This window comes from Mesorhizobium sp. M7A.F.Ce.TU.012.03.2.1, assembly GCF_004006095.1.
Lineage (GTDB): Bacteria > Pseudomonadota > Alphaproteobacteria > Rhizobiales > Rhizobiaceae > Mesorhizobium.
Genome location: NZ_CP034779.1, coordinates 5,663,977 through 5,719,608 on the forward strand (window position 1 = coordinate 5,663,977; position 55,632 = coordinate 5,719,608).

Sequence of the window (55,632 nt, forward strand, 5' to 3'; positions counted from 1 at the left end):
CATCGCCTTCCCGATGCCGCACGACAAGGCGCTGGAATGGCTGACCGCCCGCATGCCCAAGAAGGCCAAGCTGACGGTGCTGCAAGGAAGCCTGGCATAGGTTTGCCTTTTTGTTTGCACATGTCGTTATCCCAAAACCGCTGCGCACTTTTGGGCGACATGCACCGGCTCGCCTTGACAAGCCGTTGTGGACATGGCGGCCTTGTCGTGATCGCAACCGGATATCGGGGCTGATGACACCGTTTCGGTTTGTGCTGGCGGCGGTTTTGATTTTTGCGGTTCCCGCCCAAGGGGCCGATCGCATCATATATCTTACCTTCGACGATGGGCCGCTGAACGGCACAAGCAACATCCTCGATGTGCTGGAAGCCGAACAGGTTCCTGCAACCCTATTCATGGTCGGCATGCACGCACAGGCTAGCGCCGCCAACAGAGCGCTCGTCCAGCGCGCCAGGCAGCTTCCTCTGGTGACGCTCGGCAACCACAGCTACAGCCATGCCTACAATCACTACCGGCATTTCTACGGCGACACCGAAGGTGTCGTCGCCGACATGGTAAGGGCAAACGCGGTGCTCGGGTTGAAGCCCGTGGTGCATGCAAGGCTACCGGGGCGCGACGTGTTCAGGCTGCCCTCCATGTCGAAGAACGACACCTCGCTTGGGCTCGCCCAGGAGGGGCGTGAAGAGCCCGACTACGAGTTTGTCGCGGCCTCAGGCTTCTATCTCTACGGCTGGGACCATGAATGGGTGCACAAGGACAACGGCGAGCCGGTGCAGAGCGTCGATCATCTGGTCAGCGAGATCGATCACCTGTTCGGCTATGGCCGCTTCGTCAAGCCCGGCAAGCTGATCCTGCTGATGCATGACGAAATGTTCCAGAACGGTTTCGACGGCAAGACGAAGCTGACCAATTTGATCACCGCGCTGAAGCTGCGCCGTTACAGCTTTGGGGCAATCCAGGGCTATGACGACTGAGCCGGCAAGGACGGCCAGTTCTCAGCGGATTGCGCATCGCGGGATCAGCAAGGTGTCAAAGCACCTCGACTGATTCGCCGCGTAACTTGTGGCGACGCAATTTGATGTATGTGCGTAAATTTGGCGTAATCTGAAAGCCAATCAGCTTCGTCTCCTGGAGGGGAGCAGCCCACGCCATCGTCTCGTAGCGGGCACCGTAACCTTCGATGGTGACGGCAAGATTTTCGCGGCCCAGATACCTCGCCAGAGTGGCACAGGCAGCAACCCTCGATCGTATGGACTGACCGTATTTGGGCGCAAACGCCAATCCTCCGTCCGCCAGGTCATCCACCTCATGGGCAAGCACTAGGAACAAGATGTCCTCGTCGCCGGCCGGCACACCGGCATCCACAAGGCGCTCGGGGTCTCCGGTATCGAATTTCAGTCCGACCAGGCGGGCGACAAGACCTTCAACCCGGGGACCGATTGTTTGCTCCAGCCATCTGCGGTGTGCATCGGTGCGCCTGCTGGACTTTCCGTCCGGATAGTGGCCGCTGTCGTAGGCAGCGTGAAACATCGCGGCCAAGACAAGATCGACGCTTTTATCGAAATGCGCGGCCGATGACGCAGCCCCCACCGCATGGCAGATGAACGGCCGTCCTGTCTTGCGGTAGCGGCCGTTGAACATCGCGCAACACACACGATACGCCTTTTGCACCCGGGCGATATCGGCAACCGAATATCCATTCTCGTATAGCTGCATGTAGAGCGCCGTATTGGTCTGGCGCGGAACGAACGGATCTTTCTTGGTCAACTTGTCCCCCCGGACTTTGTTAGGTTTTCGTCAGCTTTTCTCGGCAGAAGACGCACTGCTTCGCGATTTCCCTGCAGACTTGCAGTAGAATGAAACTGATCCCAAGCGTTTGGATCACCCTAGATCGTTACAAGTACGACAGGGAAAGTCCAGTCTAGGGGCTCTTGCAGGAAGCTTCGGCCGCGCGCCACCGATCCTGGCGATAGCTAATTTCAGATCCGCAAGCCGAACCTGATGCCGTCATAGATGGCGGCGTGGATGTTGCGCGAGGCGACCGCGTCGCCAATGCGGAACAGAACAAAGCCGCCTTCTGGATTGCGCTTGGGAAAGATGTCGCCACCACTCACCAGCCGTTCGTAGTCGACCGCGCCGCCATTCTTCGACAGCGGCTTCAGCGCGAGGTAGAGATCGTCGAGCGGCAGCGTACCGTGCTCGACCACCACCTGGTCGACCCTGCGCTCGCCGCGCCAGCCATCGGCGAAATCCGAAGCCAGCTCTGCGATCAGCTGGTTGCCCTCACGCCGCACCGAACGCAGCCGCGTGTTGATGGTGATGGTGACGCCCTTTTCCTGGAAGGCCCTGATATAGGGCACATGGTTCATGCCGCCCATTTCCGGGGCAAAGAAACGCTCCGGCGATACAAGCTCGAGTTTCGAGCCGGCATTGGCGATCAGTTCGGCGGCGCCCATGCCCTGATGGCCGCCATTGTCGTCATAGAGCAGCACATTTTCGGCCGGCTTGACGCTGCCGGCCATGATGTCCCAACTCGAGGTGACAAGGTTGTCGCCTGATGTCAGCGGCGGGTTCTGCGGCAGGCCGCCGGTAGCGACCACCACCACATCGGGCGACAGCGCCAGGACATCGTCTTTTTCCGCCCAGGTGTCGTAGCGGATCTCGACGCCGAGCCGGTCGAGTTCGGCCAGCCGCCAGTCGATGATGCCGATCAGTTCCTTGCGGCGCGGGTTCTGCGTCGCCAATCGCACCTGGCCGCCGGCCTGGCTCGATGCTTCAAGCACCATCACCTTGTGGCCGCGCTCAGCCGCGACCCGCGCAATCTCCAGTCCGCCGGCGCCGGCTCCGACGACCACGATTTTCTGCTTCGGTCCTTCGGTCTTGACGATGATATGCGGGATTTCGGCCTCGCGGCCGGTCGCGGCATTGTGGACGCAAAGCGCTTCACCGCCCTCATAGATGCGGTCGAGGCAATAGGTGGCGCCCACACAGGGGCGGATCTCATGCTCGCGCCCCTCCATCACCTTTTTGATGATGTGCGGATCGGCGATATGGGCGCGGGTCATGCCGACCATGTCGAGCTTGCCGGTGGCGATGGCGTGGCGTGCAGTGGCCACGTCGGATATGCGCGCCGCGTGGAAGGTCGGGAATTTCGTCGCCGCCCTCACCTCTCCGGCGAAATCGAGATGCGGCGAAGAACGCATGCCGGTTACCGGGATGACCTTGGTCAGCGCCGCATCGCTCTCGATCGAGCCACGGATGATGTTGAGGAAATCGACCTTGCCGGAGCCCGCCAGCCGCCTGGCGATTTCGATCCCCTCCGCCTTCGACAGGCCTTTTTCGAAATCTTCGTCGGCGACCATGCGGATGCCGACGACGAATTTGTCGCCGACAGCTGCCCGCACGGCATCGAGCACCATGTTGGTGAAGCGCAGGCGATTGTCCAGCGAGCCGCCGAATTCGTCGTCGCGATGATTGGTGGCTGGCGACCAGAAGCCGTCCATCAGATGGCCGTAGGATTCGAACTCGATGCCGTCGAGGCCGGCGGCCTCGCAGCGCTGGGCGGCCGAAGCATAGTCGGCCACGATGCGCTCGATGTCCCAGTCCTCGATCGTCTTCGGGAATGCGCGATGCGCCGGCTCACGTACCGGCGAGGCCGAGAGCACCGGCAGCCAGTCGGCCTTGTTCCAGCCGGTACGGCGGCCGAGATGGGTGATCTGGATCATCACCTTGCAGTCGTGCTCGTGGCAGGCGTCAGCGAGCTCGGCGAGCCACGGCACGATCCTGTCGTCATAGACATGCAGATTGCCGAAAGCGGCCGGGCTATCGCGAGAGACGATCGCCGAGCCGGCGGTCATGGTCAGCGCCATGCCGCCCTTGGCCTTCTCGGCATGGTAGAGCCGGTATCGCTGTTTCGGCATGCCGTCCTCGGAATAGGCCGGCTCATGGCTGGTCGACATGACCCGGTTCTTCAGCGTCAGGTGTTTGAGTTGGTAGGGCTGGAGAAGCGGATCGTTGCTGGTCATCGTCTTCCTGCGGTTTCAAATTGTGCTAATGAGCGGCAAAATTCGTTTTCAAGCATGTCGTCCCGCACGCACTCCGGGCGCATGCGACAAGGATTGCGCCCATGATCGACACCAAAACCCTCACCCAACTCGGCGCGCACGTCGAGACGCCACAAAGCCCCGAAGCAGCGGTCCTGGAGACCGTACCGTTTTCGCGCGGTGACGGACCGCCGGCGATCGTGCGCTTCACCTGCCCGGAATTCACCTCGCTGTGCCCAGTCACCGGCCAGCCGGACTTCGCCCATATCGTCATCGACTACGCACCCGATGCGGCTTTGGTGGAATCGAAGTCGCTCAAGCTGTTCATGACCTCGTTCCGCAACCATGGCGCCTTCCATGAAGACTGCACCGTCATGATCGGCCGCCGCATCGTGGCGGCAACCAAGCCGCTGTGGTTGCGCATAGGCGGCTATTGGTATCCACGCGGCGGCATTCCGATCGATGTGTTCTGGCAGACAGGCGCTCCGCCGGAAGGCGCCTGGCTGCCCGACACCGGGGTTGCGCCCTATCGCGGACGAGGTTGAGCGAACGTCAACCATGGATGGCACCCGTCCGGCAGAGCTTTGTTGCAAGAAAGGAAAAGATAGCATCGCTGTAGCGCAGTTGGTCGTAGCGCAGCAGATCGACATGGCCTGCGCCCCCAAACCAGACGAGTTGTGAACCAGCGGCAGCATTCTGCAGCGCCAGCACCTGTCCATGATCGATGAAAGGGTCGGTGCTGCCTGCAAGCAGCATCAGCGGCTTGCCGATAGCAGCAAGATGGTCGACCGGCTTGACATCATCGGCGCTCAACCCGAGACGAAGCGGCATCTGTGCCAAAAGGACATCGGCTTGGAAACCGCGCCAGAAGTGGAAAGGCATTCGCCACGCTGTAGTTTCGCGCAAGGTTGCGTAGAGCTGCTCCAGCACATAAGCATCGGCAGGCGCTTGCGGTGCGGCAAAGACAAGTGCGGCGGCGCCAAGCGACGAGCCGATGGCGCCAAGCTTCTGGCCTGAAAAGCGTTGCCGAGCAAAGGTAATAATACGGGCGGCGTCCGGGCCTTCCGAATACCCGAAGCCCTGAACGGCGCCGCCGCTCTCTCCATGACCGGAGAGGTCGAACAAGACAACGGAATAGCCAGCGTCGAACAAGAGCTTCGCCTTTTGAACCAAGGCCAGCCTGTTGGCGCCGCGCCCATGTAGCAGCACAATCGCACCGCAACTGCCCTTTCGATCGGCTACCCAGCCGACAAGCTCGGGCGCATCGGCCTGGTCGAGTACGACGCGCTCGACGGAGAAGTCCCCAGGCGCTGCCAGAGCTTGCCGCGGCTGGCGAGCGACCAGTATCGTGCCGATGTGCCAGTCGAACACGCCCCCGGCAACGCCGAGTCCGACCAGCACGATGGCTAGCGAAAAGCAAAGCTTCATCGCCGGTTCATTCGCACTGATACTGGCTGAGTGCCCATTCGCCGGTCACCGACAATAGGTCCGATATCTTCCAGTCGCCGTCGACCCTCTTGAATTTCCATTCCAGCCGGTGCGGGTTGCCCGATATGACGAAGGCGACGATGACCTTGGCCTGGTCGCCGTTGATCGCCTCGAGCGTCTTCAGGCTTTTGTCGATCTCGGCCTTGTCGTAATCGGCATTGTCGAGCGCCATGTTGGGGTCGAGGCACTCGCCCTGCCCGGATTTGCGCAACGCGTCGCTCTTGTCGAGCACGGTTTTGGCCGGGTCGATGAAATGGCTTCGCTCGGCCGGATCGATCTCCAGTCCGACCTGATCGTAAAACGGCCGCACCACGGCGGTCGGCGAGCCCGGCTGGATCGGTGCGGCGGGCGCGGCTTCGGCTGGCGACCATCCCACCGGCGGCGTGGCCGGTTCCGCCGCTCCGCCCGGCGCATTTGCGGGCGGTGCCCCGCTGTCGCCCGGCTGGGTGCCGGCCGGGGCGTTTGCCGGCGGCGCACCCAACAAGCCTTGCGCGGCGGCGCCGCTCAGAGCCGCCAGCAGGCACACACCCGACAGCGCCAGGAACCGGCGATGGGCCATCGCTTCACTCCGGCGTCTGGCCGGCCATGCATTCCAGCCCGCTGAGCGTCCAGTCGCTGGTCTTGGAAGCGATGTCCGATATCTTCCACTTGCCGTCGATCTTCTTGAGCGACCAGAGCATTTCACGTTTGGAATCATCGCCCTCGGAGAACAGGCTGAAGGATGCCGTGACCTGTGCGTTATCGCCATCCAGCTTCTCAGACAGTTTCAGCGTTTTCGAGACGGTTTTCTGATCGAAATCCTGGGCGTCGAGACCAGGATCGAAATCGATGCAGGCGACCTGGTCCGGGTTCGTCTTCGTTGCCTGGTCGTTCAGCTCGAACAGTTTCGTCACCGGTTCGGTGAACCGATCCCGATATTGTTCGTCGGCCTCGAACTTGACCGCCGGGACATAGAAGAACTTCACCGCGTCGGACGCCGGTCCGGCGACGGCGGCGCCCGGCAGGGCTATCGAAAGGGCGGCAACGAGCACTGTCAGTCTCATGCAGAATCTCCGGCTTTTGATGGCTTGAGCCTATCAATACCACGCATCCTGCATATCGGCTTTTTTGCGGCTCATGAAGTCCTGCCGCGCCTTGTTTCAGCCGTCCAGCCAGACGTTTTGAAGGTCCATCTCGAATGTCTGGTGGACACCATAGTTCTTCACCTTCTTGTTCTGATGGCTGTAGAGCTTCTGCCAGAACGGCTGAATAATGACGCCCGAATCCTGCAGGATCTGCTCGACATCCTTCATGACCTCGCGTCGTTTCTCCACGTCGATGAGCGATAGCGCCTGCTTGAGCTTGGCGTCGAAATCGGGGTTGGAATATGCCGATTCATTCCAGGCCTCGCCGGTGCGATAGCCGAGCGCCAGCACCTGGACGCCAAGCGGGCGCATGTACCAGATCGTCATCGAATAGGGATATTTCGTCCAGTCGTTCCAGAAGGTCGAACCCGGCAGCACCGTGCGCTTCACCTTGATTCCGGCATCGCGCAGCTGGCCGGCAATGGCGTCGCCGGTATTCTTCTGCCAATCGTCCTCGATGGTGATCAGCTCATGCTCGAAGTCAGCCTGTCCGGCTTCCGCCATCAGCTTCTTGGCGCCGGCGGCGTCGCGTGTCTTCTTGGGCAGCGGATAGTATTCCGGATGGATCGGGGCAACGTGGTGGTTTTCGCCAGGGGTGCCTCGCCCGGCATAACCAAGTTGGAGGACCGCATTGTTGTCGACGGCCATTTGCAAGGCGTTGCGCACCCGCTTGTCGTCATAAGGCTTGTGGGTGATGTTGGTGCGGGCAACCAGCGTCGTCGCCGTCGCCACCTCCGATTTCACCAGGTCCATCTTGTCGAGAATGTCGATGAAGTCGGCGGGCGACTCGAAATTGAGGTCGATCTCACCGGATTCGAACGCGTTCACGGTGGCGTTGAAATCGGTGCCGTAGTCGATGAACTCGACGCTGTCGAGCGGCGCTTCACCACCCCACCATTTGCCATTTTCGCGACGCTTGACGACCGCCTTCTGGCCGACATCGTAGGAAACCAGTTCGAACGGTCCGGTGCCGATCGGCTTCTTGATCGGATCGGCACCGTCGGCATCGAAGCTGCGATGGACGACGAGCGCCGGATAGTCGGTGAAATTCGGGATCAGTGAAATGTCTGGTTCGCTTAGCTTCAGCTTGACCGTGTTGTCGTCGACCTTGGTGATCGCGCCATCCCTGGCCTTGCCGGTCTTTGCGTCGATCAGCGCGCCGACACGGGCGGCCATGGAATTGCCGGCGACATTCTTCTCGCACCAGCGCGTCAGATTGTGAGCGACGTCATCGGCGTTGAAGGCATCGCCGTTGTTCCATGTGATGCCCTTGCGCACATGCAGCACGTATTCGGTGGCGTCGTCATTGATATCCCAGCTTTCGAGCAGAACCGGCTCGAAGGTGAACTGCCTGGTATAGCGGACAAGCGGCTCCAGCCAGCAGCGCGAAATGTTCGCCAGCTCAACCCAGTCGTAGGTGCGCGGATCCTTCTGCCCCTTCACCGACATCGAGACGCGCAGCGTTCCGCCTTTCTTCGGCTCTTCGGCCAAGGCCCGATCCGGCACGGCAAGGCCGATCATGGCGTAGGCAAGCGCCGTCGATGCGCCGAAGGCGCTTGCCAGCGCCAGGAACTCGCGCCGGTCGACACGACCCGCGCGTGCTTCGACCGCCATTGCCTCGATAGCGCTCGGCACGCGATCGCCACTGCTTCTGAAGAATGCCATTTTTTCCTCCCGTCTGGTTCCCTTTGATCTTGGTTCTTCGCGTCAACTGACGCTGTCCGGCAGCCTCTCCTCGCGCCGCGCGATGAAATCCATCAGGCCATCGGCGATGCCTTCGTCGAGCTTCGGCTCCTCGTAATCCGCCAGCATGTTGCGCGCCTTCTCGCGACCGCGCGTGTCGTGGTCCTTCGCCCCTTCTGCCTTCCACTGTTCGTACGAATTGAAGTCCATGATCGAGGGTATGAAGAAGGCCGACTCGAAATGTTCGAGCGTGTGTTTGGTGCCGAGGAAATGGCCCTGCGGCCCGACTTCGCGAACCGCTGCCATCGCTTCCTTGAAATCGTCGAACGGAAGGCCGCCTGCATATTTGTACCAGCCAACCAGCTGTTCGCAGTCCGTAGCGAACTTCGAATAGCCGCAGCTCAGGCCGGCCTCCAGCCACCCGGCGGAGTGCCAGATGTAGTTGGCGCCGGCGAGGATGGCGGCATGCATCAGCATGTTGGCCTCGTAGCCCGCCTGGGCGTCGTTGAGCTTCGATCCGACATGGAAGCCTGAGGTGCGCCACGGCAGTTTGTATTTCCGCGCCAGCGCGCCCATCAGGTACATCATCTGGGCCGCCTCCGGCGTGCCGCCCATCGGAGCGCCGGTCTTCATGTCCACGGTGACCATGAACTGTCCGTAGATCTGTGGCGACCCCGGGCGCAGCAGTTGCGTGAAGGCGACGCCCGCCAGCGCTTCCGCATTGACCTGCGCGACTGCCCCGACGGCCGACGCCGAAGTCGAGGCGCCGCACAGTGCGAAGGGTGCGAGGATCAGCGGCTGGTTGCTTCGGGCATAGACCTTCATCGCGTCCAGCATGGTGGCGTCCCACACCAGCGGCGAATTGCAGTTGGTGATCGACACCAGGACCGGATTGTCGCGGACGTAATCCTCGCCGAACACGATGCCTGCCATCGCCATCGTGTCTTCCGCCCGCTCCTTGGACGTGACGATGCCCATGAACGGCTTGTCGGAATGCTTAAGCGCGGAATGGATGATGTGGAGGTGACGCTTCGGTACCGCGATTTCCATCGGCTCGCAAATGACCGAACTCGATGAATGCAGCGCCGGCGCCATGTAGGCGAGCTTGTGGAAATTGTTGAGGTCCGCGAGCGTGCCGTAGCGCCTGTTGTTGTCGAGGTCACGCACATAGGGCGCGCCATACATCGGCACGAAGATGGTATTGTTGCCGCCCACCCGCACCGTACGCTGCGGATTCCTCGCATTGAGCGTGAACTCCGACGGGACCTTCGAGACCAGTTCCATCAGCAGGGCCCGGTCGATCCGCACACGAGTTTCCGAGACATCCGCGCCCGCCGCCTTCCACAGTGCGATAGCCTCGTCGTCGCGGAATTCGCATCCCACCTCTTCGAGGATCAAGAGCGACTCCTCGTGGATTAGCTCGACCGCCTCATCGGGGACCATCTGGTAGACGGGGATCTGGCGGACCAGGGTCGGAAACGACGTTACCGGAGCTCCGCGCAGGGCCTTGCGTCCCAGGCGGCCGCCACTGCGGCGGTTGGCATGTTCGGTCACTTCAGGGGCCGGTGCGTTCATGGCAACTCCATTCCACTCATGAAGGAGCCTAACGCGACAAAATGGTGATGTGACGCTGGAAAATCCTGATCTCTTGTATAAGCTCAGCTTATGCGAAGCCTGCGCCACCTCCTGCCCTCGGCCGGCAGCCTGATCGTCTTCGAGGCGGCCGGGCGGCTGTCGAGCTTCACCGCCGCCGGGCGCGAGCTCGGCATGACGCAGGCCGCCGTCTCCTATGCCGTGCGCGGGCTGGAAGAACGGCTTGGCGCCAAGCTGTTCCAGCGCCGCCACCGCCAGGTTCTCCTGACCGAGGCCGGCGAGCGCTTCCATGCCGATGTCTCGCTCGGCCTTTCGCATATTCGCAAATCGGCGGAGGATCTGCGCCTGCAGGCAACCGGCGGTCATGTCACGCTGGCTGCCTCGACCGCGTTCGGCTCGTTCTGGATGATGCCTCGCCTGCAGCAGTTCCGCGACGAACTGCCGGGCATCGACCTGCGTATCCAGACCGCCGACCGTGACCTCGACATCATCGCGGAAGGCATTCCGCTCGGCGTGCGCGGCGGCGCGCCGCGGGACTGGCCGGACTATCACTCGTTGCCGCTGGCCGACGAGGAGATATTTCCCGTCGCCGGCACCAGTTATGCGGCAAAGTTCGGCCTGCCCCAATCCGCTGCCGAACTGGCCACGCACCGCCTCATCCATCTGGAGGAGCCGTATCGCGAGGCGGCCAGCTGGGACGAATGGTTCCAGTCGGCGGGCGCCAATCTCAGCGATACCGCGCGCGGCCTGCGCATCAACGACTACGGCCTGGTGATCCAGGGCGTCATGGAAGGCCAGGGCATCGCGCTCGGCTGGCGGCACCTCGCCGAGCGGCTGCTCGCGTCGGGCTTGCTGGTGCCGGTGACGGATCATGTGCTGAAGACCGGCAAGGCGTTCTATGTCGTCTGGCCGAAGAACCGGGAACTCAGCGACAACGCCCGCAAGGTGCGAGACTGGCTGGCGGAGCAAGCGTGAGGGGCAGCGCCTCCCAGTCCCTTGGAAGTCGGCGGGACAGCACCTCCCTGCGGCCTGCCAGAGGGAGGCTGCTGTCCCGCCAGCCTATCCACTGTTCCGCAACACCGAATCCTTCCGCATCCGTCTCGAATCCGCCTATAGTGCTGCCATGCCCATCCGCCAGCTTTCCGAAACGATGATCAACCAGATCGCCGCCGGCGAAGTCATCGAGCGTCCGGCGAGCGTCGTCAAGGAACTGGTCGAGAATGCGCTCGATGCCGGCGCTTCGCGCGTCGAGATCGTCACAGCCGGCGGCGGGCTGAACCTGATCCGCGTCACCGACGACGGCTCTGGCATTCCCGAACGGGAGCTGGCGCTGGCGATCGCACGTCATTGCACCTCCAAGCTCACCGAGGATATCAACGACATCCGCTCGCTGGGCTTCCGCGGCGAAGCGCTGCCGTCGATCGGCTCGGTGTCGCGACTGTCGATCCGCTCGCGCACGGCAGCAAGTGACAGCGCCGCCGAGATCGGCATCGAGGGTGGCCGCGTCCTGCCTGTCAGGCCGGCGGCGGCCAATCGCGGCACCACGGTCGAGGTGCGCGACCTGTTCTTCGCAACGCCGGCCCGATTGAAGTTCATGAAGGGCGAGCGCGCCGAAAGCTCGGCCACCAGCGATGTGGTCAAGCGCATCGCCATCGCCTTCCCCGCCGTGCGCTTCACGCTGGCCGGCTCGGACCGCTCTACGCTGGAATTGCCGGCGACGGATGACAGTGCGGAAGGCAGCCTGCGCCGTGTCGCCCAGGTGATGGGCGCCGACTTTCCCGACAATTCGATTGCCATCGATGCGATGCGCGAAGGCGTGCATCTGACCGGCCACGTGTCGATCCCCTCCTTCACCCGCGCCAACGCGCTGCAGCAATATGCGTATGTGAACGGCCGCCCGGTGCGCGACAAGCTGATCGCCGGCGCCATACGCGGTGCCTATGCCGACGTCCTGCCGCGTGACCGCCATGCGGTGACGGTGCTGTTCCTGACGCTCGACCCGGCCATCGTCGACGTCAATGTCCATCCAGCCAAGGCCGATGTGCGCTTCCGCGATCCCGGCCTTGTGCGCGGATTGATCGTCGGTGCAATTCGACAGGCACTGGCCGATGCCGGCGTCCGCGCCGCCACCACGGGTGCCGCCGGCATGATGGCCGCGTTCCGGCCAGGGGCCGCATCCTACGGCCACGGCGGACCGGCAAACGGCCACCGCAGCTACGACGCGGCCTACCGCGCGTCGGGCCCGTCCGGCTTCGACGCCGCCCGGTCGCCGCAGCGGCCACTCGACATGGGTTTCCAAGGCGCGGGATTCGATCAGCGCGGTTTGCGTGATAACGAGCAGGCGGCGTTCGATGCCGGCGCCAGTGCCGATGCGCGCGCAGGGCAGGATGAAGCGGCCGAGACCCTGCTCGGCGCGGTGCTGGGCGCGGCGCGCGCCCAGGTGCATGAGAACTACATCGTCGCCCAGACCAGGGATTCGCTCATCATCGTCGACCAGCATGCGGCGCATGAACGGCTGGTCTACGAGGCGCTGAAGAATGCGCTGCACTCACGCCCGGTGCCCTCGCAGATGCTGCTTTTGCCCGAGATCATCGACCTGCCGGAAGAGGACGCCGAGCGGCTTGCGCTGCATTCGGAAACGCTTGCCCGCTTCGGTCTCGGCATCGAGCGCTTCGGCCCCGGCGCCGTCGCGGTGCGCGAGACGCCGTCGATGCTGGGCGAGACCAATGTCGGGCAATTGGTGCGCGACCTCGCCGACGAGATCGCCGACAACGACACGGTCGACACGCTGAAGGAGCGGCTGGACAAAATAGCCGCGACCATGGCGTGCCACGGCTCGGTGCGCTCCGGCCGCCTGCTCAAGGCCGAGGAGATGAATGCCCTGCTGCGGCAGATGGAGGCGACGCCTGGCTCGGGCACCTGCAACCACGGCCGGCCAACCTATATCGAACTCAAGCTGGCGGACATCGAACGGCTTTTCGGGCGGCGATAGCTGCGGACGGATTGCGGGCCATCGCTTCACCGCTCGTAGGTGCTGGTGTTGACCAGCAATGCCGAGATTATCGTCCGCCCCGTTCGCCCGTGGGCGAACGCCGCGCCGGCTCCACGCACCGCTGTTGCCAGAAGCGCGGCGGTCAGCAAATAGCGTGCCGCCGCCAGCAGGAGCGGAGGCACGTCATCGAGACCGAGCTTGATCGCCGCCCAGGTCAGACCCCAGATCAGCGACATCACCGCGAAGAAGGCGAGATTGCGAACCACCAGATTCGCCGTTCAGCGCAGTCCCTGGCGATCGACGAGTATCCGGTGGATGTCGATCCGCTCCGGCAGCTCGATCAGGAACTCGGCATCGCGGTCCAGATGATGGACTTTGGTCGGTTCGCCTTTGGTAAAGGCGGTCATCGCTTGCATGTCGGCCCAATACGAGATGGTTGTGAACCACGTCTCCTCACCTCGGTCTTCGCGCAGCAATTGGACACCAAGCGCCGTCTTCTCGAGGGGCGGAATACCCTCGGCACGGAGGTATGGCTCATAGGCGTCGGCGATGTCGCGGCGGGTGCGACCGCGCCAGATGCGCGCGATGGTCGGTTTGGTCGGCATGAGGTTCTCCTTCAGTCAGGCGGACGCAAACTGAGCAGGGCAGACGCCGGCTGTGATCAGCCGTGAACACGAGCCAGGAAATCGCGGACCAGCGGCAGCGCGTCGTCGAAATGTGTCTCCAGCAGCCAGTGACCCGCCCCCTCGATCAGATGCAGTTCCGCATCGGGCAGATCGCGATGATAGGCCTGCGCCGACGCCGCGGGCATATAGCCGTCCTCTGGCCCCCAAACGATCAGCGTCGGCGGATGGTGTTCACGCAAATAAGCCTGGTAGCGCGGAAACCAGGTGAGATTGGCTTCCAGCTTCTCCATCAGACCGACGGCGATCTGCCGACGAACCGGCGTGTTCATCAATGGCCAGTGAAGGCTCCAGAGATCGGGCGGCACGCGCGTGGCGACGTCGTCAGACACTTCCCCGATGAACTCGGCCCGGAACCCGTCCTCACTTATCGCGGCCTCGAGCGGACGGTGCTTGTCGGGCGTCTTGTCGGTCCACCAAGCCTTGATCGTGGCGTATTTCGGACCAAGCACGTCCTCGTAGATGTCGCCGTTCTGGATGATCAGGGCACTGATCCGCTCGGGGTGCGAGATCGAATGCCGGAGTCCTATCTGCGAGCCGTAATCATGCAGCCACAAGGCGTAGCGTTCGAGACCGAATTCATCGGCAAGTTTGGAAAGCACGTCGCAATAGGCGTCGAAATCATAGCCAAAGGCGGCCGGATCGGGCGTGCCACTGTATCCGAAGCCCGGCCAGTCGAATGCAATCGTTCGCCAGCGGTCGGCGAGCGCCGGCATCAGTCGGCGGAATTGGAACGAAGAGCAGGGATAGCCGTGCGGCAACAGCAAGACAGGTGCTTCTGGCGGCCCTGCCTCGCGATAGAAAATGGATAGATCACCCAGTTGCATGCGTCGGTGCGTCGTTGCACCCGGCATTCGGACCTCCGTCGAATAAACACCGGCTAAACGCGTTTGACCGAGGCATCGTTCCCGAATGAGGGAAGCGGACGGCCGGCAATATTCATCTCTTCAAATTCACCACGATGACACCGCCCAGCGCCAGCGCGCCGCCGATTATGCCGAGCAGCGTCGGGACTTCGCCCAGCCAGAAGAAGCCGATCAGCGCGGACATCGGCGAGACCAGATAGAGGAAGTTGGAGGCACGTGCGGCGGGCAGACGCGACAGTGCGGTCGCCCAGGCGGCATAGGCGATCAGGCTGGGCACGATGCCAAGAAAGATGACGGCGCCGAGGCCTGCTGCGTCGGCAACCGCCGCCTGCGAAAAGGCCGACGGCAGGAAGGGTGCCAGGCATAGTGCGCCGAGCACCATGTTCGAAGCGGAGATGGTCAACGGATGATGGCGGGCAAACAGCGGCTTCTGGACGATGGTGTTGACGGCCGAGCACAAGGCCGAACCAAGCACCAGAAAAGCACCGGTGTTAAAAGACAGTCCATTCCCGTCGGCCATGGCGATGACGCCAATGCCGGCGAAGGAAATCACCGTACCGGCCCAGGCCATGCCCGAAAAGCGCTCGCCCAGCAGGACCATCGCCATGATGGCGGTGAAGATCGGGCTGACATTGATGATGAAGCCGGCGGCACCGGCAGAGACGGTCAGTTCGCCGAAATTGAGCATGACGGTGTAGAGCGCGACGAAGATGGCGCCGCCAAAGACCAGGCGCCACACTTCGTCGAGCCTTGGCAGCGCCGGGCGCTTGATGGCCAGGAAGATCGCCGCCGGCACCGCGGCGATGGCAAAGCGCAACGCGCCGAGTTCCAGCGGTCCGAAGGCGGCGAGACCGGCGCGGATCGCCGGAAAGGCGGAGGCCCAACCAACCACCGTCAGTGCGACAGCAATGGCTGCCGTGGTGTCCATCCGCTGTGTCGAATTCAACGTGCCCGTCATTGCGTTCATCTCACTGCCCTCGCATTCTTCGGTCCTGAAAGGCAGAAAACGCCATTTCAGGCCAGTTGACAAACGACCAAATCGAGGATCACCTGTGACTATGGATCACAGCTCGGACACAATGGTACCGCTCGAAACACTGCGCGCCTTCGATGCGGCGGCGCGAACAGGCAGCTTTTCGGCGGCCGCCGAAAAGCTCAACATCACCCATGGCGCCGTCAGCCGGCAGATCGCCAAGCTCGAGGACTGGCTGGGATTGAAAGTCTTCGACCGTGGGGCGCGCGGTGTCTCGCTGACGATCGAGGGCAACCGGCTGCATCTGCGCACGGCGGAAGCCTTTGCGCTGATATCGACCCATTCCGACCGCTGGGTCGAGCCGCGTGGCACGGCGGTGGTGCGGCTGACCTCGATCCCCTCGGTCAGCGGGCTGTGGCTGATGCCGCGCATGGCGGCTCTGGAGAACAATCCCTCGAAGCTGCGCATCGTGCTCGATGTCGACATCCGCCAGGCCGACCTTGCCGATGAGGGCATCGATCTCTCCATCCGCTGTGGACGCGGCGGCATTCCGGGCCGCGTCTCGGTGCAGCTTTTCGAGGAACATGTCTTCCCCGTCGCGTCACCCGAGCTTGCCCGCGAGATCGGCCGCGGCGACCCTGCCCGGCTGCTCAAATATCCGCTGATCAACGATTCCGACGCGTCTGCCTGGCGCGCCTGGTTTGCCGCGCAAGGCATGGATTATCGCCCGCGCCCGCAGGACCGTCGCTTCGAGGACTACAATCTGGTGCTCGACGCCGCCGCCTATGGGCTCGGCATCGCGCTGGCACGCCCGCCCCTGACCGGGCATCAATTGCAATCGGGCCGCATCACCCCCGTCGATGAGCGCACCGCGCTCAATCCGGTGTCCTACTGGCTCGACCGGCCGATCGGGCGGCCGCGTGCCGCATCCGCCGACCTCGCCCGCCGCATCGCGGCGGAGGCCGGGCTGGCGCCGGAAAAGATCGAGGCGTTCATCGAAGCCGAGCGGTAGGCCTTCCGCCGGGCACATATCGAGAACCAGCCGATTCGAAGCTCAGCGCAGCAACAACAGAACGAACCCAAGGATCACGGTTCCCAGCAAACCGGCCATTATCGAAACAAAGCCAATTTTCACCAGCAACTGCTCAGGGTTCGGCGCCGCACCATGGGATTGATTGGCCGGCCTGTGCCTGCCCGCCAATGCACCCAGAGCGGCAGCGTTGCGCGGGACTGGAGCCTGCGGCGGGATAAGCGACAGCAATGACAGCCCCGTAACCCTGGCAGGGGTATTGTCATTGGCCGTTGTCGAAGGCGGCAAGAAGGCTCGCGGCGTTTCGGCTTCGGGTTTTGCCTTTCTCGCCGCGATCGTTGCCAACGCCGCCTCTTCGCCCGTCTCAAGCTGGGCAAGATAGGCATCGACGATGCCAGACGATGCGATCTGCTGCGATTTGACGTCCATTGGCGCGGCAGGCAAAGTCAACAGCACGGGCGCTGTCTGTTGCGCAAGCAGAGACGGCGCCGGCGGTTGGACCAGCGCCTTGACCAGTGCCGTCATGACTGGATCGGCCTGCCCCGAGGGCACGGCCTGCGGCGTCATCACTTCCCTGAGCAAGGCGGGAAGACGAGTGGAGGAAATGTCCATTGCGGCCCACCAACACCATTTTTCCGCCTCACAATAAGCGTTCAGCATTGTCTCAGGCTTGTCGCATGCTTGACCTCGCCGGGAATTTATGGCGATGAAATCCTCATGAACCCTGGCGTCCCCGCATGATGAACCGTTTCGAAGGCCCCGGCGGCAAGGAAGCCCGCATCCGCTATCTGGATGGCGACTTCCAGGTTACCAGTCCCGGCGCGTTCGTGCGTTGCGCGGTGACAGGCGAAAGCATTCCGCTCGACGAGTTGAAATACTGGAGCGTCGCCAGGCAGGAGCCCTACATCAGCGCCACCGCCTCGCTGCGCCGCGAAATCGAGATGCATCCGGAGCTGCGTAAACGCGGTTAACCCTTCAGCTTGCGCTGGCGCCAGGCATCGAGCGTCTCGTCGATGATGCGCTCGGGAACGTGATCGAGTTCGAAGACAGTGTCGATCTCCAGCACCTCGAGCCGGTCGAGAAAGTCCTGTGAGGCGCCGTGGCGCAGTCGGGCGGCGTCCTTGGCGGTGGTGATGAGCACCAGCCCTTCGGCGCGTGCGGTCGCCACCAACTCGGCAAGTTCGTCCTCGGCATAGAAATGATGGTCCGGAAACGGCCGCGTCAATGCCAGCTCGCCGCCGGCTTCGCGCACCGTGTCGAAGAATTTCTCGGGATGGCCGATACCGGCGAAGGCGAGGAACCGCTTGCCGGCAAGCCCTGCCTTGCCGCTTGGCTCTGTATGGGCCTCGAAGATCGGCCGGCCGGCGCGTGCCGCCTGGCGGACCACGCTGTCGGCGGCAGTGCCCTCGCCCATTTTCAACAGCCCGCTGGTGAAGACCAACTGGTCGACGATTTTGGCCCTGAGCGGCCCGCCCGGAATGACGCGGCCATTGCCGATCCCATAGCGCGCGTCGACGACGACCAGCGCGTAGTCGATGTGGATGCGGGCGCTCTGGAAGCCATCATCCATGATCAGGAAATCGCAGCCATGCCGTTCCAGCAGCAGCCGGGCGCCGGCGGCGCGGTTCGGCGTCACCGCCACCGGCGCGTGTTCGGCGAGCAGCAGCGGTTCGTCACCGACATGCCTGGCACTGTCATGGTCGATATCGACCACGTGAGGCTCGGCGAACGAGCCGCCATGGCCGCGCGACAGGAAGCCTGGTTTCAGATGCATTCGCTTCGCCTGCTCGGCGAGCGCGATGGCCACCGGTGTCTTGCCGGTGCCGCCAACCGTGAAATTGCCGATGCACAGAACGGGTGCTTCGATCTTCTCGCGCTTGGCCCGCCGCATGCCGCGGCCGGCGGCGGCCGCATAGATGGCCGATAGCGGCGACAGTGCCAGGACCCGCCAGTCCGGCTCTTCCCACCAGAATGGTGGTGCTTCAGAGGCCACGCTAGCGACCGTTCGCGCCCTTCAGGCGCGACTTGACGACCAGCGGCTGGATATAGGGCTCAAGCGATTTCAGCGTGCGCGCCAGCGCGCCACGCATCTCGTCGACGGTCGCCACACCCGCCGCCATCATCTCGTGGCGCGCCACTTCGTTGGTCAGGAGGAAATTGACGGCGCCGGCCAGCATGTCGCGATCGCGCACCAGCTTGGCGCCGCCGCTGTCGAGCAGACGCTGGTAGGCCTCGCGAAAATTCTGAACATTGCGCCCGGCGAGAACCGCCGTGTCGAGCATGGCCGGCTCCAGCGGGTTCTGGCCACCCTCGGAGGTCAGCGAGCGGCCGACGAAGGCGATTTCGGTCAGCCGGAGATAGAGCCCCATCTCGCCGATCGTGTCGCCGAGCAATATATCCGTGTCGGCGGCTATCCTGTCGCCCTTGCTGCGTCGCGCGACCTTCAGGCCCATGCCGGAAATTTGTGCCGCAAGCGCCTCGCCGCGATCGGGATGACGCGGAACGACGATCGTCAGGATACCATGGTGGCGCTTGTGCAGCGTCGCGTGGACTTCAGCCGCGACCACTTCCTCGCCGTCATGGGTCGAGATCGCCGCCCAGGTCGGGCGCGTGCCTATCTGCCGCCGCAGCGTCGCCAGCGCCCGTTCGTCGACGGGCGGCGGCGAGGTATCGACCTTGAGATTGCCCGACACGGTGACCGGCCGGGCGCCGAGCGCCAGAAACCGCTCGCCATCGACATCCGACTGCGCCACGACGTGAGCCAGGTTCTCGAACAACGCCTCAGCGATGTTGGCGCGTTTCTTCCACGACTTGAACGAGCGGTCGGAGAGCCTGCCATTGACCAGCACCTGCGGCACGCGGCGCGCGCCAAGCTCGAGGATGGTCATCGGCCAGATTTCGGATTCGGCGATGATCGCCAGATCCGGCTGCCAGTGATCGAGGAACCGGCTGACCGCCGGCTTGAGATCGAGCGGTACGTATTGGTGGATGATCCGGTCACCGAGACGCTCATCGGCGACCTGCGCCGAGGTGACCGTGCCGGTCGTCAGCACGATGTTGACGCCGTAGTCGAGAATGCTTTCGACCAGCGGCACGACGGCGATGGTCTCGCCGACGCTCGCCGCGTGGATCCAGATCACCGGCCCGTCGGGGCGCGCGCGGCCGGCGACGCCATAGCGCTCGCGGCGGCGATAGCGGTCTTCCTTGCCGCGCGAGGTGCGCCAGGCAACATAAGGCCCGACCAGCGGATAGGCAGCCGCACCTGCGAAACGGTATGCCGACAGCATGGCTCGCGCCCAGCGGCCGCTCATCGCGGAGCATCCACGAGACGGTAGGCCTCGGCGGTCGCGGCATTGAGCGCGGTCGTCACTTCCTGGCGCTTGCGCTCCATTTCGGCGTCATCGGCGCCGGCCGCCACGAAGATCGGCTGGCCGATGACGATCGACGAACGGCCGAACGGCAGGTTGATGGTGGTCTTGTCCCAGCTCTTCTCCAGCACCTTGCGACGGCTGGTGGTGATGGCGACGGGCACTAGCGGCCGACCCGAGAGGCGAGCCAGGAGAACGATACCAAGCCCTGCGTCTCGCGGCGTGCCGTGCGGAATATCTGCGATCATGGCGACGTTCTTGCCGACGGCGAGCGACTTTTTCAGGGCGATAAGCGCTTTTGCCCCGCCCTTGTCGAGATGCCTGGCATTTTCCCGCCCGCCGGAGCCGCGCACTGCCTCGATGCCGAATTTCTCCAGCATCAAAGCGTTGAGCTCGGCATCGGCACTGCGCGAAACCATGGCGACCAGCGGCTTGCGCTTGGGGTAATAGGCCGGCGTCAGCAGATGCTGGCCGTGCCACAAGGCGATGATGCCAGGCTCGAACTCGGTATAGGCACCGCCCGAAAACCGTGCCGATCCTTCGACGACGCGATTGGTGAGGCGCACGAAGCGCACGAACTGGGCGAACAGGCTGGCGATGGCGTTCTTGACGAATCGCGACTGCGCCAGCGGTTGGCGTATCTTGCGCCAGAAGGCCTTGGTCGTGCGGCTGCGTCCCCTGCCCGTGGGCGCGGCATCGCTTGCTGGCCCTTTCGCCAGGTCATGCTCCATCGAAGTCAACCGGCAGCCTTGTTGTCGGGGTCCAGCAGCCGGTGCAGATGAACGACGAAGTAACGCATGTGGGCGTTGTCCACGCTGGCTTGCGCCTTGGCTTTCCACGCCGTGTGCGCGGATTGATAGTCGGGATAGATGCCGACGATATCGAGGCCCTCGAGATCGCGGAATTCGGTGCCGCCAAGCTTCTTGAGTTCGCCACCGAACACCAGATGCAAAAGCTGTTTCTTTCCGTCTTCCGCGGCCATGTCGGTCCTTCACATATCGTGAGTTTGTCACAGGTCTAGACCAAAGCCGCCAACTTTGGAACCTTTAGGGCGAGATGAATTCATCTCGCCGGGGAAAACGCCTTCACGCGTCCAGGCCGGCGATGACGCCAGCGAGCACGGCCAGCAATTCACCGCTGCCGGCAGCAAGGGCGCCGTGACGGGTCACCTCGCCGGCATAGAGCGGAGCGCGACCGTGCTGGTCGAGCAGCTGGCCGCCGGCCTCGCGCAGGATGAGGTCGGCCGCGGCAATATCCCAGTCATGCGCATTCGGCTTGACGAAAGTGGCATCCAGCGCGCCATTGGCAATCATAGCCAGCCGATAGGCGAGCGAAGGGCTGTAGGGCGCCCGCTTCAGCCGCGCCTGCCATTCGGCCGGCATCAGGTCGGTCAACTGCTTCAGCCCGGAAATCTCGGCCGTATCCGCCAGCTTGCGAACCGCAATGCGCTTGCCGTTGCGGAAGGCGCCCTGGCCGGGCAGCGCCCAATAGGTCTCCTCCATCGCCGGGCATTCCAGCACGCCGGCCAGCGTACGGCCACGCTCGACCACGGCGACGCTGACGCACCAGGTGCGCTGGCCTTCCAGAAAACCGCGCGTGCCGTCGATCGGGTCGACGACGAAGGTGCGGCGTGCCGAAAGCCGGACCGGATCGTCGACTGTCTCTTCCGACAGCCAGCCATAATCGGGCCGCGCCGCCAGCAATGTTTCGCGCAGATAGGCATCGGCGGCGTGGTCGGCCTCGCTGACCGGCGATGTGCCGCCCTTCATCCAGACTTGCGGGCTGTTGCCGAAGTAGCGCATGGCGATGAGCCCCGCCTCGCGGGCGGCATCGCGCAGCAGCGGCAAATCTTCGGTGGCCCCGGCTATGGTGAGATCATGCTCCGGCAAGGGTCATGCCTTCGAGCAGGAGCGTTGGGGCGGCGGTGCCGAAATTGCGGTCGAGGTCATCGGCCGGCACCATGTTGAGGAACATCGTCTTCAGGTTCGACGCGATGGTGACCTCGGCGACCGGATAGGCCAGTTCACCGTTCTCGATCCAGAAACCCGAGGCGCCACGGCTGTATTCGCCGGTGACCATGTCGACGCCCTGGCCGAACACTTCGGTGACGTAGAAGCCGGTCCTGAGCGATTTGATCAGCTCTTCCGGCGACCGCTCGCCCGGTTCGATGGCGAGATTGGTGGAGGATGGCGTCACGGAGGAGCCGCCGCGCGCGCCGCGGCCGTTGGTGACGAGGCCCAGTTCCCGCGCCGCCGAGGTCGACAGGAACCAGTGGTTGAGCACGCCCTTCTCGACCATCAACAGCTTTTCGCCCTCGACACCCTCGCCGTCGAACGGACGCGAGGCCTGGCCACGCAGCCGGAGCGGCTCGTCGGTGACGGTGATGGCGGAGGCGGCCACCTGCCTGCCCATCATGTCGCGCAGGAAAGACGTCTTGCGCGCCACCGAGGCACCGTTGATGGCGCCGGCCAGATGGCCGGCGATGCCACGCGCGACGCGCGGGTCGAACACCACGTCGACCGGCCCGGTTGCCGCCTTGCGCGCGCCGATGCGGCGCACCGCGCGTTCGCCGGCCTTGCGGCCGATGTCTTCGGGCGCATCGAGATCGGCGAAGTGCTGGCGCGAGGAGAATTCATAGTCGCGCTCCATGCCGGTGCCCTCGCCGGCGATGACGCTGGCCGAGCGCGAGAAACGCGAACCGACATAATGGCCGAGGAAGCCGTGCGAGGTGGCCAGCACCAGGCCGCCGAGGCCGGCACCGGCGCTGGCGCCGGCCGAATTGGTCACGCCCTTGACGGCAAGTGCCGCCGCTTCCGCCGCCAATGCGGCTTCCTTCAACTGGTCGGCGGACACTTCGGTGGCGTCGAACAGATCGAGATCGCGTGTCTGTTTGGCCAGCAATGCCGGGTCGGCCAACCCCTGATAGGGATCCTCAGGCGAGACTCTCGCCATGGAAACAGCGCGTTCGGCCAGCGTTTTCGGGTCGGACGCCGCTGTCGCCGAGACACTCGCCACGCGGCCGCCGACGAAAACACGCAGCGCCACATCCTCGCTCTCGGAGGCTTCCGTAGCCTCGACCTTGCCGAGACGCACCGACACGCCGGTCGAGCGGCCGCGGACGGCCACCGCGTCGGCGGCATCGGCGCCGGCCTTCTTGGCAGCCTCGACCAGGGCCGCGACGCGGTCGGTCAATTTTGCTGCGTCTGATATATCGGTCATGCCTGAAATCCTGCTGGTGCGGCCGGTGTGCGGCCGTTGCCCACCCATCTATTGTTCCGGTCCGGCTTGTGCAATGGCATAGGCTTCAATCAAAATGCAGGGTGGGCGGTTCAAAACCGCGAACCCTGTGACGCAAAATCGGTTCGCAGCTTGCACGGAGCATTTCGATGACGCCTTTCCATCTCGCCTTCCCGGTCCGTGATCTCGATGAAACCCGCGTTTTCTATGGCGAGGTGCTGGGCTGTGCGATCGGCCGTTCATCCGCGACCTGGGTCGATTTCGACCTCTACGGCCACCAGATGTCGGCGCATCTGCGGCCGCAGGCCGCACAGGCCCCCAGTGACGGCAAGGTCGACGGCATCGTCGTGCCGATCCCGCATTTCGGCGCGGTGCTCTTGATGGACGACTGGCAGCGCCTGGCGACGCGGCTGGAGGCGCGCGACGACATCGACTGGCTGGAACGGCCGATGGTGCGTTTCAAGGGCGAGCCCGGCGAACAGGCGACGCTGTTCATCCGCGATCCCTCGGGCAACGCCCTGGAATTCAAGGGTTTTCGCTCGCTGGAGCAGGTTTTCGCGCACTAACTCAGATCGAGGGCATCGGTCGATCAACGGCCGAAACGGCCCGCCGCGAAAGGTGCGAGCCGGGCCGGATCGCCGCGTCCGCCGATCAAGTCGGCGACCAGCCGCGCGGTGATCGGAGCCAGCGTCAGGCCGAGATGGCCGTGCCCGAAAGCATGAATTACGCGGGAGCTGCCGCGCGAAGCGCCGATGACCGGCCTGGAATCCGGCAGGGACGGCCGGAAGCCGAGCCATTGCGAGGCAGGCGAGCCGAGCCCGGGAAAAATTTGCCTGGCGCCACGGTCAAGCAGCGCCAGCCGGCGCGGATTTGGCGGCGCGACCAGGCCGCCGAGTTCGACGGTGCCGGCGACCCGCAAGCGGCCAGCCATCGGCGTCAGGTAGAAACCAAGATCGACGGGACAGACAGGTCGGTTGAGCAGCGGCGCGTCGGTCTGGAATTCCAGATGATAGCCGCGCTCGGTCTCGAGCGGAATCCTGTCGCCGGCCTGCGCGGCCAGTGCGCGCGACCGTGCACCGGCGGCGATCACCACCGTGCCAGCCTTGATGCGAACGCCGGGTCCGCTGAGCTGGACACCGTCAGCCTCGACCTGCAGTCCGGTGATCTCAGCCTGCTTCACCGATGCACCACGGGCACTCACCGCGCCCAGCAACCGCCGCATCACCATTGCCGGATCGGTGACATTGATCGAGTCGGGAAAATACACGCCATGCGCTGCTGTCGCCGGCAGGCCCGGCTCAAGCGCCGCCACCTCTTCGGGAGTCAGCACCTCTTGGCGGATGCCAAACCCAGCGCGCATTGCCCGGCCGCTGGCGCCAGCGGCAAAATCGCTCTCGCGGCGATAGAGGTAAAGACAGCCATTGCGGCGCAGCTGGTCCTCCAGGCCGGCCTCCCCGGCCATGTCTTCCCAGGCCGGGAGGGCGTCGGCCAGCAGTCCGGCGAGCGCCAGCGCATTGGCCCGGGTGGCCGCCGGCAGCGATTGCCGCATGAACCGAACGAGCCATGGCGCCAGCTGCAGCAGCGCCGGCCAGCGCAGCGAAAACGGGCTGTCGGGATCAAGCAGCAGCTTTGGCAACGCCCGCAGCACCGCAGGAGTGCCGACCGGCATGCAGGCATATTCGGCGATCGTTCCGGCATTGCCTGATGACGCACCGGAGCCCGGCTCGTTCGGATCGATGAGCAGGATTTCGCGGCCGTCCGCGACAAGGCGAAGTGCCGTCGCCAGCCCGACAACTCCGGCGCCGACGATGGCGATTTCGACCGTTTCAGAAGCAGCCACTGTAGATCTTCCCGATTGACCGTGAAATCCAGTACCGATCATGTGGTCTCTTGGTTCGGGGTCACGGTCCAGTCTTGATCCCTGGAATCGAATAGGCCAGATCTTTCCGCGCCTCAGGCAACAGGCGTCCAGATCACGTCCTCGATTTTTTGCGCGCCTGTCGCCAGCATGACGAGCCGGTCGAAGCCGAGCGCGATGCCGCTGGCCGGCGGCATGATGGCAAGGGCGGCGAGGAAATCCTCGTCCAGCGGATAGCGCTCGCCATAGATGCGCTGCTTCTCGTCCATCTCGATGACGAAGCGCCGGCGCTGCTCGTCGGCATCGGTCAGTTCGCCAAAGCCGTTGGCGAGTTCGACGCCGCAGCAATAGAGCTCGAAGCGCTCGGCGACGCGTGGGTCGCGCGGGCTCGGCCGGGCCAATGCCGCCTCGGCCACCGGATATTCGCACAGTATGGTCGCGCGGCCCTGCCCGAGGAATGGCTCGACCTTTTCCACCATCACCCGGCTGAACAGGTCCGCCCAGCTGTCGTCGGGCGCGGTGCGCATGCCGGCCCGGATCAAGGCAGCGTACAGCGCGTCGCGATCGGTGCTTCCGTCGGCGGCGACCGTGGCCAGCAGATCGATGCCGGAATAGCGGGTGAAAGCGTCCGCCACCGTCAGCCGTTCCGGCTCGGCGAACGGATCGCAGTCGCGGCCACGAAACGAGAAAAGAGTAGCCCCTGCCCTTGTCGCGGCCAGCGCCAGAAAGGCCGCGCAATCCAGCATCAGGCTCTCATAGGCCTCGCCCACCCTGTACCATTCGAGCATGGTGAATTCGGGATGGTGCAAGGGGCCGCGCTCACGGTTGCGGTAGACCGGGCCGAAGCTGAAAATCCTGACCTCACCGGCGGCGAGCAGCTTCTTGCAGGCAAACTCCGGCGAGGTGTGGAGATAGAGCGGCGCCCTTGCGCCGTCCGGCCCGATCGCATCGGTGGCGAAAGCCGCCAGATGCGCCTCATTGCCGGGCGAGACCTGCAGGGCCGCCGTCTGCACCTCGACGAAATCATGGGCGGCGAACCAGTCGCGCAAGCTGGCGGCGATGCCGTTGCGCAGCATCAGCCGCGGGCGGCGGTCGGCATGAACGTCAGGCGTCCACCAGGGCGAAGCTTCGGTCATGCGGCTCGGATCATGGTGGAAGGGGGCTGGCGGCGACGGCCAAGATGCGCTAGGCCCCCATCCAGCGCCGCACAAGCCGGCAAACGCCAGTCAACTCTTGCAGGATTTAAAACCGTGGTGAAAGTCATCGCCAGTTCGCTCCGCAAAGGCAATGTCGTCGACAAGGACGGCAAGCTTTATGTGATCCTCTTTGCCGAAAACATCCACCCAGGCAAGGGCACGCCGGTAACGCAGCTCGACATGCGCCGCATCGGCGACGGGGTGAAGGTTTCGGAGCGCTACCGCACCACCGAGCAGGTGGAGCGCGCCTATGTGGAGGAGCGCGAGCACACCTTCCTCTATCGCGACGGCGAAGGCTTTCATTTCATGAACCCGGAAAGCTACGACCAGGTCGCGGTGTCGGAAGCCGTGGTCGGCGACATGGCGCCTTACCTGCTGGAAGGCATGGCCGTGCAAGTGTCGCAGTTCAACGGTATCGCCATTTCCCTGGTGCTGCCGCAGCGCGCCACCTTCGAAGTGGTGGAAACCGAGCCGACGACCAAGGGCCAGACGGCCTCGTCGTCCTACAAGCCGGCCGTGCTCTCCAACGGCGTGCGCACCCTGGTGCCGCCGCACATCGCACCAGGCACCCGCGTGGTGGTGATGACAGCTGATGGGGCCTATGTGGAGCGGGCGAAGGACTGAGGCTCATCTGCCCGCCGAAAACGATAGTTACCAATCGATGGCTCGGCTAAAGAGCCACTATCTGGTCAAGTTAAATCAGATATTTGAGCACGACGTTCAAAACTAAATCCTCGGCGATAGTTACGAACTTGGACCGCGTAACGACCACACCTGAGGGATGCGCTGCGGTATTCCTAACACCAAGGGCCACGCCCATGATGCGGCGAACATCTGCCGATACGATCTTTGCCGTTTTGCAAAGATCGAGCAGCATTTCCTCGCCGATTGGGCCGAAGTCATCACGCGCAGTAACCAGACCAACCTTCTTGACTGTCCTTTGGTCAGGGTGAGCCGCCAAGGCCGCATTGAACTCAACAAGCTTGTGGGCGAGTATGTAGTTCAGAAGGTGATCTAGCGCGAATATCCACGTCATGATCAGGGCCGCACGGTAGGCCTCGACGCCATAGCAATCCATCGCTTCCTTAAACCATGTTTTACCCACTCCCTCAGGAAGCTTTCCCTCCAATTCTCGCAGTTCGGGCGGCACTTGAACTGTATGCGTCTCAGCCCCCAGTAGCTTGGCCAACTCATCCCGGCGGTGATATTCCAACTTATAACCAACGTTGCCTTTGACATAGCGTTTAGGATTAGAGGTGAGGCCTCGGTTCAGGATTTGCGGAATAGTCTTCGGCGGAGTGAGGCTGCATTCTCGAAAGCACTCAGTTAATCTCTGGGTCGTGGCCACATCGGATCCTTCTATCTCAGTGATGAAATAGACAAAAAGTTCGATCTTTCCGACATCATTAAGAGCTTGAGCATCCTTCACTGAACTATAGAATCTTCGAGCTTCGCTCATAATTAGCTATTTTTCTGCATCTTAAAATTAAGATAATCTTCACCGATCGTGGTAACTCTGATGTTATCAACGCCCCCGTACTCGACATAACCGAACTTCGTACCATGAGCATCAATGATTGCTTGCTTGAAAGCTTTCGGCCTAGCAATATTAACTAGCTTGTAGCAGGTAAATATCTGATTCGCCGTACAAGGATCGTAACCGCTTTCTCTCAGAAAATGGGCGAACATTAGAACCTTCTCACTGTGGCTCTTGGGAATAAACTTGCCGTAGAACTCCTCCAATCCCGGCGCCTTCAAGTCTTTCACCAGACTAGGTTGGTAAGCTTCCGCCCTAGGCTCGGAGCTAGTCGATCCGCTATTTCCCTTCTTTCGTCGAACTGGCTTTTTCCGCTGAACTTCGGTCGCGCCCGTATCCTCAAGGGCGTCAGCAATATGCTCTCGCAATGGCATAGGTTTCACCATGGCGAGCCGCCCCACGAGAGCGCCCTTTAGGTCACGATAGACCTCCCTGACCACGTCGGCATCGCCTTCGACGTCAAAAACCGTGTCGCCTTGGCTGAAATGTATTTTAGTGTTCATTGGCCCCTCCCAATCAATAGAACGTAGTGATCTCAACAATCTTGGCAATAGATCAGAAATCTCATTCCAAGGATATCCACGGCTGAGAACTACCATCTATGCGGGGCCGGCAAAAATGTGCGCTAAATGCATGGCTCTCACCGGGTCGCTCGCACCGATGGCAGTGATTGTGTCTGCTCGCTAAGTTATAACGATTTTTCACTCTGCCTGTCGCAAAGCGCCTACGCGGTTCGTCCTCTGACGGAAGAAGGAGAGCGCCATGCCAAATCTCATCGTCACCGAATTCATCAGCGTCGATGGCATTGCCGAGGTCGAGAAGCTGCCCAGCGTGACCTGGAACGACGAGATGAACAGGTTCAAGGAAGACGAGCTTGCCGACAGCGGCGCCATGCTTTTGGGGCGCACGACCTATGAGATCTTTGCCGGCTCCTGGCCAACGGAAACCGGAGATTTTGCCGACCGGTTCAACGCGCTGCCTAAATATGTCGCCTCGACCAGCCTGAAGGCGCTCGACTGGAAGCCGGCCGAATTGCTGAAAGGGCCTCTGCCGGAAGCGGTCAGGACGCTGAAGCAAGGCAGCGGCGGCAACATCTACGTGCATGGCAGCCTCAGCGTCGCGCAGGAATTGCTGCGCCACGGCCTGGTCGACCGCGTCAGGCTGCTCAGCTATCCAGGCACCGTCGGCCAGGGCAAGCCGCTGTTCCCAGGCGGCGCGGCGGTGTCGCTCGACCTGATTTCCGCAAAACCATTTAGCAACGGCGTGGTGGCGCTGGAGTATGCACCGGTGACGGCGAAATCGTAGGTCGGTTGGGCTCTCTCCTTCCAGGTGGGAGGACGATGCACCTCACCCGACCTGTTTCCCCCGCCTCCTCTTGATGGCGGCACTATTCCTCGCCTCAACGACCTTCTCAACCTGCCGCTTCAGCTCGTCCTTGATATCGACCGTCTCGTTCATCAGCGCGTCGATCTTCAGGAAATCGAGAACGCGGTATCTCGACACTGCCGGGCGGACCAGGATGTCGGGGCGGCATTGTTTCAGCTTGTTGGCGGTGATCGACTGCATCATCAATTGCGTGGCGCCGAACATCAGGTCGACGGAGGTCGGCTGTTTGCGGTCGGCCTCTTCCGGCGCGCCGACCACGTCGACGCCGATGATGATGTCGGCGTCGTTCTCAATCAGGTCGAACGGCACGGGATTGTAGATGCCGCCGTCGATCAGCAGCCTGCCGTCGCGTGTCACCGGGCGGAACACGGCGGGGATGGCCGCCGAGGCCGCCAGCGCCGAGTGCAGGTCGCCGTCTTCGAAGACAGCGAGCTTGTGGCCGAAATAGTCGGTCGCCGTCACCTTCAGCGGGATTTGCAGCTCGGCGAAGGTTTCGGGAATGGCCTCGGGCAGAAAGGCTTTCAGGATGCGCTCGACATTGAACTGGCTGACGCGGATGCCGCCCTGCATGGCTTCGGCGATGGTGCCCGGCCGTGCCCGCCACATGCGGCTCGCCACTTGGGCGCGGCGGCCGAGGATCGAGCGGGCATAGTCGTGGATGTCCTTGCCGGTCATGCCTGATGCCATGCCGGCGCCCATGATGGCGCCGATCGACGAGCCGGCAATGGCCACCGGCTTGATGCCCAGCTCGTCCAGCGCCTCGATGACATGGATATGCGCCAGCCCGCGCGCGCCGCCGCCGCCGAAGGCGATGCCGAAGCTAGGCGCCATTTTGCGTGACTCCTGCCTCGTTTCTGGCCGGCGACGGAGACCGCCAATTGTTGAAGTTGGCGCCGCCCCTCACCTGCCTGCCGGCATCCTCTCCCCGTATAGTGACGGGGAGAAGGGTGCTGCCATCGCCGATTTCGCCAATCACCAAGGTTGCAAGGTGGGGGCCGAGGTTGCGGCCAACCCCCTTCTCCCCGTTACTATACGGGGAGAAGTGCCCGGCAGGGCGATGAGGGGCAGCGCCGGCGTTCGGAAAAGAGAAATGCGTGCCGGGGCTCATCCCTTGCCGGCTCCGGCCAGTTTCGGCCCGATGACCATGATGGTCGGCTCGGCGGTCAGCAGCTTCTTCGCCGCCGCCTTGACCTGATCGAGCGTCACCGCGTTGATGTAGCCGGCGCGGCGCTGCATGTAGTCGATGCCGAGATCGTCGAGTTGCAGTTCGACCAGTGTCGCGGCGATGGCGCTGGACGAGTCCAGATTGTTGATGGCGTAGGCGCCGATCATGTATTTCTTGGTGGCCGCCAGTTCCGCTTCGGTCGGGCCTTCTTCGGCCAGTCGCTTGACCACGTCGCGGATGATGCCCAGCGTTTCGGAAGCACGGTCGGAGCGGGTGCCGGTGCTGACGATCAGCGCGCTGGCGTGGTCCTGGTTGATGAGCGAGGAGTTGACGCTGTAGGCCAGCCCGCGCTTCTCGCGCACCTCCTGGAACAAGCGCGAGGTGAAGGTGCCGCCGCCAAGAATCTCGTTCATCAGCACGGCGGGGAAGAAATCCGCCGCCTTGCGTTTCGCGCCGGGAAAAGCGAGCTGCAGGGAGGTCTGCGGCAGGTCGTAGTCGACCTCGATATGCTGCGCCAGCTTCGGGTCGATATCGGCCACCGGCCTGAGCGCCTGGTTTTGCGGCAGGTCGCCAAACACCATGTCGAGCTTCTTCTTCAGCGTCTCCGCGTCGATGGCGCCGACAACGGCGACACGCAGCCCGCCGCGCGCGAACACCGCTTTGTGCAAGGCATTGAGATCATCGCGCGTGATGGTGGCGATGCTTTCCTTGGTGCCCTGGTCGGAGCGGGAATAGGGATGATCGCCATAAAGCGCTCGCGCCCATTTGTTCTGCGCCACCGTGTCGGGATCGTTTTCGCCGGCGATGATGCCGGACAGGATCTGGGAGCGGATGCGGTCAATCGGCAGCTGGTCGAAGCGCGGCTCGTTGACCGCCAGCCGCAACAGGTCGAATGCCTGGTCGCGCTGCTCGGCCAGCATGCGCATCGAGCCGTAGATGCCGTCGCGGCTCTCGTCGAAGCTCATCTCGGCGCCGGCATCGTCGAGCTTGATCTGGAAGTCTTCACTGTCGAGCGGTCCGGCGCCTTCGTCGAACAGGCCGGTCATCAGATTGGCCAGTCCCTCCTTGCCGACGGGATCCTGCGTCGAGCCGCCGCCGAAAACAAAGCGGATGGCGACAACCGGCACGGAATAGTCCTCGACCAGCCAGGCGGTGATGCCCTTTGGCGAGGTGACGGACTGGATGTCCATGGCCCGCGCGGTGAGTGCCGGCAGGATGAGGAAGAGGATGGAGAGAAGTAAAGTGATCAGCGGGGCGATGGCGCGGCTCGGGGTGGTCGTTCCAAACGAACAATTGTCGAAGTCGGCGCCGCCCCTCATCGCCCTGCCGGGCACTTCTCCCCGTATAGTGACGGGGAGAAGGAGGCTGGCCGCAACCTCGGCTTCCGTCTTGCAACCATGGTGACTGGCGAAACCGGCGATGACGGCGCCCCTCTCCCCGTCACTGTACGGGGAGAGGATGCCGGCAGGCAGGTGAGGGGCAGCGCCAACGCTCGATCTCTTCATCAAATCAATTCCCCGCCTGTTGCTGCGGCAGCAAATAACCGGTGGTCGACCGGGCGAGCACGAGATAGCGCGCGGCGACGGCCTTGACTTCGTCTGCCGTGACCTTGCGGATGCGGTCCGTCCACTGCTGGACGTCCTGAACATTGCCGCCGGTGGCAAGCGTCGAGCCATAGATGTTGGCCATGGAATCCTGCTTGTCGCGGGCAAAGGTCATCGATCTGACATAGCGGTCCTTGGCCTTTTCCAGCTCCGATGGCGTGACGCCATCCTTGACGATGCGCACCACTTCGGCATCGACCGCCGCTTCGACGTCGGAGATTTTGGCATCCCCGCGCGGCGCGCCATAGACGGTGAAGTTGGTGTCGTCGAGCATGGTGCCCTGGAAAAAGGCGCCGGCGCTGGATGCGATACCTTGCTGGACGACGAGCGCCTGGTAGAGCCGGCTGCGATTGCCGCCGCCGAGGATCTCCGCCAAGAGGTCGAGCGCTTCCGCCTCGCCCGGCTTGCCTGTGTGATAGGACGGCACCACCCATTGGGTGGAAAAGCTCGGCACGCTGACGCGGGCATCGGCGAGCGTCACCGTGCGCTTGGTGTTCTGCTCCGGCTCGACCGGACGGATGCGCGGCGGCAGATCGGGGCCGCGCGCCACCTTGCCATAGGTCTTTTCGGCCAGCGCCCGCACCGTGTCCGGTTCGACATCGCCGGCAACGATCAGCACCGCGTTGTTGGGCCGGTAATATTTGTCATAGAAGGCGACAGCGTCGGCGCGGTTCAGCTGCTGCATCTCCTGCATCCAGCCGATGACCGGGATGCGATAGGGCTGGTTCTGCCACAGCGTCGCATCGACCTCCTCGTCCAGCACGGCCTCGGGGCTGTTGTCGATGCGCGAGCGGCGCTCCTCGAGGATGACATCGCGCTCGGTCTTGATGACATCGTCGGTGAGGATGAGGTTGCGCATGCGATCGGCCTCGAAGCTCATCATCAGCTCGAGCGCCGACGGCGCCACCGTCTCGTGGAAGGCGGTGTAGTCGTAGGAGGTGAAGGCGTTGTTGGAGCCGCCGATATCGGAGATGGCGCGGTCGAACTCGCCCGCCGCATGGTTTGTCGTCGCCTTGAACATCAGATGTTCGAAGAAATGCGCAATGCCGGATTTGCCGGGCGGCTCGTCGGCGCTGCCGATCTTGTACCAGACCATGTGGGTGACGATCGGCGCACGGTGGTCGGGAATGACGACCACCTCCATGCCGTTGTCGAGCAGGAAATCCGTGACCTTGAACTCGGCCGGAACCGTGTTGGGCAAGACGGGGCTCTCGGCCGCCACCGGGCTGGTCATGACAAAAGCCAAAGAGGACGCCAACAGCGTTCCGCGCAGCCATTCAATCCTGGATGTCATCAACGGCTCCGGTTCTGTCTGCAGACGATAGGCAAGGTACTGGCGACAAGCAAAGTTAATTGTTGGTCATTTTAGAGGCGGAGCTCGGTTCCTCGCCCCCGTGAAGCGGGGGAGAGGAACCGCCAATCGCGAAGGCGTATCAGGCCGCCTCGATAAAGCGGATGACGGTCTCGCCATAGTTGCGCTCGTCCAGCACGGAAAAGCCGGGGCCCGGCTCGAAGGGCGCCACTGCCGCCTCTTCGACCACGCACAGCGCACCAGGGCGAAGCCAGCCGCCGGCTTTCGCCGACTGCAAGGCGCGCTCGCCAAGGCCCTTGCCATAGGGCGGGTCGGCAAAGACGAGGCCGAACGGCGCCAGCGTGCCCGCTTCGCCAAGGCCGGTGGCATCGCGGCGGAAGATCTTGGTGCGGCCGGTCAGGCCGAAGGCCTCGACATTGTCGCGGATCAGGCCACGGCCTTCGGCCGATTCCTCGATGAAGACGCCGTAGGAGGCACCGCGCGACAGGGCTTCCAGCCCCAGCGCACCGGTGCCGGCGAACAGGTCGAGCACGCGCGCGCCGTCCAACTGCTCGGCAAAGCGATGCGCCAGCACGTTGAAGACCGCCTCGCGGGTGCGATCGGTCGTCGGCCGGATGGCGTCGCTGCGCGGCGTGGCCAGCGGACGCCCGCGAAACTCACCGCCGACGATCCGCATTACTTGCCCTTGGGGCCGCCGCGCGGCCGCTCACCGCGTGTGCTGGTCGGACGGTCGCCGCGCGGCTTGCCGAACGGCTTTGCGCCGGCCGGTTTGCCATAGGTCGGTTTGAACGATGCCTTTCGCGCCTTTGCTTCAGCGGCCTTGGCTGCGTCTGCATCGGCCCTGCCCTTGCCGATCGGCCGCGCGCCCGGTGCCATCCAGACATTGGCCTTGCGCTGGCCGGGCGGCTCGATCGGCCGCTGCTCGCGCTCGGATTTCTTGCCGCCGCCCGGCTTGCCGCCAAAAGCACCACGCGGCTTGTCGCCGAAGCCGCCGCGCGGTTTGTCTCCAAAACTGCCGCGTGGCTTGTCGCCAAAGCTGCGTTCGGGACGCGGGCCGCGTTCGCCAAAACTCTTCTCCGCGCTTCTGTCGGGGCTTGTCGACAGCTTGCCCAGAGCCTCGTCGCGGCTGCCTTCGCGGCGTTTGCGGTTCTTGATCAAACCGCCCTCGCCGATCGGGCGGCGCTCACCGTCGCGGGTGAATTTCGGCCGCTCCGGCTCCGGCTCGCGAACTTCCGTGCGCCGCACCGGCTTGTTGGAAAACGGCTTGGTGACATCGGCGTCGAAATTGGCGCCGGATTCCTCGACCAGGCGCTCGCCGAGTTGGTCACGCAGAACCCTGCCCTTGATCTCGAGCACATGGCCCTCGGCGAGGTCATCGAGTTGGAACGGCCCGTAGGAGATGCGGATCAGCCGCGTCACGTCGAGGCCGAGCGAGCCGAGAATGTTTCTGACTTCGCGGTTCTTGCCCTCGCGCAGGCCGATCGTCAGCCAGGCATTGGTGCCTTGCTCGCGGTCGAGCGTGGCTTCGATGGCACCGTAAAACACGCCGTCAACGGCAATGCCCTCGCGCAGGCCCGCAAGCGCGCTTTCCTCGACCTTGCCGTGGACGCGCACCCGGTAGCGGCGCAGCCAGCCGGTGGCCGGCAGTTCGAGCACGCGCGACAGGCCGCCATCATTGGTGAGCAGCAGCAGGCCTTCGGTGTTGATGTCGAGCCGGCCGATGGTCATCAGCCGCGGCAATTCAGCCGGCAGCACGTCGAAGACGGTCTTGCGGCCCTCGGGATCGCGGTTGGTGGTGACGACGCCGGCCGGCTTGTGGAACAGGAACAGCCGGGTGCGCTCGATCGGCGGGATTTCCATGCCGTCGAGATGGATGATGTCATCAGGCATGACGTTGAAGGCCGGTGAAGTCAGGGCGCGGCCATTGACCTTGACCCGGCCGGCAGCGATCAGCTCCTCGGCATCGCGGCGCGAGGCCAGGCCGGCGCGGGCCAACCGCTTGGCGATGCGCTCGCCTGCCTCTTCCGCGCCCTCGGCGGGACGCTGGCGTGGCTTGAAGCTGCCGCCTGCCGCGCCTTGCGGCCGATCGTTGAAATCCCGCTTCGGGCGATCGCCGAAATCGCGCTTGGGGCGATCGGCGAAGTCACGCTTCGGGCGATCGCCGCCGTCGCGCGGCGCGCGGTCACTGAAATCACGCTTGGGACGGTCGAAACGCTTTTCGCCGCCCGCTGCCGCCGCAGCCGGCCGGTCGCCCCGCGGTGCATAGGGTTTGCGCGGTCCTTCGCGCTTTTCATAGGGCTTGCGCTCGCCTTCGGCGGCCATTGGCCGGTCGCCACGTGGCGCATAAGGCTTGCGCGGCCCCTCGCGCTTTTCATAGGGCTTGCGCTCGCCTTCGGCCGCCACCGGGCGATCGCCGCGCGGTGCGTAGGGCTTGCGYGKYCCYTCGCGCTTCTCATACGGTTTGCGCTCACCCTCGGCGGCCATCGGGCGGTCGCCGCGCGGTGCGTAGGGCTTGCGCGTCCCTTCGCGCTTCTCAAAAGGCTTGCCTTCGGGACGCGGGTCTTTGCTGAAAGGCTTGTCGCCGCCCTTGAAATCGCGCTTCGGCCGCTCGCCATCGGCAGCCATCGGCCGATCGCCACGCGGTGCGTAAGGTTTCTTGGCGCCAAAGGACGGCTTGCCGCCCTTGCCCGCAGCGCCATCACGGCTGCGCGGTCCCGCGGCTTTCGGCCCACTCTTGGCCGGACCCTTCCTGGGTCGGAATTTCTTGTCGCTGTCGTCCATGTGGCCTTTATCCGTTTGCGCTGCTACAGCGTGGCGCATCCTTTCGGGCGCGCAACGAACGCTGTAGCACTTTTGATGTGGCGCATGATCATTTTCGAAAACCGAGTCCCGATTTTCGAGGTCCTGCGCTCAATAACAGGATCACTGGAGTTTGTCAGGGAAAAGTGGAGACCGGTTTTTCCAAAAAGACAAACGAAAATCAAAAGCCTGGAGCAAGTGCGGTTCATTCGAAACGAACTTGCTCCGTCAGGTGGCGAGGAGATAATCGGAGTGGAAATCGCGTGAAGCGGCCCGATTTCATGGCGCTGGCGCTGAAGGAGGCCGAGGCTGCCGCCTTGCGAGGCGAAGTGCCGGTCGGCGCCGTCATCGCCAATGGCGCTGGTGTTGTCGCCAGCGCCGGCAACCGCACACGCGAACTTGCCGACCCGACCGCGCATGCCGAGATGCTGGTCATCCGCGAAGCTTGCCGCAAACTGTCGGCCGAGCGGCTGACCGGCCATGATCTCTATGTGACGCTGGAACCTTGCGCCATGTGCGCCGGCGCCATTTCCTTCGCCCGGCTGCGCCGGCTTTATTTCGGCGCCGCCGACGACAAGGGCGGTGCCGTGGTCAATGGCGTACGTTTTTTCGCCTCGCCGACCTGCCACCACGCGCCCGACATCTATCCGGGCATGGGCGAGACCGAAGCGGGTCTATTGCTCAAGGAATTTTTCCGGGAACGGCGCGGCTGAACCGGGCGCAACGCCCGGCGACACAACGTGGTGTTCTTACAGAGACGGCATCCAGTCGAACCAGCCGCTGCCCTTCTTGCCTTCCGCCTCTTTCTTGAGGCGGCGTTCCTTCTTGTACTCGTCCTCGCCAAGCTGATCTTGCGGCGCCGTGCCGGCCGCGACACGATATTGCACTGGAGGCTCGCTCAGATATTTTCGGGTGTTCGGATCGCCTTGCTTGCTGTCGGCGAGGCGGCGCTGGATCTCGGCGGCACGGCCCTTGTCGGAATCGGCCGGTGTCCATGCCGGCGGGTGGCTCGACCCTGACTCCGCCATCGCCCTCTTCACCGAGGCCGGGTCCGTCTGCACGTCGTCGATGATCTCCGACTGATAGGCCGGGTCGTTCTGATGGGCGGTGGCGTCGGCGCGCAAGCGGGCGCGGCGCTGCTCGGGCGATTCGGGCCATTCGGCGCTCGCCGTCTCGATGCTGTCCTGCGGGGCCGGCAGCGCTTCCTTCTGGCCTGGCGCCGGCTTCACGAGCGTCGGACGCGGCTTGTAGTCGATCTGTTCCTTGCGCTTCGGCGCGAACGAAAAGGCGCCCGAAATATCGCCGGCCAGCTGTTCGCCGGCGGTCTTGTCGGTGCCGTAGGTCGGAGAGCCCATGCAGCCGGACAAAGCGAGGCCCGACGCGACAAGCGGCGCCAGCAGCGCCAAGCGCGCATTATATCTCTCGGTCATGCGAAAAAGTCCCACTCTAGACAGCCTCTCGATTGCCACCAGCCTTGTGGCCGGTCCCCATCGTCCAAGCACTTGCGACGGAAATCCGGCGACAATTTGTCTTCCGGAGTTTCGCGTGTTTACCTCAACCACTCGTTAAGGGCAACGCGCGGGCGGTTTTCGCCCGCCCGGCGTGGCATTTGTGCACCGATCCAGCCGACTAACCGTTAAAGCCGGCCAAGCGCCTTCAATTCATGCAGCACCGCCGCATCCCTGGCCGAAACATCCGGGAATTCCGGATCCTGGCCGACATCGGCGGTGTAGCGCCAGGAGCGTGCACATTTTAACAGGCCACGATCCTCGGCCTTCTCGACCACCACGGCGACACCCTTGACGTCGTCGATCGCGAAGGCGCCAGCCGGTGCCTCGCCATGAGCGATGACCAGATCGCTGGTGATCGCCATCTCGGCCATGTCGACATCTGAAATCGCCGCTTCGAGCGCTGCGTCGTTGATTGTGACGACCGGCACCGCTTCCAGCGACGATCCGATCACCTTCTGGGCGCGTGCGATCTCCAGCGCGCCGGTGACGACGCGCCGCACCTGCCGCACCTGGCGCCACTTTTCCGCCAGCGCCTCGTTCTTCCAGTCCGCCGGGATTTGCGGGAACTGGTCGAGATGCACCGAGACGGCGTCGGGATGACGGTCAAGCCAGGCCTCCTCCATGGTGAAAGGCAGCATCGGCGCCAGCCATTTCACCAGGCAGTCGAAGAGATGGCGCACCACCTGCACCGAAGCCTTGCGCTTCAGGCTCGACGGCGCGTCGCAGTAGAGCGCGTCCTTGCGGATGTCGAAATAGAACGCCGACAGCTCGACCACCATGAAATCGAGCAGCATGCGGGTGATGCGCTTGAATTCGAAGGCGTCGTAGCCCGAGCGCACGACCTCATCGAGCTCGGCCAGCCGGTGCAGCATCAGCCGCTCCAACTCCGGCATTTTCTCCAGCGGCACCTCTTCGCCATCGTCATGGGCAAGCGTACCCAGCATCCAGCGGATGGTGTTGCGCAGCTTGCGGTAGGCGTCGATGTTGGTCTGCAGCACGTTCTTGCCGAGCCGCTGGTCCTCCCAGTAGTCGGTCGTCACCACCCACAGACGCAGTATATCGGCGCCCGACTGCTTGATGACGTCCTGCGGCACCACGGTGTTGCCCAGCGACTTCGACATCTTGCGGCCATCCTCGTCCATGGTGAAACCATGGGTGACGACGGTGTCGTAAGGCGCCCTGCCCCTGGTGCCGCAGCTTTCCAGCAGCGACGAATGGAACCAGCCGCGATGCTGGTCGGAGCCTTCGAGATAGACGTCGGCCGGCCATTTCAGGTCAGGACGATCTTCCAGCGTGAAGGCGTGCGTCGAGCCCGAATCGAACCAGACGTCGAGGATGTCCATCACCTGCTTCCACTTCGAAGCGTCGTGATTGCCAAGGAAACGCTCCTTGGCATCAGCCGCGAACCAGGCGTCGGCGCCCTCCTGCTCGAAGGCGTCCATGATGCGCTGGTTGACCGCTTCGTCCTTCAGCACATTGCCGTCGGCATCGGCGAAGACGGCGATCGGCACGCCCCAGGCGCGCTGGCGCGACAGCACCCAGTCCGGGCGCTCCTCGATCATGGCGCGGATGCGGTTCTGGCCGGCGGCGGGCACGAAGCGGGTGTCGTCGATGGCCTTGAGCGCCCGGCTGCGCAGTGTCGAGCCGTCGCCGAGGTCCTTGTCCATGTAGACGAACCACTGCGGCGTGTTGCGAAAGATGATCGGTTTCTTGGACCGCCAGGAGTGAGGGTAGCTGTGCTTCAGCCGGCCGCGCGCGAACAGCGCGTTGCGCTTGATCAGCTCGTCGATGACGGCCTGGTTGGCGTTGCCCTTCTTGCCGTTGTCGTCGATGACACGCGCCGGTCCACCCTCCCGGTCGGGGCCGAAACCCGGCGCGTCCCTGGTGAAGAAACCGCCGTCGTCGACGGTGAACGGGATGGCGGGATCGATGCCGCGTGCGCGCAGATCCACCGCCGCATCCATCCAGGCGTCAAAGTCCTCGCGGCCGTGGCCGGGCGCGGTGTGGACGAAGCCGGTGCCGGCATCGTCGGTGACGTGGTCGCCGGCGAGCATCGGAACGGCAAAGTCGTAGCCGCCGCAAAGGCCCTTGAGCGGATGCGAAAGCGTAAGGCTTCCAAGCTCTTGCGCCGAAACACTGCGGAGACGATTCAAGGTGACCTTGGCCTTGACCGAGGAGTCTTCAGCCAGCGCGTCGGCAAAAATCAGTTTTTCACCCGGCTGCGGGCCGAATGCGTTCTCGGCTGCCGTGACCTCATAGAGGCCATAGTTGATGCGCGGCGAATAGTTGACGGCACGGTTGCCGGGGATCGTCCATGGCGTCGTCGTCCAGATGACGACATGTGCCTGCAGCAGATCGAGTGCGCCCTCCGTCAGCTTGGTCTCGCCATCGACAGGGCGGGCCAAGCTGGCGACCGGAAACTTCGCCCAGATCGTGTCGCTCTCATAGTCGTGGTACTCGATCTCGGCCTCGGCCAGCGCCGTACGCTCGACCACGCTCCACATTACCGGCTTGGAGCCGCGATAGAGCTGGCCCGACATGGCGAATTTCAAAAGCTCGCCGGCGATGCGCGACTCGGCATGGAAGGCCATCGTCGTATAGGGATTCTCGAAATCGCCGATGACGCCGAGGCGCTGGAACTCGGCCCCCTGCACAGCGATCCAACCCGCGGCGAACTCACGGCATTCCTTGCGGAATTCGTTGACCGGCACCTCGTCCTTGTTCTTGCCCTTGGCGCGGTACTGCTCCTCGATCTTCCACTCGATCGGCAGGCCGTGGCAGTCCCAGCCGGGCACATAGTTCGAGTCGTAGCCGCGCATCTGGAACGAGCGGGTGATGACATCCTTGAGGATCTTGTTCAGCGCATGGCCGATATGGATGTTGCCGTTGGCGTAGGGCGGCCCGTCATGCAGCACGTATTTCGTGCGGCCGGCAGCGCTCTCGCGCAGCTTTCGGTAGAGATCCATGTCCTGCCAGCGCTTGACCAGCAGCGGCTCCTTCTCCGGCAAGCCGGCGCGCATCGGGAAATCCGTCTGCGGCAGGTAAAGCGTCTTGGAATAATCGATCGTTTCAGTTGTATCGGTCATTGGTCTGCCATTTGCATTGCCCGGCGGGCGTACAAGCTCGGGCGTGAACTATCATGTTATGGAAAAAGCGCGAGGGGGCGCGCAGAAACTCCCGGCGGCTCCGGCGGCGCTCAGGCCACCCGGAACACCGGGCCTGTAATTCGTATCGCGATCGCGAAAAGGCGCGAAAAGCTGGTCATGGCTGGGCTTTTAGCCGAAGCCACGGCAGGAATAAAGCGTCTCGTTCGATTCACTTACATCGTGAAATCGAAGCGATAGGTGGTCGACACGCCGACCGTGAACTGGTTGCGGTCGCCACGCTCCTTGACCAGGCTGGAATCGGCCGCCGGTCCCATCAGGCGCGAATATTCGCCAAACAGGCTGGCGGTCATCGGCTCGGTCACCTTCCAGGTGATGGCGCCGCCGAGGCCTGTCGATTTAAGCCCGCCACCGGGATGATATTCGCTCAAGCCCGAGGCCACCGCTTCCTGCGCATTGACGCCATAATAGGCGTCGAAATAGTTACCCGACGCGAAGGAAACACGCGGTCCGCCCGAAATCCGCACGGTTGGCGTCACATCGTAGAAGGCGTCGGCAGCGATGTCGGCGACAAAGCCGTTGTGAGCGCGAATGCCGTGGCGCAGTTCGGCGCGGGCGCGCAGCCAATCCGTCGGATAGAATTCGAAGAAGCCGCCGACTTCGCCGCCCCAGCGCACCGGATCGAGGCCCTTCAGCTCGTCGGCATTGTCGTCGTCACGGGAAAACAGGAATTTGCCGGTCAGGCCGGCGCGGAAACCGCCATCATCGACCAGCGCCAGCGAGATGTTGTCGTTGCGCGAGACAAAGCGGGCAGCAGGTCCGGCCTTGCCCAGCGAAATGATCGGCGAGGCGCTGAGCAGGTACTTTTTGCCGCCCTCGAAATTCGGCGCCACCATGCCGGTGGCACCTACGGTCAGATACCAGTCGCCGGACAGCCAGCTGCCCTCGCCCGCATTGGCAGCGCCCGTCCCACCCAGCACCGCAGCGGCCAACACAAGAGAGATTCTTCCGACCGAACTCATGGCCACTCCACTAACACAACGCATATGATTGCCGATGACAGCTTTGACGGCCGTTTGGTAAAATTTGATTTAAACCCGAGACATATGCTCGCCCTTTGCCGCGATCCCGCTGCCGGTCATCGGCTGGACGTTGGCTCGCGCCCGGATTACCTTCCATCCGCAGTATTCCGCAGCCCTCGATGGAGACCGCGACAATGACCCTGCATGGCGATGCCTTGAAGATTGGGATCGAACAGACACGGACAAAATGGGGATGGTTTGTCGCACTCGGTGTGCTGCTGCTCATCTTCGGCGGCATTGCCTTCGCCAATCTGTTCGTCGCCACGGTGGCTTCCGTCTACGTCGTGGGATGGCTGATGCTGATGGCGGGTATCATCGAGATCGTGCACGCGTTCGGCGTCAAGTCCTGGAATCGCTTCTTCTACTGGCTGCTCAGCGGACTGCTGTACGCCGTCGCCGGCTTCTTCGCTTTCGGCAATCCGTTGCTTGCCTCGGCGGTGCTGACGTTCCTGCTGGCGATCGCGCTGGTCGCGTCAGGGGTGCTCAGGGCCTGGGTCGGCTACAGCCACCGGCCGGAACGCGGCTGGGGCTGGCTCGTCGCCGCCGGTGTCATCAGCGCGCTTGCAGGTCTGATCATCGCCATGGGCTGGCCGGTCAACAGCCTGTGGGTGCTCGGTCTGTTCCTTGCGATCGATCTGATCTTCCAGGGCTGGACCTTCATCGCCGTCGGCCTGGCGCTGAAAAAGTAGGGATCATGCCTGGACTCAAAAAGCCATGGCCGCGTCGAGATCGGAGAGCGGCTTGACGCCGGCAAGCAGCGCGCGTGCCTCGGCTTCATCGCGCTTCATCTGCGCGACCAGCGCGTCGAGCCCATCGAACTTCACCTCCGGGCGCAGGAAACCGAAGAAGGAAACCTGACAGACCTCGCCATAGAGGTCTTCGGAGAAGTCGAAGACGAAGGTTTCCAGCAGCGGCGCGCCATTGTCGTCGACGGTCGGGCGACGGCCGAAGCTGGCGACGCCGTCGTGAAGCGTGCCGTCGGAGCGGCGGAAGCGGACGGCATAGATGCCCTCCTTGAGTGCGGCTTCAGCCGACAGCCTCATATTCGCGGTTGGAAAGCCAAGGGTGCGGCCAAGCTGCTGTCCGCCCACCACCTCACTTTCGACGGTGAAGCGGTAGCCGAGCAGACCGGCGGCTTCAGCCACTTCGCCCTCGCCCAGCAATCCGCGGATGCGGCTGGACGACACCACCTCGGCGCCCTCGTCCCGGAAGGCGTCGACGAGCGTGACGCCGAAGCCGTGACGCTCACCCGCCGCCATCAGGTAGGCCGGGCCGCCTTGACGATCCTTGCCGAAGTGGAAATCGAACCCGGTCACGGCGTGGGTAATGCCAAGGTTCGTTTCAAGCACGTCCGTCACGAACGCTTCCGCCGACAGCGAGGCGAAGTCGTGCGTGAACGGCTGCTCGACCAGCGCGGCAAAGCCCAGCAGCGACAGGAGCCGCGCCTTCATCGGCGGCGGCGTCAGCACGAACAACGGGATATCAGGCCTGAAGATCTTGCGCGGATGCGGTTCGAACGTCAGCACCAGGGCCGGTACGCCGCGCCGTCCGGCCTCGGCAGAGGCGCGCTCGAGCACCGCCTGATGGCCGCGATGGACGCCATCGAAATTGCCGATCGCCACCACGCCGCCGCGCAGGTCGGCGGGAAGCGGCGCGGTTGCCAGGACGCGTTGGAAGGCTGCCATCGTCACCTACCGAAGTCTGGGAATGACGGCCACCGGACCATAGCCATGCTTTTCCAGGAACGCCGCCAGTCTTGCCGGATCCGGTTGCAGGGCATCGCCATAGTCGCGGGCATGGATGCCGCCGGAGACATAAAGAACATCGAAGCCATTGTCGGCGGCGCCCTTCACATCGGTCATCATGCCGTCGCCGATGGCCAGCACCTGGCCGCGCTCGACCGGCTGGCCAAGAATCTCGGCGACCTCCTTCATCGCGAGATTGTAGATCGGCGCGTATGGTTTTCCAGCGATCAATGTGCGGCCGCCAAGCTGGGCATAGTCACGCGCCAGCGCGCCGGCACACCAGATGATGCGTTCGCCACGCTCGACCACGATGTCGGGATTTGCGCAGATGAAAGGCAGGTTCCTGGCGCGCAGCCGCCGCAGGAGCTCCGTGTAATCCTCGAGTTTTTCGACCTCGTCGTCGAACAGGCCGGTGCAGACGACGCCGGACGCCTCGAACTCCTCGACAAGCTCGACGTCGAGACCTTCATAGAGGGTGAAGTCCCGGTCGGCGCCGATATGGAAAATCTTGCGCGGCCCTTCGGCGATCAGATCCCGCGTCACGTCGCCTGAGGTAACCACCCGGTCGTAGGCTGACGGTGGAACACCGATCGCGTTCATCTGCGCCACGACATCGGCACTTCTGCGCGGCGAATTGGTGATCAGGACGACGGGGATTTTCGCCTCTCGAGCCCTTGCCAGTGCGGAAGCCGCCACCGGGAAATGCGTTTCACCATTGTGGACCACGCCCCAGACATCGCACAGGATTGCCGAATAGGCTTTCGACACGTCTTCGAGCGAGCCGATCATTTCAGGCGAATCCGCCATGCCGTTTCCTTCAGTCATGATCGTTGCGATCGCTGCCACCGACGGTTCGCCGCAGCCGGTTCGGATTAGCCGAACCGCCCCGGCCTGTCACCAGTTTTCGCCAGGCGCGCGAGCGGCAGTGGATGTCTCGCGCGAAAGGCTGCGATGGGTAAGTCCAAGGTTTCCTCGCTTCAGTAGCTGCAATGGCGGCGCACTATCGTGCCGTGGGGCCGGCATGGTTAACTAGCCTCCAAAAAACTGGCCGGTCTTTGACGCATCCAGCAACGTGAAAATTAGCGTTTTATGAGCATCGTCATGCCGACCACTGGTTTCTGGGCTGGGATGCTAAAAGCGATGATCCTCGGATTCGCGCGCGACAGGCGCGGCAACTTTGCCTTGGCAACCGCCATGGCGATGCTGCCGATGATGCTTGGCGTTGCCGGAGTCATGGATCTGGTGGGCACCAGCGAGGATGCCGCGCAATTGCAGAACTCACTGGACGCGGCGGGGCTCGCCGTCGGCACAAAGTATTCGCCCGGCATGACGGCAGGTGATGTCCAGGCGCTCGGGCTGACATTTTTCGCGGCCAATATGAGCATTGCCGACCAGCAAGAATATTCGGGCAGCGTCTCCGCCTTTTCGGCAGCCGCGAGCGGCGACCCGAGCGCCTACTACATCTCGGTTTCGTCCAAAATCAGCCGAGCAAGCTTCATCAGCGGCGCGCCCGCTTGGCAGGCTCATCGCTCGGCCTCGGTCAAACTTGAGCCTGGCGCGCAAGCCTGCGTGCTGGCGCTCGATCCGCAGGCATCCGCCGCCGTGAGCCTGCAGGGCTCGACCAGCGTCTCGATGAGCAACTGCGTGATCGCGGCAAACTCGGATGCGCCCGACGCCGTGAACAGGGGCGGTTCCGCACTGGTTTCAGCGGGCTGCGTCTCGACTGTCGGCGGCACTTCCGGGCTTTCGTCACCCAACGCCACACTCACCTGTGGAATGCCGCTCGAACATCAATATGCGTCTTTTGATCCTCTGGCCGACGTCGTCCCTCCCCCCTTCACATTGTGTCTGCCGGTCCCGAACGGCAAAACCTACACGCTGTCGCCCGGCACGTATTGCGACAAGACATTGTCGGGGGACATCACACTTGATCCGGGCGTCTACATCCTGCGCGGCACCACCATCAAGCCCGGCGGCAACGGTAGCCTGACAGGCCACGGCGTGACTATATTCCTCATGGAAGGCGCACAGCTCTACATAAATGCCAATGAGAAAGTGGACCTTTCCCCGTCCACCAGCGGCCCCTATGCCGGCATCACCATTTTCGAGGATCACGGGAACACGTCCGCCTTGACGCTCAATGGCGGGGCAAATTCCACGATCAGCGGTTTCGTCTATGCGCCTGACGCGCCCATTTCCTACGCTGGCAACTCAGATATGAGCAGTCAGGGCGATTGTCTGAGGCTTGTCGGCAAGACCGTGCTGATGACGGGAAACTCGTCCGTCAGGACGGATTGCACGGCCATGCTTGGAAATCGCGAGATGTATGCCAGTCGCCGCATCACTCTCGCGAAATGAAGAGGCCACGTTTCGTGCGTCAGCGGTAGTGAAAGCGCCGGTCGCCCACCGTCTCGATCGGCACATCGGTTGCGAAAATCGGTCATCCGGCGCCGGATGATGGCACGGTGCGGAAGGCACTCGCGCTGAAGATGGCGACAGACGCGCAGCGCTGAGAGTGCAAAACGGCAGTCGCCACTATCAGCCGCCGAAGACGTCTTTCAGGAATGCATGAGAGGCAAGGATGGATTGCTCGGCCGCATTGTACTGCATCCGGTGACCATAGGTCTCGATGCCAGTCTTCAATCCTGCGGAGTCAAATCCGTGACGAGCACCCGGGTAGACGTCAGCTGTACGGAGCTTCCCTTGCCGCTGCGCTGCGTAGCGCCGATCAGTATCAAGGTCGGGGCCGCCATGTCGCCATTCGTTGCCGAACAATCCGGATAGTAGGCGATCGCAGCCTTGAATTTGCGCTCCATAAGCCGCTCGTCTCCACCAGATTGCAAGGCCTCGAGCGTTGCGTTCCCGCCAGCGGAGAACCCCATCAACGCAATGCACCGCGGGTCGCAAAACTGTATTTCGATAGGAATTCCAGAGCGCCGTAGGCGTCATATATGCGATCAACAGAGTGGAGGCCATCACAGGTCTCCTTTATGCCGCGGTTGCTGAAGCTGTCGACGACGAGGACGACGTAACCCCAGGAGGACAGTCGCTCGGACCAGGTTTTCTTTACACTTCCGGGCAGACCTGAACATCCGTGCAGAACCACGACAGCCGGCAACGGCCCCTCACCCGGCGGACGCGTTAAATACCCCTGCAGCGGCGTGCCGGGAACGGCCTTCGGGACCTTGCCGCCTGCTTGCGCAATGCGCTTCTGAAATGACGTTGGCTCCGAAGCCGCGCTTTCAAACTGCACCGGCTGGTCAGCGCGCGCTGGCGCGGCAGGCAGATAGCTACCGATACAAAGGCAGGCCAGACAGACGATCTTGTTGGGCAGGCTCGGCAGGGTGAAGGCCATGGGTGCCTGCTTCGTTACATCGGCCGCCTTATCTGCTGTACCCGCTCGGGCTCGACCACCTTGCGGTAGAGATGCCAGGTGGCATGGCCGAGCACCGGCATGACGACGGCGAGCCCGGCAAACAGCGGGATCGAACCGATCACCAGAAGCACGGCGACCAGCAAGCCCCACAGCGCCATTTGCAGCGGGTTGGCCATCACCGCCCGGGCCGAGGTCTCGATCGCTGAAACGGCGCCGACGTCACGGTCGAGCAGCAGCGGGAAGGCAACCACGGTGGTGGCCAGCACAACTACGGCGAAGACAAAGCCCGCGGCATTGCCGGCAAGGATCAGCGTCCACCCCTTGCTGGTGGTCAGCACGTCGCGGATGAAGCCACCAATCGAGGCCGGCGGCTGGTCGCCAAACAGCCCAGTGTAGATCGATTGCGCGGTGTAGAGCCACAGCAGGAACAGCGCCACCAGCATGACGCCGATGACAGCGATCGACGGAACCGCGGACGAGCGCCGCACGTCAAACGCGTGCCGCCAGGAGGTGTTCATGCCGAGCTCGCGCCGGCGGCTGATCTCGTAAAGGCCGAGGGCCGCAAATGGCCCAAAGCAGCGCGAAACCCGACATCAGGGGATAGATGAGCTGGATGGCATTGGCGCCGGACGTCCACTGCGTCAGGATCAAGCCGACAATGGGATAGATCAGGCACAGGAACACGTAGTGCGATGGTTTTGCCCAGAAATCCTCGAAGCCGAGACGCAGCGCGTCCCAAAGGTCCGACGTGGTGATGCGGCGCACCGTTGGCTGCACATGCATTCCACGTGCGTCCGCCATGACATGAAAGCCGGCCATAACCTTCCTCCCGTGTGTCGGGGCGGTGTGTCGGGGCGGTCACCGCCTGGATGGCCGCCCGGAGCTGCCATTTCTCGTACAGCGTTATCCTAGCCGATTTAGAAGCAGTTGTCGCCAAGTCCGCCGGTAACGGCTGGTTGAACCGGGCGGCAGCAGACTTGGCGCCGCGCGCCGCCATGCACTTGGCGCCGCGCGGCTGGCAACTTATGAAGCGAAGCGATCGATCACCTCAGTCAGGGGGACGTGGCCAAGGCAGGCGCCAGAACCGGCGGGCTGTTCGCCATCCTCGACAGCCAGCGCATAACGCACGGCCGGATCGGATTCGATGCGAAGGCGCAATCCGGCCAGCTTGGGATAGGCAGCGCCGTCGATCGCCTGGTGAAACTCCGCCCAGCGCGCCACGCCGATCAGCGTGGTATCGGCCAGCGTCAGCCGGTCGCCGACCAGGAAATCCGTGTCGGCGATCATCGCCTCGAGCCGATCATGACGTTCCGCAACGGCCTTGCGGCCGAACTCCCGCAAGGTCGCCTTCAGCGCCGGTTCATCCGCCGCCATTTCCAATGCCACCCAGAGCGGACTGAAGGCGGCGGTGAAACCGGTGTTCACGAAGGCCATCAGCTGGTGCATGCGGTCGGCTTGCGGCGTGCGCGGTTCGAAGCTGATGCGGCGCTGTGTGTCGCGGGCTTCGAGCCACGAGGCGATGGCCATTGTCTCGGTGAGCACCCGGCCTTCGTCGGTGATCAGCACCGGCGTTTCCTGACGGTCGTTGATGCTGGCATAGGCATCGTTTTTCATCTCGGTGAGCATGTCGACGCGGCACAGGCGATAGGGTTGCCCGACGCGTTCAAAGGCAGCGACAAGCCCCATCGAGCTTCCCGCCGGGAAGCCGTAAAGGAGGATAGGTTCCATTTGTTTTCTTCCGTGATTGAGAGGATCACGCCGCGCAGCGAAACTTGACCCTAAACGCTTGTCGTCCCATGTAAATTACGCACAATTCTGTAACCAGGATCCGCCCATGAAAGACGTCGTCTCACGCTGCCCGATCGAAGAGACCATGCGCGTGCTCAGCGGTCGCTGGCCCACACTGCTGCTCTATTATCTGAAGGACGGGACCAAGCGGTTCAGTGAACTGAGACGTGACAACCCGACCGTGTCGCATCGCATCCTGACCCTGGAACTGCGCAAGCTGGAAGAAGCCGGCATCGTGCGGCGCACGGTGCGTCCGGGTTATCCGTTGCGGGTCGACTATGACCTCACAGCGCCTGGCCGCCGGCTTGTACCGCTCATCGACGCGCTCGGGTCGTGGTGGGTGCATACGGAAGACGACCGGATGGGCGGTTCCTCGGACGCAGATCTCGATACTGCCGCCTAACATCTTCGATTTTCGCGGCCCTGCCCGGCAAAAGCCATGATCGACGTTATCTCAGGGGCATGACCATAGCGAAAATCGAAACCCACCCGATCCCGAATCTGCACAGACGCATGGTGCTGACCGGCCTCGCAGCCTTGGCGGGCCTCGCCGCCTGCAGCACCGTTTCACTGCCGTCAGGCGAAGGCGCCGGGGTCTCCTCCTCCGCCACCAGCACGCTGGCCAGCATCCGCGCCTCGGCGGGGCTCGCGCCGCTGGTCGCCGACCGGCAACTCGAACAGGCTGCCCTGCAGCAGGCCGGCTACATGGCGCAGCGCCGCCGCATGAGCCACACCACCGGCTGGGGCAAGGATTTCGCCTCGCGCGTCAAGGACAATCGAATCTCCGGCGCCGCGGCGGAGAACATCGCCGAGGGTCGTTTCGACCTCGAGAAGCTGTTCGACATCTGGGTGCATTCACCTGGCCATCGCCGCAACATGCTCGACCCGCGCTTCACCCGCTTCGGCCTTGCCTATGTGCGCGACGGCGGCGACAGCAAGCTCCGTTACTGGAGCCTCGTGCTCGGAAAATAGAGCTAGTCCATATGCGCTGCCGGCGCGCCGCCGGCAGGCGCCTGCTTGGGCTTGCGCAGCAGGAAAACAAACGGGATGGCAAGCAGCGTCATCACCATGAGTATTTTGAAGTCGTTGACGTAGGAAATCATCATCGCCTGCAGATTGACCATGCGATCGACCTGCGAAAGCGCCGTCGGATCGCCGCTCGCGGCGGCAGGAGAGACCGCCCAAAGATTGGGGTTGAATGGGTTGATGAAGGCCGAAAGCTCGGTGTGATTGATCTGCGTGTTGCGCACCATCAGAACCGTCACGACCGACACGCCTATGGACGAGCCAAGATTGCGCACCAGGCTGAACAGGGCCGTGGCATCGGTGCGGAAGCGAACGTCAAGCGTGGCGAAGGCAACGGTCGACAGCGGCACGAACACCATTCCCATCCCCAGGCCCTGGATGACGCCGGAGCTGATGATCAGCCAATTGTCCATCTGCGGCGTGAAGCTGGACATGGTGTAGAGCGACTGTGCGGTCAGGAGGAAGCCGATGACCACGAGGATCCTGGCGTCGATCTTGCTCATGAGCCGGCCGACGACCAGCATTGAAATCATGGTGCCGACACCGCGTGGCCCTATGACGACGCCGATGGTGACGGTCGGATAGCCGAAGATGGTCGACAGCATTGGCGGCAACAGCGACATGCTCGCCAGGATGAGCACACCCATGATGAAGATGAACGCCAGCCCGGTCACGAAATTGCGGTCGAGGAAGATCTTGGGATCGATGAAGGGGTGTTCGGCGGTCATGGTGTGAATGATGAACACCCAGAAGCCGGTGAGCGAAAGACCAAGTTCGATCCAGATCTCGACCGAGGAAAACCAGTCGACCTCGCCGCCGCGATCGAGCAGCAGCTGAAGCGCGCCGACGCCGAGCGATATCATGGCGAAGCCGAAGAAATCGAAGCCGCGCACCCGCCGGGCAACGGCCGGCAAGTAGGCGGCCATGCCGAGAAAGGCGACGATGCCGACCGGCAGGTTGATGAAGAACACCCAGCGCCAGTTGAAATTTTCGGTCAGCCAGCCACCCAGCGTCGGGCCCAGAATCGGCCCCAGCATGATGCCGGCGCCCCAAATAGCCATCGCCTGGCCATGGCGTTCCCTGGGGTTGATGTCGAGCAGGAAGGTTTGCGACAGAGGCACGATCGCCGCGCCGAACACGCCCTGCATCAGCCGGAAGAACACTATGCTCTCCAGGCTCCAGGCGATGCCGCACAGCATCGAGAATATGGTGAAGCCGACCACTGCCGTCAGGAACAGTTCCTTGCGGCCGAAGCGGTCGGCCAGCCAGCCAGTGACCGGCGTCATGATGGCGGCGGCAACGATGTAGGAGGTCAGCACCCAGTTGATGTTGTCCGGCGAGGCGCCGAGATCGCCCGTCATTGTCGGCAGAGCGACGTTGGCGATCGTCGTGTCGAGCGCCTGCATGACCGTCGCCAGCATCAGCGCGACCGTGATCAGGCCGCGATGCGGCACTTCTTTGAAGGGTTCGGGCGTGCTCATGGCGTGGAACTTCCAGCAGGTAACAAAAACGTGTACAAGGGGTTTCCGGGCGGCAACGCCTTCCGTTGAGAGACCCTCGTCGCGGTGGGACGCGATCGTCGATGTGGGGGTTACATCGACTGAAAGTCTCTGATGAGCGGATGCCTGCCGCCCGGAAACATGAGGACCGATGGGTCCGCGTCGGAGATTTCAGATTTCGGCCAGGCCGCGACGCGGCAGCGCCAAAACGCTGATCCTTCCAGCTCTTCCCATCAGACCAATCCTGCTATTCACCTCCGCTGCTGGTCCTGCGGCATTCTGTTGACGTTACTGCGCGGCCTCGCCAGCCGTGGCGTGACCGAAGATCGAAGGCAGGCCACGCGCCACGCCGGTGTCGACGGTAACGGTGGCGCTCATGCCGGTGCGCAACGCCATCTTGGCGTCCGCATCGATCAGTTCGAGACGAACCGGGATACGCTGTGTGACCTTGACCCAGTTGCCGGTGGCATTTTGGGCCGGCAGCAGCGAGAACTCGGCTCCCGTGCCGGCGCCGATCGCCTTGACCGTCGCCTCGAAGGTGCGCCCTGGATAGGTGTCGACCACGATCTCGGCCTTCTGGCCGGGCTTCATGTGGGTGAGCTGCGTTTCCTTGAAATTGGCATCGATCCAGGTGTCACCGGTCTCGACCAGCGAAAACAGCGGCGTGCCGGAACCGACATACTGACCGACCTTGAACGACGAGGCCTGGCTGACGATGCCGTCCGCCGGCGCCTTGACCGTTGTCTGGGCCAGGTCGTAGGCCGCCTTGTCGCGCGCGGCGAGCGCGGCCATCACGGTCGGGTGCTTGTCGGTCTCGATGTCGGGATTGCCGCCAAGGCCTGCCTTGGCGCTGATGATGCCTTGCTCGGCAACCGCCAGCTGCTGCTTGGCCTTGTCGAGATCGTTCTTGGCTTCGTCGAGCGACGATTTGGCGTTGATGCCCTTCTGGGCGAGGTCGGCGGCGCGGTCGAACTGCGACTGGGCGAAGGCGACCTGGCTGGCATCGGACTTTTGCTGAGCCATCGACTGGCCATAGGCCGCGCGCAACTGCTCGACATTGAGACGCGCGCCCGCAACCGCGGCGTCGGCCTGCGCCAGCGCGATCCGGTACGGCTCGGGGTCGATGGCAAACAGCTCGTCACCCTGCTTGACCAGCTGGTTATCGAAGATGTCGACCTTAACGATGCGGCCGGCCGTGTCGGAAGCGATCGACACCTTGGCCTGCTGCAGATTGGCGTTCTCGGTCTCCTGATAGCGGCCGCCGGTGACCCAGACATAGCCGCCGCCGACAGCCAATGCCGCAGGCAGCGCTACCATCAGCAGGAAGCGGCCCAGCCGGCGCTTTTTCTTCACGGGCACTGGGGCCGGCTGCACCGGGGGAGCAACCGCCGGCGGGGCCGCGGCCGGCTGCGCCGGCGCTTCCATGTCCAGTTCGGTCACTTTCTCGTCTATCTTGGCTACCGCGTTCATGCTGCTGCGCCTTCTGTATTCTTCACTTTTTCAATGGACGGCGTCTCGTCGTCGGTCAGGTTGCGAACCATCGCCTCGAGCCCTTCGATGAGGACGCGACGGGCTTCCGGCTTCACGCCGACCAGCGATTCCTCATAGACTTCTCCGGCAATGCTCTTGATCACGGCGTAGGCATCGCTTGCCTTGGGCGTCAGGAAGATCATGCGGACGCGACGATCGGCGGCGTCGGACCGACGCTCGATCCAGCCTCCCTCTTCCATGCGGTCGACCAGGCGCGAAACGCTGATCGGCTCGATTTCGAGAAGTTCGGCCAGCCGCGCCTGCGCCACACCGTCTTCCTTGGCAACGCGGACCAGAAGCCGCCATTGCGCCGAAGAAAGCCCCAAGCCACTGGCCCTCGCCTCGAAGCGCTTGCGCATCAAGCGCTGCACGTCGTGGATCAAGAAGCCCAATCTGTCGATGCCATCGGAAACCATGAGCGGGATATATAATAAGCGTGCTCACTATTCAAGACGCCGCGTTGCACGAGAAGCCGGCAAATGTGCATGGCAGCTTGCCGGACCAATCATGGTTAGCGATTTGCGAACGCATGATGGCCGCGCCGCCTCTACACTGGTCGCGTCTGGCATATTGATGTACAGCCGCTGAACAGGATCGGGGGATCAACGCAATGCCGACGCTTTACGCTCTCAAGCCGGCCTTCCAGGGTCGACTGCGGCCGCTGGTCAACCGGCTGGCGGCAATCGGGGTCACGGCAAACAGCATAACCATCCTGGCGGCCGCGATGTCGATAGCCGCCGGCGCGGCCATTGCGATCTGGCACGAATGGCGCTGGCTGCTGTTGCTTATCCCCGCGGTGATGTTCGTGCGCATGGCGTTGAATGCCGTGGACGGCATGCTGGCGCGCGAGCATGGCCAAGCCTCGACGCTTGGCATGTATCTGAACGAGTTGTGCGACGTCGTTTCCGACCTCGCGCTGATTCTCCCTTTTGCCGTCTTTCCGGAATTTGGCGCATGGGGCGTCGTCGCCTTCGCGATAGCGGCCGTGCTGACCGAGTTCGCCGGCGTGCTCGGCATCGCTGCCAAGGTCGGGCGTAATTATGCCGGGCCGTTCGGCAAGAGCGACAGGGCGCTGGCGCTCGGCGTCGTCGCCGTGCTGTGCGCCGCCGGGCTGTGGCCGGCATCGATAGCGGCGTTTGTGTTTCCGGCCATGGCAACGCTTTCGCTGCTGACCGCCATAAACCGGATACGCGCCGGCATTATTGGCAGCGCCAGCTGAGCATCGAGGCTCGCCATGCCGCCAGAGGGGAAGACCATGATGCACGAACCGATCGCCGCCGCGGCCACGGAAAGCCTTGCGCGGCAAGCACAGGAGCGGGTTTTCCGCAGCCATGACGGGACGGAGATCTTCTACCGATTCTGGCCGGCGGCCTCCGCCGATGCCAAGGGCGCAGTGGTGCTCTTCCATCGCGGCCACGAGCATGGCGGCCGCATGGCCCATCTCGTCGATGAATTGCAGATGCCGGACCACGCCTTCTATGCCTGGGATGCCCGCGGCAATGGCCGCTCGTCCGGCGAGCGCGGCTATGCGCCCTCCTTCTCGGCCCTGGTGCGCGACATCGACTGCTTCATGCGCGAGATTGCAGCCAGGGATGGCTTTGCCACTCGGGATATCGCGCTGATCGCACAATCCTTTGGCGCCGTGCTGGCCGCCGCCTGGGTGCATGACTATGCGCCGAAGCTGCGCGCCATGGTGCTGGCCTCACCGGCCTTCTCGGTGAAACTCTACGTGCCCTTCGCCAAGGAGGGCATCGCACTCTGGCAGAAGATCAAGGGCCGCTTCTTCGTCAATTCCTATGTCAAGGCGAAATTCCTGACCCATGATCCCGTGCGCATCGCCTCCTTCGAGAGCGATCCATTGATCACGCGGCCGATCGCTTCCAACATCCTGGTCGAACTCTACCAGCATGCCGCACGCATCGTCAGTGACGCCCGCGCCATCACCGTGCCGACCCAGCTTCTGCTTTCGGGCAGCGACTGGGTGGTGCGCCACGGCCCGCAGCACGAGTTCTTCGCCAATCTCGGCAGCCGCACCAAGGAACGCCATGTGTTGCCTGGTTTCTTCCACGACACGCTGGGCGAGCGCGACCGGGCAAAGGCCCTCGAGTTGATCCGGCCATTCCTGGCCAGGCAGTTCACGGCACCGGACGCGCCTGTCGACCTTAAGCAGGCGGACATTGCCGGCCACACCCGCGACGAGGCGGACCGACTTGCCTCGCCGCTCGCTTTGATGTCGCCAAAGGGCCTCTATTGGGCATTCAGCCGTGCCTCCATCCGCATGGGCGCCTGGGTCTCGCAAGGTATGAAGGCCGGCGTGACCACCGGCTTCGATTCCGGCTCGACGCTGGACTACGTCTACGAGAACAATGCGCGCGGGCTTACGCCTCTTGGCCGCGTCGTCGACCGCATTTTCCTGGAGGCCATTGGCTGGCGCGGCATCCGCCAGCGCAAGCTGCATCTCGAAGAACTGATCGGCTCTTGCCTGGCGACGCTCAAGGCCGCTGGCCGGCCAGCGCACATTCTCGACATCGCCGCCGGCCACGGCCGCTATGTTCTCGATGCCATCGTGAAGAGCCCCGATCAGCCGGCGAGCGTTCGCCTGCAGGATTATTCCGACCTCAACGTCGAGCTTGGCCGCAAGCTGATCGCCGAGCGGCAATTGCCGGCTGATGTCTCTTTCCAGCGCGCCGATGCCTTCGATGCCGACATGCTCGCATCGAGCGATCCAGCTCCGGATCTTGCCATCGTTTCCGGCCTTTACGAGTTGTTCTCCGACAATGCGATGATAGCCCGATCGCTCGGTGGATTGGCCAGCGCCATGCAGCCGGGAAGCCTGTTGCTCTACACCAACCAGCCCTGGCATCCGCAGCTCGAGATGATCGCCCGCAGCCTGACTTCGCATCGCGGCGGCGAGGCCTGGGTGATGCGGCGGCGCACGCAGGGTGAGATGGACCAGCTCGTCGAAGCCGCCGGTTTCGAAAAGCTCGACCAGCGCATCGACCAATGGGGCATCTTCACCGTCTCGGTCGCACGG

Annotated in this window: 55 protein-coding genes and 1 pseudogene (2 of these 56 cut by a window edge); 17 read left to right on the forward strand and 39 right to left on the reverse strand. The window is 63.4% G+C overall.

The window, feature by feature from the left end:
• Window positions 1-100, forward strand: partial view of an EAL domain-containing protein gene (locus tag EJ079_RS28110; protein ID WP_127810749.1) — the end only. It extends 1,967 nt beyond the left edge of the window; 100 of the gene's 2,067 nt are visible here — the last part of the coding sequence; the start codon falls outside the window, past its left edge; its stop codon occupies window positions 98-100.
• Window positions 101-233: 133 nt separating this feature from the next.
• Window positions 234-974: a polysaccharide deacetylase family protein gene (locus EJ079_RS28115; protein WP_127399265.1), complete on the forward strand. Its 741-nt coding sequence runs from the start codon at window positions 234-236 to the stop codon at window positions 972-974.
• A 55-nt stretch (window positions 975-1,029) separates the two neighbouring features.
• Here the strand turns inward: EJ079_RS28115 and EJ079_RS28120 are convergent, their stop codons facing one another.
• Together EJ079_RS28120 and EJ079_RS28125 are read right to left on the reverse strand one after the other, a co-directional pair.
• On the reverse strand, window positions 1,030-1,767 hold the full coding sequence (locus EJ079_RS28120; protein ID WP_127270107.1) for a hypothetical protein: 738 nt from the start codon (window positions 1,765-1,767) through the stop codon (window positions 1,030-1,032).
• A 212-nt stretch (window positions 1,768-1,979) separates the two neighbouring features.
• The gene (locus tag EJ079_RS28125) at window positions 1,980-4,025 is read right to left on the reverse strand and encodes an NADH:flavin oxidoreductase (RefSeq protein ID WP_127810750.1); all 2,046 of its coding nucleotides are present in this window, start codon (window positions 4,023-4,025) and stop codon (window positions 1,980-1,982) included.
• 101 nt (window positions 4,026-4,126) lie between these two features.
• On the opposite strand from EJ079_RS28125, the gene queF reads away from it, so the two are divergent.
• Window positions 4,127-4,588, forward strand: coding sequence for a preQ(1) synthase (queF, locus tag EJ079_RS28130; protein WP_010915503.1), 462 nt, complete (start codon window positions 4,127-4,129; stop codon window positions 4,586-4,588).
• A 7-nt stretch (window positions 4,589-4,595) separates the two neighbouring features.
• Here queF and EJ079_RS28135 read toward each other — a convergent pair whose 3' ends face one another.
• The 5 genes from EJ079_RS28135 to EJ079_RS28155 all read right to left on the reverse strand — a co-directional run bounded on the left by EJ079_RS28135 (window position 4,596) and on the right by EJ079_RS28155 (window position 9,913).
• On the reverse strand, window positions 4,596-5,471 hold the full coding sequence (locus EJ079_RS28135) for an alpha/beta fold hydrolase (protein ID WP_127810751.1): 876 nt from the start codon (window positions 5,469-5,471) through the stop codon (window positions 4,596-4,598).
• A 7-nt stretch (window positions 5,472-5,478) separates the two neighbouring features.
• Window positions 5,479-6,090 carry a hypothetical protein gene (locus EJ079_RS28140; RefSeq protein WP_127272150.1) on the reverse strand — a complete coding sequence of 204 codons (612 nt, stop codon included), beginning with the start codon at window positions 6,088-6,090 and terminating at the stop codon, window positions 5,479-5,481.
• A gap of 4 nt (window positions 6,091-6,094) precedes the next feature.
• On the reverse strand, window positions 6,095-6,574 hold the full coding sequence (locus EJ079_RS28145) for a DUF3828 domain-containing protein (RefSeq protein ID WP_127398839.1): 480 nt from the start codon (window positions 6,572-6,574) through the stop codon (window positions 6,095-6,097).
• 96 nt (window positions 6,575-6,670) lie between these two features.
• A complete protein-coding gene (locus EJ079_RS28150) occupies window positions 6,671-8,320 on the reverse strand; it encodes an ABC transporter substrate-binding protein (protein WP_127398840.1) in 1,650 nt (549 codons plus the stop codon).
• Window positions 8,321-8,362: 42 nt separating this feature from the next.
• Complete coding sequence (locus EJ079_RS28155) at window positions 8,363-9,913, reverse strand: trimethylamine methyltransferase family protein (protein ID WP_127330649.1); 1,551 nt, start codon at window positions 9,911-9,913, stop codon at window positions 8,363-8,365.
• Window positions 9,914-10,003: 90 nt separating this feature from the next.
• Here EJ079_RS28155 and EJ079_RS28160 point away from each other — a divergent pair, with 90 nt between their 5' ends.
• Window positions 10,004-10,906: a LysR substrate-binding domain-containing protein gene (locus EJ079_RS28160; RefSeq protein ID WP_127408827.1), complete on the forward strand. Its 903-nt coding sequence runs from the start codon at window positions 10,004-10,006 to the stop codon at window positions 10,904-10,906.
• Window positions 10,907-11,054: 148 nt separating this feature from the next.
• Window positions 11,055-12,923, forward strand: coding sequence for a DNA mismatch repair endonuclease MutL (gene mutL / locus EJ079_RS28165; protein WP_127810752.1), 1,869 nt, complete (start codon window positions 11,055-11,057; stop codon window positions 12,921-12,923).
• 26 nt (window positions 12,924-12,949) lie between these two features.
• On the opposite strand, the gene EJ079_RS28170 is transcribed toward mutL, so the two are convergent.
• From EJ079_RS28170 to EJ079_RS28185, 4 genes are all read right to left on the reverse strand, one after another.
• Window positions 12,950-13,189: a hypothetical protein gene (locus EJ079_RS28170; RefSeq protein ID WP_127398926.1), complete on the reverse strand. Its 240-nt coding sequence runs from the start codon at window positions 13,187-13,189 to the stop codon at window positions 12,950-12,952.
• A 12-nt stretch (window positions 13,190-13,201) separates the two neighbouring features.
• Window positions 13,202-13,528, reverse strand: a complete 327-nt coding sequence (locus EJ079_RS28175) for a hypothetical protein (protein WP_127810753.1) — start codon at window positions 13,526-13,528, stop codon at window positions 13,202-13,204.
• Window positions 13,529-13,584: 56 nt separating this feature from the next.
• Window positions 13,585-14,460: an alpha/beta hydrolase gene (locus EJ079_RS28180; protein WP_127810754.1), complete on the reverse strand. Its 876-nt coding sequence runs from the start codon at window positions 14,458-14,460 to the stop codon at window positions 13,585-13,587.
• A gap of 85 nt (window positions 14,461-14,545) precedes the next feature.
• The gene (locus tag EJ079_RS28185; protein WP_127810755.1) at window positions 14,546-15,439 is read right to left on the reverse strand and encodes a DMT family transporter; all 894 of its coding nucleotides are present in this window, start codon (window positions 15,437-15,439) and stop codon (window positions 14,546-14,548) included.
• Between the two features lie 91 nt (window positions 15,440-15,530).
• Here EJ079_RS28185 and EJ079_RS28190 point away from each other — a divergent pair, with 91 nt between their 5' ends.
• Entirely contained in the window at window positions 15,531-16,457 is a 927-nt protein-coding gene (locus EJ079_RS28190) for a LysR family transcriptional regulator (protein ID WP_127810756.1), read from the forward strand.
• Window positions 16,458-16,499: 42 nt separating this feature from the next.
• Here EJ079_RS28190 and EJ079_RS28195 read toward each other — a convergent pair whose 3' ends face one another.
• On the reverse strand, window positions 16,500-17,087 hold the full coding sequence (locus tag EJ079_RS28195) for a hypothetical protein (protein ID WP_127398095.1): 588 nt from the start codon (window positions 17,085-17,087) through the stop codon (window positions 16,500-16,502).
• A gap of 125 nt (window positions 17,088-17,212) precedes the next feature.
• Between EJ079_RS28195 and EJ079_RS28200 the strand changes: the two genes are divergently transcribed.
• Window positions 17,213-17,446, forward strand: coding sequence for a DUF2093 domain-containing protein (locus EJ079_RS28200; protein WP_031213688.1), 234 nt, complete (start codon window positions 17,213-17,215; stop codon window positions 17,444-17,446).
• Here the strand turns inward: EJ079_RS28200 and lpxK are convergent.
• The 6 genes from lpxK to EJ079_RS28230 all read right to left on the reverse strand — a co-directional run bounded on the left by lpxK (window position 17,443) and on the right by EJ079_RS28230 (window position 23,062).
• Window positions 17,443-18,468 (reverse strand): tetraacyldisaccharide 4'-kinase, encoded by a 1,026-nt coding sequence (gene lpxK, locus EJ079_RS28205; protein ID WP_127398093.1) that lies wholly within the window; start codon window positions 18,466-18,468, stop codon window positions 17,443-17,445. The genes EJ079_RS28200 and lpxK overlap by 4 nt on opposite strands.
• Before the next feature lies 1 nt (window position 18,469).
• A complete protein-coding gene (gene waaA / locus EJ079_RS28210) occupies window positions 18,470-19,786 on the reverse strand; it encodes a lipid IV(A) 3-deoxy-D-manno-octulosonic acid transferase (RefSeq protein WP_127398091.1) in 1,317 nt (438 codons plus the stop codon).
• A complete protein-coding gene (locus tag EJ079_RS28215; protein WP_013532344.1) occupies window positions 19,783-20,574 on the reverse strand; it encodes a lysophospholipid acyltransferase family protein in 792 nt (263 codons plus the stop codon). Before EJ079_RS28215 ends, waaA begins: the two co-directional genes overlap by 4 nt.
• 5 nt (window positions 20,575-20,579) lie before the next feature.
• Complete coding sequence (locus EJ079_RS28220) at window positions 20,580-20,825, reverse strand: DUF4170 domain-containing protein (protein WP_127257990.1); 246 nt, start codon at window positions 20,823-20,825, stop codon at window positions 20,580-20,582.
• A gap of 103 nt (window positions 20,826-20,928) precedes the next feature.
• Window positions 20,929-21,732: a 3'(2'),5'-bisphosphate nucleotidase CysQ gene (locus tag EJ079_RS28225; RefSeq protein ID WP_127810757.1), complete on the reverse strand. Its 804-nt coding sequence runs from the start codon at window positions 21,730-21,732 to the stop codon at window positions 20,929-20,931.
• Entirely contained in the window at window positions 21,719-23,062 is a 1,344-nt protein-coding gene (locus EJ079_RS28230; RefSeq protein WP_127810758.1) for a TldD/PmbA family protein, read from the reverse strand. The genes EJ079_RS28225 and EJ079_RS28230 overlap by 14 nt, the downstream gene beginning before the upstream one ends.
• A 167-nt stretch (window positions 23,063-23,229) precedes the next feature.
• Here EJ079_RS28230 and EJ079_RS28235 point away from each other — a divergent pair, with 167 nt between their 5' ends.
• The gene (locus EJ079_RS28235) at window positions 23,230-23,646 is read left to right on the forward strand and encodes a VOC family protein (protein WP_013532348.1); all 417 of its coding nucleotides are present in this window, start codon (window positions 23,230-23,232) and stop codon (window positions 23,644-23,646) included.
• A gap of 23 nt (window positions 23,647-23,669) precedes the next feature.
• Here EJ079_RS28235 and EJ079_RS28240 read toward each other — a convergent pair whose 3' ends face one another.
• Window positions 23,670-24,920 (reverse strand): FAD-dependent oxidoreductase, encoded by a 1,251-nt coding sequence (locus tag EJ079_RS28240; RefSeq protein ID WP_127810759.1) that lies wholly within the window; start codon window positions 24,918-24,920, stop codon window positions 23,670-23,672.
• A gap of 113 nt (window positions 24,921-25,033) precedes the next feature.
• On the reverse strand, window positions 25,034-26,074 hold the full coding sequence (gene epmA, locus EJ079_RS28245) for an EF-P lysine aminoacylase EpmA (protein ID WP_127810760.1): 1,041 nt from the start codon (window positions 26,072-26,074) through the stop codon (window positions 25,034-25,036).
• A gap of 114 nt (window positions 26,075-26,188) precedes the next feature.
• Between epmA and efp the strand changes: the two genes are divergently transcribed.
• On the forward strand, window positions 26,189-26,758 hold the full coding sequence (efp, locus tag EJ079_RS28250) for an elongation factor P (protein WP_027038615.1): 570 nt from the start codon (window positions 26,189-26,191) through the stop codon (window positions 26,756-26,758).
• 70 nt (window positions 26,759-26,828) lie between these two features.
• Here the strand turns inward: efp and EJ079_RS28255 are convergent, their stop codons facing one another.
• Window positions 26,829-27,593 (reverse strand): hypothetical protein, encoded by a 765-nt coding sequence (locus EJ079_RS28255; RefSeq protein ID WP_127810761.1) that lies wholly within the window; start codon window positions 27,591-27,593, stop codon window positions 26,829-26,831.
• Window positions 27,594-27,595: 2 nt separating this feature from the next.
• Window positions 27,596-28,174 carry a hypothetical protein gene (locus EJ079_RS28260; protein ID WP_127810762.1) on the reverse strand — a complete coding sequence of 193 codons (579 nt, stop codon included), beginning with the start codon at window positions 28,172-28,174 and terminating at the stop codon, window positions 27,596-27,598.
• Window positions 28,175-28,433: 259 nt separating this feature from the next.
• Between EJ079_RS28260 and EJ079_RS28265 the strand changes: the two genes are divergently transcribed.
• Window positions 28,434-28,976, forward strand: a complete 543-nt coding sequence (locus EJ079_RS28265) for a dihydrofolate reductase family protein (RefSeq protein WP_127810763.1) — start codon at window positions 28,434-28,436, stop codon at window positions 28,974-28,976.
• Between the two features lie 42 nt (window positions 28,977-29,018).
• Here EJ079_RS28265 and EJ079_RS28270 read toward each other — a convergent pair whose 3' ends face one another.
• From EJ079_RS28270 to EJ079_RS28300, 5 genes are all read right to left on the reverse strand, one after another.
• Window positions 29,019-29,888: a patatin-like phospholipase family protein gene (locus EJ079_RS28270; RefSeq protein ID WP_127810764.1), complete on the reverse strand. Its 870-nt coding sequence runs from the start codon at window positions 29,886-29,888 to the stop codon at window positions 29,019-29,021.
• A 273-nt stretch (window positions 29,889-30,161) separates the two neighbouring features.
• Window positions 30,162-31,727 (reverse strand): pitrilysin family protein, encoded by a 1,566-nt coding sequence (locus EJ079_RS28280; protein ID WP_245481747.1) that lies wholly within the window; start codon window positions 31,725-31,727, stop codon window positions 30,162-30,164.
• A gap of 4 nt (window positions 31,728-31,731) precedes the next feature.
• Complete coding sequence (locus EJ079_RS28290) at window positions 31,732-33,120, reverse strand: pitrilysin family protein (RefSeq protein WP_127810765.1); 1,389 nt, start codon at window positions 33,118-33,120, stop codon at window positions 31,732-31,734.
• Between the two features lie 139 nt (window positions 33,121-33,259).
• The gene (rsmD, locus tag EJ079_RS28295) at window positions 33,260-33,814 is read right to left on the reverse strand and encodes a 16S rRNA (guanine(966)-N(2))-methyltransferase RsmD (RefSeq protein WP_127810766.1); all 555 of its coding nucleotides are present in this window, start codon (window positions 33,812-33,814) and stop codon (window positions 33,260-33,262) included.
• A complete protein-coding gene (locus EJ079_RS28300; protein ID WP_127810767.1) occupies window positions 33,814-35,919 on the reverse strand; it encodes a pseudouridine synthase in 2,106 nt (701 codons plus the stop codon). Before EJ079_RS28300 ends, rsmD begins: the two co-directional genes overlap by 1 nt.
• A 281-nt stretch (window positions 35,920-36,200) precedes the next feature.
• Between EJ079_RS28300 and EJ079_RS28305 the strand changes: the two genes are divergently transcribed.
• A complete protein-coding gene (locus EJ079_RS28305) occupies window positions 36,201-36,650 on the forward strand; it encodes a nucleoside deaminase (RefSeq protein ID WP_127271509.1) in 450 nt (149 codons plus the stop codon).
• 36 nt (window positions 36,651-36,686) lie between these two features.
• Here the strand turns inward: EJ079_RS28305 and EJ079_RS28310 are convergent, their stop codons facing one another.
• The 3 genes from EJ079_RS28310 to EJ079_RS28320 form a co-directional block, all read right to left on the reverse strand.
• Entirely contained in the window at window positions 36,687-37,367 is a 681-nt protein-coding gene (locus tag EJ079_RS28310; RefSeq protein WP_127271160.1) for a hypothetical protein, read from the reverse strand.
• Window positions 37,368-37,573: 206 nt separating this feature from the next.
• On the reverse strand, window positions 37,574-40,534 hold the full coding sequence (gene ileS / locus EJ079_RS28315) for an isoleucine--tRNA ligase (protein ID WP_127810768.1): 2,961 nt from the start codon (window positions 40,532-40,534) through the stop codon (window positions 37,574-37,576).
• A gap of 233 nt (window positions 40,535-40,767) precedes the next feature.
• Window positions 40,768-41,574 carry a MipA/OmpV family protein gene (locus tag EJ079_RS28320; protein ID WP_127810769.1) on the reverse strand — a complete coding sequence of 269 codons (807 nt, stop codon included), beginning with the start codon at window positions 41,572-41,574 and terminating at the stop codon, window positions 40,768-40,770.
• Between the two features lie 194 nt (window positions 41,575-41,768).
• Here EJ079_RS28320 and EJ079_RS28325 point away from each other — a divergent pair, with 194 nt between their 5' ends.
• Entirely contained in the window at window positions 41,769-42,323 is a 555-nt protein-coding gene (locus EJ079_RS28325; RefSeq protein ID WP_127331536.1) for an HdeD family acid-resistance protein, read from the forward strand.
• 15 nt (window positions 42,324-42,338) lie between these two features.
• On the opposite strand, the gene EJ079_RS28330 is transcribed toward EJ079_RS28325, so the two are convergent.
• Window positions 42,339-43,319: a bifunctional riboflavin kinase/FAD synthetase gene (locus EJ079_RS28330; RefSeq protein WP_127810770.1), complete on the reverse strand. Its 981-nt coding sequence runs from the start codon at window positions 43,317-43,319 to the stop codon at window positions 42,339-42,341.
• Between the two features lie 6 nt (window positions 43,320-43,325).
• Window positions 43,326-44,186: a TIGR01459 family HAD-type hydrolase gene (locus EJ079_RS28335; RefSeq protein ID WP_164873864.1), complete on the reverse strand. Its 861-nt coding sequence runs from the start codon at window positions 44,184-44,186 to the stop codon at window positions 43,326-43,328.
• A 387-nt stretch (window positions 44,187-44,573) separates the two neighbouring features.
• On the opposite strand from EJ079_RS28335, the gene EJ079_RS28340 reads away from it, so the two are divergent.
• Entirely contained in the window at window positions 44,574-45,737 is a 1,164-nt protein-coding gene (locus EJ079_RS28340) for a pilus assembly protein (RefSeq protein WP_164874005.1), read from the forward strand.
• Window positions 45,738-46,018: 281 nt separating this feature from the next.
• Here the strand turns inward: EJ079_RS28340 and EJ079_RS34290 are convergent, their stop codons facing one another.
• From EJ079_RS34290 to EJ079_RS28355, 4 genes and pseudogenes are all read right to left on the reverse strand, one after another.
• Complete coding sequence (locus EJ079_RS34290; protein ID WP_348629723.1) at window positions 46,019-46,195, reverse strand: hypothetical protein; 177 nt, start codon at window positions 46,193-46,195, stop codon at window positions 46,019-46,021.
• 65 nt (window positions 46,196-46,260) lie between these two features.
• The gene (locus tag EJ079_RS34295) at window positions 46,261-46,734 is read right to left on the reverse strand and encodes a dienelactone hydrolase family protein (protein ID WP_348629724.1); all 474 of its coding nucleotides are present in this window, start codon (window positions 46,732-46,734) and stop codon (window positions 46,261-46,263) included.
• 14 nt (window positions 46,735-46,748) lie between these two features.
• A pseudogene (locus EJ079_RS28350) lies at window positions 46,749-47,574 on the reverse strand (DUF2189 domain-containing protein).
• A 204-nt stretch (window positions 47,575-47,778) separates the two neighbouring features.
• Entirely contained in the window at window positions 47,779-48,483 is a 705-nt protein-coding gene (locus EJ079_RS28355; protein ID WP_127395620.1) for a glutathione S-transferase family protein, read from the reverse strand.
• A 106-nt stretch (window positions 48,484-48,589) separates the two neighbouring features.
• Between EJ079_RS28355 and EJ079_RS28360 the strand changes: the two genes are divergently transcribed.
• Window positions 48,590-48,946 carry a helix-turn-helix domain-containing protein gene (locus EJ079_RS28360; protein WP_127395619.1) on the forward strand — a complete coding sequence of 119 codons (357 nt, stop codon included), beginning with the start codon at window positions 48,590-48,592 and terminating at the stop codon, window positions 48,944-48,946.
• 59 nt (window positions 48,947-49,005) lie between these two features.
• Window positions 49,006-49,515: a CAP domain-containing protein gene (locus EJ079_RS28365; protein WP_127322629.1), complete on the forward strand. Its 510-nt coding sequence runs from the start codon at window positions 49,006-49,008 to the stop codon at window positions 49,513-49,515.
• Window positions 49,516-49,517: 2 nt separating this feature from the next.
• On the opposite strand, the gene EJ079_RS28370 is transcribed toward EJ079_RS28365, so the two are convergent.
• The 3 genes from EJ079_RS28370 to EJ079_RS28380 form a co-directional block, all read right to left on the reverse strand.
• Window positions 49,518-51,050 (reverse strand): DHA2 family efflux MFS transporter permease subunit, encoded by a 1,533-nt coding sequence (locus EJ079_RS28370; protein ID WP_127331522.1) that lies wholly within the window; start codon window positions 51,048-51,050, stop codon window positions 49,518-49,520.
• A 306-nt stretch (window positions 51,051-51,356) separates the two neighbouring features.
• On the reverse strand, window positions 51,357-52,538 hold the full coding sequence (locus tag EJ079_RS28375) for an HlyD family secretion protein (protein WP_127271614.1): 1,182 nt from the start codon (window positions 52,536-52,538) through the stop codon (window positions 51,357-51,359).
• Window positions 52,535-53,014, reverse strand: coding sequence for a MarR family transcriptional regulator (locus EJ079_RS28380; protein WP_027038640.1), 480 nt, complete (start codon window positions 53,012-53,014; stop codon window positions 52,535-52,537). The genes EJ079_RS28375 and EJ079_RS28380 overlap by 4 nt, the downstream gene beginning before the upstream one ends.
• Before the next feature lie 194 nt (window positions 53,015-53,208).
• Between EJ079_RS28380 and EJ079_RS28385 the strand changes: the two genes are divergently transcribed.
• Window positions 53,209-53,817, forward strand: a complete 609-nt coding sequence (locus tag EJ079_RS28385) for a CDP-alcohol phosphatidyltransferase family protein (protein ID WP_127810772.1) — start codon at window positions 53,209-53,211, stop codon at window positions 53,815-53,817.
• A gap of 36 nt (window positions 53,818-53,853) precedes the next feature.
• Window positions 53,854-55,632, forward strand: partial view of a bifunctional alpha/beta hydrolase/class I SAM-dependent methyltransferase gene (locus EJ079_RS28390; RefSeq protein ID WP_174800328.1) — the 5' portion only. The gene runs 9 nt beyond the window's last position; only the first 1,779 of its 1,788 coding nucleotides appear in the window; it begins with the start codon at window positions 53,854-53,856; its stop codon lies beyond the right edge, outside the window.

Coding starts and splice junctions, on each gene's coding strand:
- EJ079_RS28185 (WP_127810755.1), bottom strand. CDS start 15,439: ATGAACGCAATGACGGGCACGTTGAATTCGACACAGCGGATGGACACC.
- EJ079_RS28160 (WP_127408827.1), top strand. CDS start 10,004: ATGCGAAGCCTGCGCCACCTCCTGCCCTCGGCCGGCAGCCTGATCGTC.
- EJ079_RS28260 (WP_127810762.1), bottom strand. CDS start 28,174: ATGAACACTAAAATACATTTCAGCCAAGGCGACACGGTTTTTGACGTC.
- EJ079_RS28310 (WP_127271160.1), bottom strand. CDS start 37,367: ATGACCGAGAGATATAATGCGCGCTTGGCGCTGCTGGCGCCGCTTGTC.
- EJ079_RS28365 (WP_127322629.1), top strand. CDS start 49,006: ATGACCATAGCGAAAATCGAAACCCACCCGATCCCGAATCTGCACAGA.
- EJ079_RS28320 (WP_127810769.1), bottom strand. CDS start 41,574: ATGAGTTCGGTCGGAAGAATCTCTCTTGTGTTGGCCGCTGCGGTGCTG.
- EJ079_RS28255 (WP_127810761.1), bottom strand. CDS start 27,593: ATGAGCGAAGCTCGAAGATTCTATAGTTCAGTGAAGGATGCTCAAGCT.
- epmA (WP_127810760.1), bottom strand. CDS start 26,074: ATGACCGAAGCTTCGCCCTGGTGGACGCCTGACGTTCATGCCGACCGC.
- EJ079_RS28360 (WP_127395619.1), top strand. CDS start 48,590: ATGAAAGACGTCGTCTCACGCTGCCCGATCGAAGAGACCATGCGCGTG.
- EJ079_RS28270 (WP_127810764.1), bottom strand. CDS start 29,888: ATGGCGCCTAGCTTCGGCATCGCCTTCGGCGGCGGCGGCGCGCGCGGG.
- rsmD (WP_127810766.1), bottom strand. CDS start 33,814: ATGCGGATCGTCGGCGGTGAGTTTCGCGGGCGTCCGCTGGCCACGCCG.
- EJ079_RS28385 (WP_127810772.1), top strand. CDS start 53,209: ATGCCGACGCTTTACGCTCTCAAGCCGGCCTTCCAGGGTCGACTGCGG.
- EJ079_RS28135 (WP_127810751.1), bottom strand. CDS start 5,471: ATGAAGCTTTGCTTTTCGCTAGCCATCGTGCTGGTCGGACTCGGCGTT.
- EJ079_RS34295 (WP_348629724.1), bottom strand. CDS start 46,734: ATGGCCTTCACCCTGCCGAGCCTGCCCAACAAGATCGTCTGTCTGGCC.
- mutL (WP_127810752.1), top strand. CDS start 11,055: ATGCCCATCCGCCAGCTTTCCGAAACGATGATCAACCAGATCGCCGCC.
- EJ079_RS28125 (WP_127810750.1), bottom strand. CDS start 4,025: ATGACCAGCAACGATCCGCTTCTCCAGCCCTACCAACTCAAACACCTG.
- queF (WP_010915503.1), top strand. CDS start 4,127: ATGATCGACACCAAAACCCTCACCCAACTCGGCGCGCACGTCGAGACG.
- EJ079_RS28180 (WP_127810754.1), bottom strand. CDS start 14,460: ATGCCGGGTGCAACGACGCACCGACGCATGCAACTGGGTGATCTATCC.
- EJ079_RS28220 (WP_127257990.1), bottom strand. CDS start 20,825: ATGGCCGCGGAAGACGGAAAGAAACAGCTTTTGCATCTGGTGTTCGGT.
- EJ079_RS28150 (WP_127398840.1), bottom strand. CDS start 8,320: ATGGCATTCTTCAGAAGCAGTGGCGATCGCGTGCCGAGCGCTATCGAG.
- EJ079_RS28280 (WP_245481747.1), bottom strand. CDS start 31,727: ATGAAGAGATCGAGCGTTGGCGCTGCCCCTCACCTGCCTGCCGGCATC.
- EJ079_RS28355 (WP_127395620.1), bottom strand. CDS start 48,483: ATGGAACCTATCCTCCTTTACGGCTTCCCGGCGGGAAGCTCGATGGGG.
- EJ079_RS28380 (WP_027038640.1), bottom strand. CDS start 53,014: ATGGTTTCCGATGGCATCGACAGATTGGGCTTCTTGATCCACGACGTG.
- EJ079_RS28235 (WP_013532348.1), top strand. CDS start 23,230: ATGACGCCTTTCCATCTCGCCTTCCCGGTCCGTGATCTCGATGAAACC.
- EJ079_RS28230 (WP_127810758.1), bottom strand. CDS start 23,062: ATGACCGATATATCAGACGCAGCAAAATTGACCGACCGCGTCGCGGCC.
- EJ079_RS28265 (WP_127810763.1), top strand. CDS start 28,434: ATGCCAAATCTCATCGTCACCGAATTCATCAGCGTCGATGGCATTGCC.
- EJ079_RS28140 (WP_127272150.1), bottom strand. CDS start 6,090: ATGGCCCATCGCCGGTTCCTGGCGCTGTCGGGTGTGTGCCTGCTGGCG.
- EJ079_RS28325 (WP_127331536.1), top strand. CDS start 41,769: ATGACCCTGCATGGCGATGCCTTGAAGATTGGGATCGAACAGACACGG.
- ileS (WP_127810768.1), bottom strand. CDS start 40,534: ATGACCGATACAACTGAAACGATCGATTATTCCAAGACGCTTTACCTG.
- EJ079_RS28340 (WP_164874005.1), top strand. CDS start 44,574: ATGGCGATGCTGCCGATGATGCTTGGCGTTGCCGGAGTCATGGATCTG.
- EJ079_RS28175 (WP_127810753.1), bottom strand. CDS start 13,528: ATGCCGACCAAACCGACCATCGCGCGCATCTGGCGCGGTCGCACCCGC.
- EJ079_RS28115 (WP_127399265.1), top strand. CDS start 234: ATGACACCGTTTCGGTTTGTGCTGGCGGCGGTTTTGATTTTTGCGGTT.
- EJ079_RS28375 (WP_127271614.1), bottom strand. CDS start 52,538: ATGAACGCGGTAGCCAAGATAGACGAGAAAGTGACCGAACTGGACATG.
- EJ079_RS28330 (WP_127810770.1), bottom strand. CDS start 43,319: ATGGCAGCCTTCCAACGCGTCCTGGCAACCGCGCCGCTTCCCGCCGAC.
- EJ079_RS28145 (WP_127398839.1), bottom strand. CDS start 6,574: ATGAGACTGACAGTGCTCGTTGCCGCCCTTTCGATAGCCCTGCCGGGC.
- EJ079_RS28195 (WP_127398095.1), bottom strand. CDS start 17,087: ATGGACATTTCCTCCACTCGTCTTCCCGCCTTGCTCAGGGAAGTGATG.
- EJ079_RS28290 (WP_127810765.1), bottom strand. CDS start 33,120: ATGACATCCAGGATTGAATGGCTGCGCGGAACGCTGTTGGCGTCCTCT.
- EJ079_RS28155 (WP_127330649.1), bottom strand. CDS start 9,913: ATGAACGCACCGGCCCCTGAAGTGACCGAACATGCCAACCGCCGCAGT.
- EJ079_RS28335 (WP_164873864.1), bottom strand. CDS start 44,186: ATGGCGGATTCGCCTGAAATGATCGGCTCGCTCGAAGACGTGTCGAAA.
- waaA (WP_127398091.1), bottom strand. CDS start 19,786: ATGAGCGGCCGCTGGGCGCGAGCCATGCTGTCGGCATACCGTTTCGCA.
- EJ079_RS34290 (WP_348629723.1), bottom strand. CDS start 46,195: ATGGAGCGCAAATTCAAGGCTGCGATCGCCTACTATCCGGATTGTTCG.
- EJ079_RS28215 (WP_013532344.1), bottom strand. CDS start 20,574: ATGGAGCATGACCTGGCGAAAGGGCCAGCAAGCGATGCCGCGCCCACG.
- EJ079_RS28370 (WP_127331522.1), bottom strand. CDS start 51,050: ATGAGCACGCCCGAACCCTTCAAAGAAGTGCCGCATCGCGGCCTGATC.
- EJ079_RS28190 (WP_127810756.1), top strand. CDS start 15,531: ATGGATCACAGCTCGGACACAATGGTACCGCTCGAAACACTGCGCGCC.
- EJ079_RS28200 (WP_031213688.1), top strand. CDS start 17,213: ATGATGAACCGTTTCGAAGGCCCCGGCGGCAAGGAAGCCCGCATCCGC.